This window comes from Aeribacillus sp. FSL K6-3256, assembly GCF_037965805.1.
GTDB classification, from domain to species: domain Bacteria; phylum Bacillota; class Bacilli; order Bacillales; family Aeribacillaceae; genus Aeribacillus; species Aeribacillus composti.
The window spans coordinates 1,082,056-1,139,726 of sequence record NZ_CP150188.1; the positions used below are offsets into that span (position 1 = coordinate 1,082,056).

Below are 57,671 nucleotides of genomic sequence, written 5' to 3' on the forward strand. Positions count from 1 at the left end.
GGAGCATCATATTTCTAAATCCGCTTTAACAGATATTAAATTTAACGGTGGAAAAATTGTCGTTAACGGGAACGAAAAAAATGTCCGATACGTCTTACAAGAAGGCGATCAAGTAACCGTCCATTTTCCGGAAGAAAAGAGAAGCCAGTCGCTCATTCCAGAGAACATACCATTGGACATTGTTTATGAAGACGATTATTGCCTTATTGTAAATAAACCGGCGTTTTTGTCCACCATTCCGTCTAGAGAGCATCCGTCAGGAAGTCTTGCGAACGGGCTTTTACACTATTATGATCAACAGCGGCAAAATCTTACGGTGCATATCGTCAATCGGCTTGACCGGGATACATCCGGGCTGCTTCTTGTAGCCAAACATCGCTACAGCCATTTTCTTTTTTCAAAGGAACAGCAAAAAGGAGCGGTAAAACGGACATACATCGCAATTGTCCATGGAAGGATCAGCGAAGACGAAGGCATCATCGATGCGCCAATTGCAAGAAAGGACGATAGCATCATCGAGAGAACTGTCAGGGAGGATGGAAAAAAAGCTATTACGCATTTTCGGGTCATAAGCCGCTTTTCTGACAAAACGGTTGTTGAGGTAAAGCCTGTAACTGGTAGAACTCATCAAATTCGTCTACATATGTCCTATATAGGTCATCCGCTTTTAGGAGATTCGCTTTATGGTGGACAAAAAGAAGAAATTGACCGCCATGCCCTCCACAGTCAGTCGCTGTCCTTCTATCATCCCGTTTTGCATAAAAATTTGACGTATACTTGCAAGCTTCCTTCTGATATGGAAAAAATAATTAAGCATGCGCGCCTGTAAGTGCATGCTTTTGTTATGAAAAAATGTACGACAAAATCAGATAGATTTGTTAATATAGTAAAACACAAAACTTTTCGATATTTTTCCGGAAAGGAGGAGATTTTATGCAGCCTAAAACAGATGCACCGGAATACAGACAGTTGATGATTGACAAGCTGAGAGAGAACAATGTAGAGGAATTCCGTTCGCTGTTTTTTGAGCTACATCCATATGATCAGGCAAAATTTTTTCTAAAACTTGACCAGCCGGATAGAATGCTTTTATATCAAATTCTATCTCCGGAAGAAATGGCGAATGTTTTTGAAAATATAAGGGATGATAAAAACCGCTACAAATCGCTGCTTGAGGAAATGCATCCGGCATTTGCCGCCAAAATGATGGAATACATGTACGCTGATGATGCGGCAGATGTATTAAGTGAGCTGACAAAAGAGAAAATTTCCAGCTATTTAACCATCATGGACGCTCAAGCTGCCAAAAGCATAAGCGAGCTTCTTGATTATGAACAATTTACCGCAGGAAGTATTATGACAACCGAGTTCGTTGCCATTAATGCCAATTATACGGTGCGGTCAACGATGGACTTGCTGCGGAAAGAAGCTCCTGATGCGGAAACAATATATTATTTATATGTGATTGACGAAGAGAAACATCTTGTTGGCGTCCTGTCGTTAAGAGATTTAATTGTTCATGAAGACGATACTTTGATTGCTGACATTATGAAAAAGAAAGTCTACTCGGTATCTGTGGCGGATGATCAGGAAGAAGTAGCAAGAAAGATGAAGGACTACAATTTTTTGGCTCTTCCGGTTGTTGATTTTCAACATCGTCTTGTTGGAATTATAACTGTTGATGATATTATTGATGTGCTGGACGAAGAGGCTTCTGACGATTACTCGAAACTGGCCGCTGTCTCGGATGTAGATTCATATGATCCGAATGCTGTTTCTGCTGCCAAAAAAAGATTGCCATGGCTTATTATTCTCCTATTTTTAGGAATGTTCACCGCCGGCCTAATCGGCCAGTTTGAAGAAACGTTGAACAAAGTGGCAACTTTAGCGCTCTTTATACCATTAATTGCAGGGATGGCTGGAAATACAGGAACACAAGCTCTCGCTGTTGCCGTAAGAAGAATTGCAACAGGCGAAGGCACTTCCGAACGCGTGTGGAAAATTATTCTCAAAGAAGCTGGAACCGGCTTGATTACCGGAACAGTATGCGGAATTGTTGTTGCACTGACAATTTTTATTTGGAAGCAGAAATTTTTCTTAGGACTGCTAGTGGGTCTTTCCATATTGTCAACGCTGACTGTTGCGACAATTGCCGGGGCGTTTGTTCCTCTTGTCATGCACAGGCTTCGCATTGACCCGGCTGTGGCCTCCGGTCCATTTATTACAACGATTAATGATATGATCAGCATTTTGATTTATTTTGGCATGGCGACACTATTTATGAACTATTTGCTCTAACAAAATTAGCTAAAGGAGGCGCAATATGGAATCACATGCAGTAACCTCTCTTGTCATCGTGCTGGTCGGCGCTTTTTTAACCCCGATTTTGCTGCATCGGTTCAAACTGACATTCATTCCTGTCGTCGTTGCGGAAATTATTGTCGGATTAATCATCGGGAAAACGGGATTTAATTTAGTGCAGGAAGATGTATGGCTGGCAACTCTCTCAACGCTGGGATTTATATTTCTCATGTTTTTAAGCGGGCTTGAGATTGATTTCACCATTTTCTCCAAAGAGAAGAAAAAAGAAGAAAAGCTGCCCAACGGAAAAAACGCTCCTCATACTTTTTTGGTTGCGTCAATTGTTTTTCTTGGCATTTTCGTTGTTTCATTACTTTTATCGTATTTGTTAATGTGGATGGGATTTATCCGCAATGCCTTTTTCATGACGTTAGTGATTTCAACGATTTCTTTAGGAGTAGTAGTGCCGACGCTGAAAGACGAGCAGATTATGAAAACAAACATCGGCCAAATTATTTTGCTGGTGGCTGTCATAGCCGACCTTGTCACCATGATTTTGCTGGCGGTTTTTGTCTCCTTAAACAGCGAAGGAGAAAGCAATACATGGCTTCTGCTTCTTTTGTTTGCAGCAGGCGTACTGCTTTACTTCATTGGCAAAAGGTTTAAAAGTCGATCCTTTATTAAAACGATGTCAAAAGGAACGGTTCAAATTGGAACAAGGGCGGTTTTTACGTTAATTCTCGCACTTGTAGGTTTATCGGAAACGCTTGGGGCAGAAAATATTTTAGGCGCCTTCCTTGCGGGAGTTTTAGTCTCGCTTTTATCGCCTAATTCAGACTTGGTGCAAAAGCTAGATTCGTTTGGTTACGGTTTTTTAATCCCGATCTTTTTTGTCATGGTAGGGGTGGAATTGGATTTATGGGAATTGATCAAAGATCCGAACCTTCTTTTGTTAATTCCTTTGTTATTTCTCGCCCTCTTGATCTCAAAGTTTATTCCCGTTTTTGTGCTGAGAAAATGGTATGATACGAATACAACGATTGCGGCGGCGTTCTTGTTGACTGCTACTTTATCATTAGTTATTGCGGCAGCTGAAATTGGACAGCGAATCGAACTGATTGATAAGCAAATGGCTGACGCATTAATAGTAGTTGCCGTGTTAACAAGCATTATCACGCCGATAGGATTTAAAAAATTATTCCCCAAAAAAATGGCGGTGCAGCCAAAAAAGAAAATTGCTTTTATTGGTGCAAATCAAATGACCCTTCCAGTCACAAGGGAATTGGACAAAAATTTGTATGAAGCAACCGTATATCATACACAGCAAGACAAAATTGAAAACGGGACTGCTCAATCGGTGTTTAAAATTGAAGAATTGAAAGACTATTCGATAGAATCATTGAATGAACACCACATAATGGAAGCTGATATAGTAATAGTGGCTACTGGGGATGAAGAAAGAAATGCGGAAATTGCGACATATGCAAAAGAATGCGGCGTAGAACAGGTCATCGCCTCTATTTCTTCCCCGGAGTTGGATCAAGCATTAAAAGAAAAGGGGATCAGCGTATTTTCCGTCATGCTGTCAACAAAAACGCTGCTCAGGGCTTTGATCGAATCGCCTGGCGTTATGCGGATCTTAACAAACCAAGACAACTCTCTTTATCAAATTAATATGAATAACCGAAAATATGATGGAATGAAGCTTCGATACTTTCCGTTTACAGGAGATTGTATCTTTGTCCGGATTTTTCGAGGTGAAGATTCCATTGTGCCTCACGGCGATACCGAATTGAAAAAAGGGGACCGCTTGATTGTAACGGGTTCCCGCAAATATGTAAATGAGTTAAAAGATGAGCTGGAATTTAGCAAATAATATTTGCAAACAAAACAAATTGTGATAGCATGAAATTAGTATGAAAATTTAATAAGCATCCACTAGGGGAGCCTTTGGAAAGGCTGAGATTAAAGTGTTGACTTTAAGACCCTTTGAACCTGATCTGGATGATGCCAGCGTAGGGAAGTGGGAATTTGAAACATATGTCTGATATTCCATTACCACTTTCCAGCAAGGAAGGTGGTTTTTTATTGTTTCCAGTCTCACCCTTGGACAGCTGCTTTCCAGTTTTGAACCTTGAAAGACGAGTGTGAGCGTCTTTCTCATGAAAGGAATGTACAATGTTGGAGCTTCATGCCGTAACAGACGGAACAAAACCAGTCAACGAGCTAATACGCATAATTTTGTCCATATCAGATCATGTTGATTACGTTCATATACGAGAAAAAAATAAAAGACCATGTGAGATCATTCATCTTGTAGAACAGCTTTTGGCAAACGGGATAAGGAGAGAACAGCTTGTTATCAACGATCGGCTCGATGTTGCGCTCCTAACAGGCGTTCAAAATGTTCATCTTCCGGGAACCGGCCTGCCGGTAAAAAAAGTGAAAAGCGCTTTTCCGCAAATAAAAGCCGGTGTCAGCGTCCATTCATTAGATGAAGCGGTAAAAGCAGAAAAAGACGGAGCAGACTATTGTTTTTTCGGAAACGTTTTTGAAACGAACAGTAAAAAAGGACTTCCGGCAAAGGGAACAGATTTGCTTGGGAAAATCGTTGGACACGTCAATATTCCTATTATCGCCATCGGTGGGATCACGCCTGATAATATGCAAAAGGTTTTAGAAAAAAAAGCAAGCGGTATTGCCGTTATGTCCTATATCTTTTCTTCGAAAGATCCAGAGAGCGCTGCCAAACTTTTCAGGAAAGGGGAAGCTTTTTAAAATGAACGTTTTTGATGTTGGAATCATCGGGGGAGGGGTCATCGGCCAAGGGATCGCCTATGAGCTATCAAAAGCAGGGCTGAAGACCGCCGTGTTTGAAAGCGGCGAAATCGGAGGTAAAGCGACATCCGCTGCAGCAGGAATGCTGGGTGCCCATTCTGAAAATGAAAAAAGAGACATATTTTTTGAGCTATGCTTAGAGAGCCGAAATTTATATCCGAGCCTTGCAAAAGAATTATTGGAGCAATCTGGTGTGGATATTGAGCTTGTGCAGGAAGGCATGTATCGGCTTGCATTTACTGAGGAAGAAGGCCGCTTTCTGCAATCGCTTGCAGATGAGAATGAACTAGAATGGCATTCAAGGGAAAACGTACTGGCAAATGAGCCACATGTTTCTGAAGACATTGCGGGAGCTCTTTGGCTTAAGCATGACGGCCAAGTGAAAGGTTCATCTGTTTGCCACGCATATGCGAAAGGCGCTAGAAAATATGGTGCATCTATTTTTGAACAATGTCCTGTTTTCGACGTGATTAAAGAGGGAAAAGCATACAAGCTTGTCACTTCCCAAGGAGTTTTTATATGTGGAAAAGTCGTCGTTTCAAGCGGAGTTTGGAGTGGCTTTTTCTTTGAAAAGCTGGGGCTGAGAAATCCAATGAAGCCCGTTAAAGGAGAATGCTTAGCCATAAAACCGAAAAAACTGGTGATCAACAAAACAGTGTTTTACGAGCACTGTTATATCGTACCGAAAAAAGACGGCACCGTTATTATTGGAGCAACTTCTTATGAAAACGACTGGGATACGCATCCGACAGTCAAAGGAGTATCCGAATTAATGATAAAGGTTCAGAAAATTATGCCAGAAATCGGGTCTGAACCGGTCGTTAGTGCTTGGTCGTCGCTCAGGCCGCAAACAGCTGACGGCTGGCCGTATTTTGCCGAGCACCCGGAGCATGAGGGAATCTTTTTTGCGACCGGCCATTATCGAAACGGCATTCTTCTAGCACCGATTACAAGCTTGATCGTAAAAGACATGATTTTGAAAACGAATCAATATGAGCGTTATGTGCATAGCTTTTCTTTAAACCGATTGCTTTCTGATGCGAAAGGGAGGTGATTAAACAGTGAAACTTCGCATCAACGGCCAGCAGATGGAAGTGGAGAATAGTGTTCGGAACATAGAAGATTTGCTGAACTTTTTTCAATTGCAGGAAAGAATTGTTGTCGTTGAACGAAATGGTGAAATTGTTTCAAAAGAACAATACAGTATCCAGACATTAAATGATGGTGATCAAATTGAAATTGTCCATTTTGTTGGAGGGGGATGATGATTCATGTTAAAAATAGGTGATAAAACATTTCAGTCGAGATTAATGTTAGGAACTGGAAAATATCCGTCTTTTGAGATACAAAAAGAAGCGGTGGAAGCCTCAGGTGCTGAAATTTTGACATTTGCCGTCAGAAGAATGAATATTTACGAGCCTTCACAGCCAAATTTTTTGGAGATGTTGGATTTATCGAAATATACTCTTCTGCCGAACACGGCCGGGGCAAAAACTGCGGAGGAAGCAGTCAGAATCGCCAAGCTTGCGAAGGCATCAGGATTATGTGATATGATTAAGGTGGAAGTAATTGGAGATGATAAAACGCTTCTCCCTGATCCGATTGAAACATTGAAGGCATCAGAGATGTTATTGGAAGAAGGGTTTATTGTTCTTCCATACACTTCAGACGATGTTGTTCTGGCGAAGAAGCTTGAAGAATTAGGGGTTCATGCCATCATGCCGGGAGCATCTCCGATCGGATCAGGCCAAGGAATTGTCAATCCTCTCAATTTATCATTTATTATTGAGCAAGCAAATATTCCAGTCATTGTTGATGCCGGAATCGGTTCGCCGGCAGATTGCGCACTCGCCATGGAGATGGGAGCAGATGGAATCTTATTAAATACAGCTGTTTCCGGTGCAAAAGATCCTGTGAAAATGGCGAAGGCAATGAAGCTGGCGATTGAAGCAGGCAGACTTGGATATGAAGCAGGACGCATTCCGAAAAAACGGTATGCACAAGCAAGCAGTCCAACGGAAGGAATGTTAACGACATAATGGAACGATATTCTCGCCAAATCTTGTTTTCTCCTATTGGAGAAGAGGGACAAAAAAAATTGCTGAAAAGCCATGTGCTCATTGTTGGAGCTGGAGCACTCGGCTGCGCAAGCGCTGAAATGTTAGCCCGTGCTGGAATCGGTAAAATAACCATCATTGACCGTGATTATGTCGATTGGAGCAATCTCGGGCGTCAACAGCTGTATACAGAAGAGGATGCGAAACAAAAGCTGCCAAAAGCGGTTGCTGCCAAAAAACATTTGCAGGAAATCAATTCGAACATTTCGATTGAAGCGATTGTGGGCGATTTCTCAATTGATTTTATTGAACATGTAAAGGATGTCGACCTTATCATCGATGGGACTGACAATTTTGAAACGAGATTTTTCATCAATGATTTAGCGATGAAGCACGAAATACCTTGGATCTATGGGGCAGTAGTGAGAAGTTATGGAATGACCGTTTCCATCGTTCCGAAACAAACACCATGCCTCCATTGTATGCTCCAAGCGATTCCGTCTGACGGAATGACGTGCGATACAGTTGGCGTGATCAGCCCGGCGGTGCAAATCGTCGCCTCTTATCAAACAGCAGAGGCACTGAAATATTTAGTCAGCGGAGAGGTGTCCAAGAAGTTAGTTTCATTTGATGTTTGGACAAGGGAGCATTCTGCAGTAGACATGACAAAATTAAAAAAGGCCGACTGCCCATCGTGCGGACATCACCCGACATATCCATATTTGTCGGTTGAAAATGGATTAAAAACAGCGGTTTTGTGTGGAAGGAATACCGTACAAATACGTCCGCAGCAAAAACAGAAGATTTCGCTATCAGAAATTACCAATCGTTTACGCCCGATCGTGAAAGACTTAAAAGGAAATGCTTATTTAATTTCCTTTCAGGCGGATGATTTCCGCGTTGTGCTTTTTCAAGACGGAAGAGCATTAATTCACGGCACTAAGGAAGAAGAGAAAGCAAAAGCTATTTATCAACGTTACTTCGGAGCTTAAATGGAGGTGTGTTTATGACCATCGGAAAAGCGTTGACGATTGCCGGGTCCGATTCAGGAGGAGGCGCGGGAATTCAGGCAGATTTGAAAACTTTTCAGGAGTTGGATGTATACGGAATGAGCGTGATCACGGCCGTTACGTCTCAAAACACATTAGGTGTTCATGGCGTCTACCCTGTTCCGATTGAAGGGGTGATCAGTCAGCTTGATGCAATTGCTGAAGATTTATCGCCAAATGCGGTCAAAACAGGAATGCTTTTTAATCAAGAAATCATCCAAATCGTCTCAAATAAAGTTCAAAAGCATGGATGGGAAAAAATTGTCGTTGATCCAGTAATGATTGCAAAAGGCGGACATCCATTACTTGAAGAGTCTGCCATCAACGCGCTCATCAACGACTTAATTCCGCTTTCGTTTATTGTGACGCCGAACATCCCGGAAGCGGAAGCGATTACGGGCATCGAGATAAAATCGTTTGATGATCGGAAAGAAGCTGCGAAAAAAATTTGCCAAATGGGAGCAAAGCATGTGATCATAAAGGGAGGACATCAGCCGTCGGGCAGCGAAATCATTGATTTGTTGTTTGACGGGCATGATTTTTATGAATTTAAAGGCAACTATGTAAACACAAAGCATACGCACGGAACAGGCTGCACTTTTTCTGCTGCGCTGACAGCTGAGCTCGCCAAAGGTAAAGACGTTATCGAAGCCGTAAAAACCGCAAAAGAGTTCATCCATCTTGCTGTAGAAAATGCGCTAGGCATTGGAGGCGGCCACGGTCCTACCAATCATTGGGCATATAAAAGAAATTTAGCTGCTTCGAAATAACATAAGCCGGACATATATGTTCTGGCTTTTTTCTCTTTTGTCCTTTATAATTATGATCAGGTATTAATAACTTGTAATAATGTTTAGGAGGATTTTCCATGAAATTGAATTTGGAAGGCCGAAACATTGTGGTCATGGGTGTTGCAAACAAGCGAAGCATTGCTTGGGGAATTGCCCGCTCTTTGCATGAAGCAGGAGCAAGATTGATCTTTACATATGTGGGCGAAAGAATGGAGAAATCGGTTCGAGAGCTTGTAGATTCGTTAGGACGGGAAGATTATCTCGTGCTGCCTTGTGATGTAACAAAGGATGAAGAAATCGAGCAGTGTTTTGAAAAAATTAAAAGCGAGGTTGGTGTGATTCACGGTATCGCTCATTGTATCGCCTTTGCGAATAAGGAAGAGCTGAGCGGTGAATATTTGAACACAACAAGAGACGGCTTCCTGTTGGCCCACAACATCAGTTCTTATTCTTTAACGGCGGTTGCGAAAACAGCCCGTCCTTTGATGACAGAAGGCGGAAGCATTGTTACATTAACTTACTTGGGCGGTGAGCGAGTCGTTCAAAACTACAACGTAATGGGAGTTGCGAAAGCGTCATTGGATGCTAGCGTGAAATATTTGGCGAACGATCTAGGTAAAGAAAATATTCGCGTCAATGCCATTTCCGCTGGTCCGATTCGTACGCTTTCGGCAAAAGGTATCAGTGATTTTAATTCAATTCTGAAGGAAATAGAAGAACGTGCTCCGCTGCGCCGAACCACAACACAAGAAGAAGTTGGAGACACGGCGTTGTTCCTGTTCAGCGATCTTTCCCGCGGCATTACAGGGGAAACGATTCATGTTGATTCAGGTTTTCATATTTTAGGTTATTAAGTTAGCTGAAAAAGATTAATCTGTGTGCGTTACTCGCACAAGATTAATCTTTTTTTATGGCAGGATAAAATGAAATTTTGCTGTCAGCTTCAAGGTGCCGCTATTTCAAGCCGTGAAGCTTGGATTTATTGTTGATGTTCTGTTACGACTTTTTGTCTCAATGTGCAGCGATTTTCAAATGCTCTTTTGTCATAAGAAAAAGTTAGATTTCCGTCATGATTTCATTCTATCGTGTCATAAAATAATGAGAGAAATCATATTTGAGGGTGGCGATCAAACTTGATTAAAAAAGAAAAATTAGAACCTTTGATGTATATTGTCCAGCCGAATATAAAAAAGCCTGAAGTGACCATGCAGTCGACGCTATTAAAAAAAATTGCAAATAATTCTAAGCAAGCGGTAAAGAGTACATGGACGAAAGAAGAGATTTATAAAAGAAGAAGAGAATTGGCAAATATGACGGTTCATGAAAAGATTGATTTCTTTTCAAGTCTTCCGGAGCATGTGTATAAAAACGTATGTGAAATTAAAACAGTAGAGAAAACATACAAAGGAATTATTTTGTCAAAGGAAAACGATGTCGTTCAAATCCGTACATTTGATCAAAATGAACCTTTGAAAATAAAATCGAAAAGTATTTTAGACATAAAAGTGTTAGGGAATTAAAATGGAGAACTCGGTTATGCCGGGTTTTTTATTTGAACGATACAAGTCTTCTCACTATGTTGGGGAACGAAAGGAGTATTGATTCCGATGGAATGGCATTGGTTTTCATTTGCTCTCATTGCATTGGCAACTTTTCGATTAACGAGAATTATAGTGTTTGATAAAATCGCTTCTTTTTTGCGCGCTCCATTTATAACAATTGTGGAGGAAAAAGCGGAGACAGGAGAAACCGTTTCTTTTTTCAGACCGAAAGGAAAAGGACTTCGATTGTGGATCGGTGAGCTTTTAAGCTGCTATTGGTGCACAGGAATATGGTGTGCCGCCATTTTATTTTTTGGAAATGAATATATAAACGTCATTTTCTATCCGATTACAGTTATTTTAGCGATCTCAGGCTTGGCAGGAATTATTGAACATTTACTTGATTGATTGTCGCCATTTACAATGTCCCTCAAGCACGAATTGAATAAACTAAGGGAATGGTTTGTTAAAGACATGAAAAGCGTTCATTTCGTCAGGAACGAATATTGAACCATGAATAATTTACAGCTTAAAATGCCCCTCAGGCGGAATCGCTCACTCTGGGAATTGGGTGTAAGGAAATAAAAGGGGTTCATTTTGGTCAGAAACGACAGGACGATATAGAACCTATGAACCTTTACAGCTTAAAATGCCCCTCAAGCGGAATCGGCTCACTCTCGGAATTGGGTGTAAGGAAATAAAAGGGGTTCATTTTGGTCAGAAACGACAGGACGATATAGAACCCATGAACCTTTACAGCTTAAAATGCCCCTCAAGCGGAATCGGCTCACTCTCGGAATTGGGTGTTAAGAAAGGGAAAGGGGATGAAAGTTGCCGTTTTGTCAGGAACGAAAAGGAGAAATTTGACCCCATTTATGAACGAAATGAATAAACATTTAAAGCCGGAAGCTTTAATAATTTCTTGCTGATTTCAAACATCACTGTGGAACATGTCCCTTAAGTCGAAGCTTTAGCAATAGACGATTCAAAAAAACGGAAAAAGTGTAAGAAAACCTGAATTTTTTACGAATTCGATCCGTTCATCTCAATTTCATTGATTTATGAGACTGACATGGCGGCTGCATTTCTTTACGAGAAGTTTCAGCGTCAAAAAGTTTTTCTGGCGGCAAAGTTCTTATTCTGACTAGCACCCTGTAATGAATTTTGCCGCCTATCGCTGAAAGGTAAGCAGCCAATTTCGAATGATTGTGTGGAAAGGACAGATTGTTAAAGTCGTGAAAAAAGAAACGGTCAAAAAATGAAAGTTCTTTTATAACCGGAAGGAATATAAAGAACTTTCATAAACTTGACCGTCTGTTAATTGATAATAATTTTGTTTTCAAACGGAATGCCTTCTTTCTTCTCCTGGCAATATACAAACCCTTCAATCACCAGCGCTTCATCGAAGACATCGAATGGGAAAGCAATGTGAAAGCCTTCAAAAGAGATTTTTTCATTTGGTTCGATCGATAATTTTTCACTAGGTTTCAGCCAGTATTCCCCTTTTTCTTGAATTTGCTTTCGCCATTCCGGGTGCAAATACTCCCATTCCAAGGAAGAATGAGTATTATAGTTGAAATCATTTTCGTTTTGATTTTTGGTTGTAATGATTTTTCCGCTGAATTGAACGTGCTGATGGGGATGAATGTGAATGCATAATACAGGATAATGCAAAGGTTGTTCTGTGATGTTTTCCATCAAGGCATTGCCAAGAATCGTTACCGGATCATCGCTTTCACGAGGAAGAACAATCGAATACGAAAATTGAGCGCGAATCGGATCGTTTATGGAGGCGTTTTTTTCATTTTGGACAGATTCATTCTCTTGTCGTTGGACATTTTTTTCGTAAAGTGATTGGAATAAAAATTGAGAGACATCTAAAAGTTCATTTCGTTCAGCAGTTAATAAATCGATCCGAAGCTGCTCTTTTTTCGATTCGGTGATCAATCGTTCTTTTTCCTTTATTTCAAACAAAAGGTCTTGAATCTTTTTGTCAGCGGCTTGCTTTTCCTTTAATAAACCAGTGACAGATGCTTTCAGCAGTTTTAATAGGTCGTTTCGCTCCTCTTCAACAATGGAAAGCTGATTGCTGATCTTTTCAACATGTTTCTCAGCTTCTTTTAATTGGGATTGAACGGAAAGGATTTCATGTTCAAATTGTTCTTTTGCGATGCAATATTGCTCGCTGGTTCGGATGACTGCTTTGTAATATTCCGTTTTTTCCTGTTCCTGCAGCAGCTTATTTTGCATGCTTGCCAATTCATTTTTGTATTTCGAAATTTCGGATTTATAGTGGATAAGCTGCTGCTGAAGCTGTAAATAATCCTGTTTGTTCCGTTTTATTTTGTTCATTGAATCTCCTCCTCGGACAAATAAAAAAATATAAGTGGAAAACAGTTTGTTGCCATTTCCTCCAAACAGAAGAATTTTTATTTAACGATTTAATAGGAAAATAGTATAAATGATAAAACCTCAGATCATTAATAAGCGTGACGTACGGAATTTGGCTGATAAGCGTTTCAAAACAGCCCAATTTGCTATAAAAGGATGGAAACTCACAAAGCGCCGCTACCGCCAGCTTTGAAAGAGCAGTTTTACTATACATATGTATGTTTCCTTCATTTAACACTTTCCCGGAAAAATGAGAGGAAAAATAAAAAGGGGAGAGTGTCCCCTTTTGCAATTAATTTATTCCTCCAAGGCGTAGTCGTCGTTTGGAAAAATTTCCGGACATTGCGGCGGAATTTGCGGGTTTGCGCATGTAAGAGATGAAGGAAGTTCCCGACGAGGTCTGCAAAATTTTCCTTCTACCTCAAGCTTCACTTGGGCTTCCATTTGCACATCTAGACAGATCGTGATAGAAATGTCTAATTGGCTGAATGATTTATTATCCCAAATCAAGTTAGCGTCAGTTTCAAAATAGGAAACGTGGCTGTTTAATGTTGTGCCGGGCGGCGCGCATAGGAAGAAAGTTTGAACCGTTGCAAATGGAATAGCATCTGACACACTAGTGACAGTACCTTGCAAATCGGAGATCGCAACGACAATATACCCTCTGATGAGAACTTTTACTTTTTGAAGGGTAATTTTTCCTCCTTTTGGTAAATGAACGACTACCGATTGACGACCTTGCGGCTGAACGATTTCTGTCACCGTTATAGAATTTGGTGAATTTGGATCAACAGGATTTCCCAAGCTGTCTGATAAGTAGCAATTGACATTTAAAAGCCCATCTTCAAACAGTGAAAACGGATCTTCCGATGTCCCTGCTATTCCATCGAAATTAAAACCGATGGATGATAATTTTCTAAAGCTTAACTGAGGAAGATCAATTTGACGGTTCACCCAGTCATAAACTTTCGGAACGCGAATACATAATCTCTCTGTATCATGTCCCAAATGGCTCATGCTGTTACCTCCTAATCATTCTGATTTCCAAAACCTTCTTAGGTGTCGGACTACTGTATATTATGAGCAAACTGGTTAAATGTGCAGTGACAGGAGCGGAAAATTTAATTTTTTAAAAAATTCTCTTTCCATTAAAAGAATGGTTTTGCCCCGTTTTAAAAATTCATTTAAAAAGCCATTTGTATCTTTTTAGTAGGCTTCTGTCAACATTTTTTATTTGAGCTCATACATTTACAGTGAGAGGTGAGATAGATGGCGCAAATCAATAAAGAATTTTTGCAACGGATGAGAGCGGAGCTTGCGTTTTATAAAGAAAAGGCAAAAGAATCGATAGAATTGGAAATATTATTGCAGGAAAAAGAGCGGGAGCTTGAAAAAGCAATCAAAGAAAACGAAAAGCTAAAAGAAACGATCGAAAAGCACCGCCAGAGCAATGATCGAAATTTAAAGTGGGAGGAACGAAAAAAGCTTTTAGAAAAAATCGAAGTGTTAAAAAGAAAATTAGCTGAAAAAAATCATCATCTGGATGAAAATGAAAAAAAGGAGGACGAACAAAAACAGGAAGATTGGTTTTTCCGAATTTTAAAGGAAACGCAAGCCATTCAAGGAACAGTTGAACCTCAGGAACGGAAGGAATATTTTGTGAAGGAAAAAAACGAACAGAACAACCAAAAGGAATTTCATTTTTGGATGATGGACGATGTGGTCAAAAACGATTAGAAAGAACACAGATCAACCTTATTCTTCATACGATGAATAAGGTTCTTATTTTGAGGGAAAGGGGAGAAACCTATTGAAAGAAAACATAAAAGTTTTTTCCAGTTCATCGACGAAAGAAAATGCGATCAAAAAGAAGATGATGAAAAAGAAAATACATCCATTCGGAATAAAAATTTACAATTCAACGACTTCCGGTGGCTGCGGCTGTGGGAAAAAAGGGTTTTAAAAAGGGAAATATGAACAAGCTCGAAAAGGAATTCGTCAAATGGATCGAAGGTATGTACAAAGAACATGACAAAGTGCAGCAAAAATGTTCAAGCTGGATGATGAAAAAAGACAGGGAGCTTTTAGACCTTGAAAAAACGGCGGCAAAATTTGAAAAAGAGATCGAAAAGATTGAAAAACAAATTTGATAGGAAAATGAAAAGGGAATCAAAACAGGTTGAAACCCCACCTAAAAAATCCGCACTTGCCCATCTTGTGTGTCCACTCCAAATGAGGAATTGCTTCATACAGTATAGTGATGAATAAAGGAGGAGGTGCAGAAAAATGAGCTTTGGTTGCGGATATGGTGGATACAGCTATCCTTATAGCGGCGGTTTTCATAATAACAGCTTTGTGCTAATCGTCGTTTTATTCATCTTGTTGATTATTGTTGGTTGTTCCTGTTTTAAATACTAATCTGTAAGTCTTTTACAATACTAATGGTGAGTGCTGGTCACGGATGGATGTCCGCCTTTTACAAGGCGGACTGTACTTTTTCTTCATCACGTTTTCATTTCATTTTCATAAAATATTAAGGCCTGTTATACAGGTCATTTCGACAACTTAGGAGGGGACGAATTTCAGAATGGATCATATTTTTAAAAATATTGAGAAAAAAACCGGCGTCAATATGAAAGATGTACTCGAACTGGCCAATTCTTTGCAAAATTCCAATTTTAATGATGAAGCAACTGTCAGAAAAGTGATCAAGCGGGTTGCGCAATTGGCGAATCGGCCGGTTCCAAGAGAATTAGAAAATAAAATTGTCAATGCGATTGTAAACGGAAAAGAAAATATGGATTTTAACACCATCGCCAATATGTTGGACAATAAGAAAAAATAGCGCGTCAGCGGGTGTGCTCCCGCTGATGTTTTTTTACATGATGTTTCAATTTTTAGAAAAACGGGTAAAAATGAATGACAGATCGATTTAGAAAATAATTTTTTGCAAATCAAGAAAGGAGAGAGAAACATGGGATATATTTTTTCCGTTCAGACTCCTGCCTTTTATGAATATGCCAACAGAGCTGTTCAGCCAAAGGAAGATTATGCGAAAGTCAAACAGCGAAACAATGTTATGATGAATGAAGAATATTGGCATTTCCAGCTAAAGCAAGATTTATTCGCAAATAAGCGCAAATATAGCAAAAAAAGATTTCATGAATATGTTTAGAAACAAGCTAATATTTTTGGACAAATAATCCGTTGTTTTGATCCCATTCCGCGTAAAAAACATCTTTCGCGTCTTCCACACTGTAAGCGAGAAGCTGCTGCTGAAGCCATTTTTCATCAAAACCTGCTTCTTTTAAATTTTCACTAACCACTTCTCCGTCAACAATAATCGTGTAGGGGATGGTAGCTGGCGAAGATAAAATATTTAAATCGTTTCGGGTCGGCTTATCAAATTCCGATTTTTTCAATACGCTGATCGTGCCGTCCGTTTCAAGAACTGCGTATTCCACTTCGCGGATCGAAAAAGCTCCTTTTGCTCTTAGTAAATGTTGAAGCTGGTTCATATCAAGCTTGTTTTTTTTCAGCTGATCACGAATAATTTTTCCTTTGTGGATGACCATTGACGGAGCTCCTTCCAGTATTCCGCGGGTTCTTCTCCATTTTTGTGTGATGAATTCCAATAAATAGATTAGCATTCCCCATATCACGACCGTAAATAATATTTTTTCAACGCCCATTTTTACATCATATACAGCATTGCCAACTAGCTCACCTAAAACGAGCGCAGAGATAAAATCGAACGTCGTGATTTGCGTAATTTGTGTTTTACCTAGTATTTTTGTCAATAGAAAAAGGGCAAAGAAACCGAAGACCAGTTCAGTGGCAATTGCTACAAATTCCATTTCCATCACCTTTGCTAAGATCGGTAATGGTTAGGTTGTCCCAACTGCCGAAATTCATGTACATTCTTTTAAAAAACTATGGGAAGTCGTGCGGTGGAGAAAATGGAGAAACATTCGAATTGATCTGAATGAAATACAGGGAGATTTTTAACCTCTTTAACACGCTTTCTGACCATTCCAAATGAAAGACCGCAATCCGCGGCCTCGTTTGGTTGTCTTTATTTATGAATGTGGATGTAACGTTTTTTCCATCGTGACATGGGGAATGCCCGCATCCATAAAAATATCGGAAACGGTTTGATATCCATGCTTTTTATAAAAATTTTCTACTTGTACTTGGGCGTTCAATTTTATTTTCTTTAATCCTTTTTCGGCCGCGAGTTTTTCAAGTGTTTCCAAAATGATATTTCCCGCTCCTTTTCCGCGGTATTGTGGCAGAACACAGATCCTCTCGAGCTTTCCGGTGTTGCCAATGACACGAAATCTGCCAGCTCCAATAGGCTGATGATCGTCATAAAGCACGACATGCTCGGCAAAGGCTTCATATTCGTCGGTCTCTATTTCTATCGGAACGTTCTGCTCTTCTACGAATACTTTTTTTCTTACATATAAAGCATCATTTCGTTGTTTTTCATTAATAGCTTTGACTGCCTTCATCAGTCTCGTCCTTCCCCAAGCAGGAATGTTTCATAAACAGTCCATGAGCCGTTTTCTAATTGATATAAAATGTGGAATCGGTCAATCGTTTCCACGTGTTGAATTTTTAACATTTTTAAGCGGCCGAGAACGTCAGAATGTTCATCATCCGATAAATTTTGTCCGATTGTAATGTGAGGGACGAAAGCGTACTCCGGCTCCTCTTTAAATTTTCCTTGATGGAGAAGCTCATGCAATTTTGTTAATTCTGGATTTGGTTCAACTTTTAAATAAATAACGTTATTGACAGGAGCAAATGAACTGAATTTGTAGACGGAGAGTTTAAAAGGCTTAACCTGTTTCGCAATTTTCCTAAGTTCTTTCACAGTGTCGCCAATTTCTTTTTCGTCAGCTTCAAACGGTGCCTTCAATGTTAAATGAGGAGGGACAAGCGCATAATTCGGATCGTAACGTTTCCTATATGAGTTGGCGATGTCTTGCAGCTTTTTTGAAGGAAATAACACAATTCCGTACTTCATTTTTTTTGCCTCCTTGATATTTACTCGTATTCTTTATTATAACAACTTAAAGAATCAATTTTCATGATATAGCAAACATTTTTTTTAATATGTCTTTTAGCAGCGGCTGCCAATATGTCCAGCGGTGATCGCCGTCAAATTCTTCATAAATGCATTCGAATCCTTTATGTACCATTTGTTCATGAAGTTTTTGATTGATTGTATAAAAATCTTTTATTTTCCCATCAGTCGTTTTTACAGCCGTTTCCTGTTTCCCGATTTGATGATAAATAGATAGTAAAGAGGGCTGTGAAAAAGCATCGATCGCTTCTAACACCTTTCCATCCACATATGGTGATTGCATGATCACTTTTCCAAATGTATGCGGATAATGAAGCGCTGCCATAAGCGAAACGGTTGCAGCCAGAGAATCGCCGATAAGCGCGCGGCCTCTTCCTATTGGCAAAAGCGGAAAACGTTCTTCTAAAAATGGAATTAATTCATGAGCTAAAAAACGGATATAACTGTTGAACTGGCTTCCATCGGGATGATATTTTCTTCTTCGATCTTGAATGTCTTTATAAGGAATGCCAACGACAATCAAATCTTCAATCGTTTGCTCCTCCGTTAACTCCTCAACAAAACGCGCGATCCTTCCCAGTTTAAAATAGTCTCCGCCATCTTGAGCAATGAGAAGATGATGATGAGATAATGGAGAAAAGGAAGTCGGCAAATACATGAGCAAAGAAACTTCTTCCCCTAGCTCTTCGCTAAAAAACGTTTCTTCTTTTATAGGTGCGACTTTTTGGGCCATACCAATTCCTCCAAAATTGACTAATTACCAGTTAGGCTGGACTTCTCATTATTTTATCACTCTTTTGAAAAGTCTCCAACAAATAAAAAGGTTGACAAAATAAAAAATGCTTATATAATGATAACGACTAATCCGATAAGATAGGTAAGAATGATCATATACTGGGGGAATTACTTTGTCTGTCCAAATTGCGCATATTTCAAAAACATTTCAACATCATGGCGTCTCCCAAACGGTTCTTGACCAAATTGATTTGACTGTGCAGAAAGGAGAATTTGTTTCCATTCTTGGCCCTTCCGGCTGTGGCAAGTCGACGTTATTATCGATTGTTGCCGGGTTAACAGCCCCCACATCGGGAAAAGTGCTGGTAAACGGGAAGGAAGTAAAGGGACCTGGAAGCGACCGGGGAGTAGTGTTCCAACAGGCAGCCCTTTTTCCATGGCTGACAGTTGAGGAAAATGTCATGTTTCCGCTGAAGAAAAAAATGCCGAAGGAAGAAGCGAAAAAAAAGGCGTACGAATATTTGGCCATGGTTCAATTAAGCCAATATGCCAAGCATTCTCCGCACGAGCTTTCCGGCGGCATGCAGCAGCGCGTATCGATCGCAAGAGCTTTGGCGATGGATCCTGAGGTGCTCTTAATGGATGAGCCGTTCGGAGCGTTGGATGAGCAGACGAGATCACGCCTGCACGAAGTGTTGGAAAAAATTTGGATCGATACGAAAAAAACAATTCTATTTGTTACGCACAGCATCCAAGAGTCGTTAAAATTATCGGACCGTATTATCGTCATGGGTACAAGGCCTGGGAGAATTATTGATGAAATAGAAGTGTCTTTTCCGAGACCACGTGATGAATTTATAAAGCAGCTTGCTGAATATGAAGAGCGCATTCAAAAGCTGTTGAAGTCAGAAATTGATAAAGTAGTGAAAGAGGAAGAAAGTTATGCAGCAGGTCGTTAAACGAATCATTTTTTATGCAGCCGCACTGGGTATATGGGAAGCAATCGTCAAGCTGTTAAATATTAAGGCTGTCGTCTTTCCGGCTCCGAGCGATATTTTTCAGGCATTGTGGAACGGTTTTGCTGATCTAACTCTTGTTTATGATTTGCTGGCAAGTTTTCAGCGGCTGGCAATCGGGCTTGTTGTTGCTCTTATTCTTGGAACAGTGTTAGGCGTCGTTTTTGCAAAATCGAAAGTAATTGATGATACCATTGGCTCTTTAATTTTGCCGTTGCAAAGCGTGCCGAGCATCGTTTGGCTGCCTCTAGCCATCATCTGGTTCGGTTTAAATGAAAAAGCGATCATTTTTATTGTCGTGCTCGGTGGAACGCTTGTGATGACATTGAATATGCGGACAGGGATTAAAAGCGTTCCTCCAATATATACAAATGCGGCAAGGACAATGGATTACAGCGGATTTTCTCTGTTTACACACGTGATTTTTCCAGCAGCCATCCCGCATGCAGTAACTGGTGCAAGGCTTGCTTGGGCGTTTGGGTGGAGAGGCCTGATGGGTAGCGAACTGTTAAGCACCGGCCCGGGTTTAGGCTATACGTTAAAATTCGCATCAGATTTTGGCGATATGGCGTTAGTGATGGGCATTATATTTATCATTGCCTTAATTGGAATTTTAGTAGATTTAGTTTTTTTCAGCAGAATTGAAAAGAAAGTGATGAAAAAATGGGGATTGCTTGAACAATAAAGGAGGAAGTTGAGATTATGAAGAGAAAAGGTTTGCTGCTATCATTTATCACCTTGTTGTTAATTGGGATTTTATCTGCCTGCGGAGCCGGCGGAGGGAATGAGGCATCAGGAAAAGAGAAAAGCGGAAAAAATAAAGTAGTCATCGGCTATTTCCCAAATATTGACCATGTTCCGGCGATGATTGCGAAGGAAAAGGGCTACTATGAAGAAGCGCTAGGGGATCAGGTAGAGATTGAATATAAAACTTTTCCGGATGGCGGTGCTTTTATGACAGCGTTGAAAACCGGCGAAATTGACGCCGGGCTTGTCGGTCCAGCTCCTGTCATGAATAACTATTCTAATGGTGCAGACGTGAAAATTATTGCCGGTGCGTCATCTGGGGGTACTGTCGTCGTAGCAAGCAAAAAAAGCGGAATCGAAAGCTTAGATGATATTCATAATAAAACATTCATTACTCCTGGTGTCGGCTGCACTCACGATGTCCAATTTGAAACGTACTTGCAAGATTACGACATTGCTTCATCAAGAATCGGCGGCACATTAAAGCATACAACTGGAAACCCGGCACAATATCAAGCTTTCTTTGAATCGGGAAAAGTGGATTTAGCCGCTGTGCCTGAGCCTTGGGCTTCATTATTAATAAAAGACGGGGCGAAAGTGATTGTCGATACGAAAGATATCGCCTATGGCACAACGCTTCCGAACACTGTTTTAGTGACGAGCAACAAATTTATTAAAGAAAATAAAGATTTAGTTCAAAATATTGTCAAAGCCCACAAAAAAGCAGTCGACTTCATCAATAAAAACAAAGAGGAAGCACGCGATATTGCCATTCAATCGATTAAAGAAATAACAAATCAAGAGCTTGACCCAGAAATTATCGACAGCGCTTGGGAACGTGTCCGCTATACAACCGAAGTGGATGAAAAAGTTCTTCAAGACTTTTCTAACTCTTCTTATGACTTGAAATTTTTAAAAGAAAAACCGGATCTTAAAGGTCTTGTAGATACAAGCTTTTTGAATTAAGCAATAAACCCCCTATACAGAAGCTTTTTGATATTATGCGGCTTCTGGATAGGGGGGGTTATTTTGTTGATGTAAATTCAAGATGGAGCAGTTGTTAAAACAGGGCTTATCCCAAAAGTTGTTTATGACTATGCCTGTATATTGGGATTCTGTTGTTGTGAGAGCTTTTTATTCAAATCGCTCGAATAAGCTCCCGTTTTTTCACATTGTTTGGAGCTGTCCAGAAAGTCAAAATCCATTGAAAACGAAAGATTATAAACATTGATATATCAACATTTCTAAAACATTAAAGGGGCGTCTATAAGCCGGAAAATCGACTTATTAGACAGCGCCTATATGAATTTCAATTTCTCCATTTGGGCCGTATTTTTCAAAATCATATGTGTAAGCACGCTCTACTTAAACCAGTTTCTTCTTGCTTCCAAATCTTACTCCAAGTTTTAAAAATGCCTTGTTCGTCCGTTGTATCTACTTGAAAAACTTTATTTTCATGTTCCTCGAGATTTCAATTAAAAGCTTCCCCATTATTTTCTTCAATTGCAATGCTTAATAAATAATCTCCTCTGTAGTCGCTTTCATAATCATAATAAATTCCGTACACATTGTTTAGATGATGTTCTAGTTTTTAGAAAGCGTTTTCTCACATAATTTTGATTTGCCCCATCATTTGCTCGTCATGAAAATTATTGGTTCGTATGCTGTCGATTATATACAGCATCATAAACAGTCTTTCCTTTCCATAATATTGATAAAAAAGAGAAGGCGCATCAGTAAAGAATGTTCAGCAAATTTTCCAACGGCACGTTTATGTTCATCTTTTTTGCTTCCCAGCTTCACCTGCAAAACAAATATCGCATCTTCGTTTTCTGTTCAGCTGCTTTATGGAGTACGGGTTCGTTTGACAGAAGTTGGCGAAAAATTTATCAAACGATTAGTTTGCCAATTCAATCGTTTCATTTACTGTTTATTAAATTCTCTTAAAATTTTCCAATTCCTCTAAAGAAGATCACCTCGTTCACAATTTTTCTCCAAATACGACAGCTTCCGAATTGGATATTTATATTTTAAAATCTATTAAAATTTGGGAAGCCTCAGGGGAAAATAAAACCACTTTCATTGAAATGATGGAGGATCAAAGGTGATCCATACAAAAAAATTTCCCTTTTGGCTTTCGCAAAAAAACATTTCAAGAATCGACGGATTATTTAAAGAATGTTCTTATTTTTCTTTAGTTTTACTGAAAATAAATCAAAGTTATCGGAATTGTTGGCAGGAAACGTCTTGAATTTTTTTTAAAACTGAGGTAAAGTTATACCTATCAAAAGTTCATATCGGAATTCTTATCGAGAGAGGCGGAGGGAACTGGCCCGAAGAAGTCTCAGCAACCGGTACAAGGACGGCGGCATGATAACCTTTGTACCAAGGTGCTAAATCCAGCAAGCATTTTGCCGTAAGATATGCTTGGAAGATAAGAAGGAGCCAAACAATAAACGCCTTCTTCTTATGAAGAGGGCGTTTTATTTTTAAAGCCTCCTCTACAGGCAATGAAAGCAGCACATTTTTACTAACTAAAAAAGGAGGAAAGTCAAAGATGAATATTGAAACAGTTTTGGCCCAATTAGGAAATCGAAGTGAAGCTCTTACAGGAACAGTAAGCGCCCCCATTTATTTGTCCACAGCCTACCGGCATAAAGGAATAGGTGAATCAACAGGCTATGATTACACTCGGACAAAAAATCCAACGAGAGAGCTTGTCGAGGACGCCATAGCCAAATTGGAGGGAGCCGATCAAGGATTTGCATTTTCTTCCGGAATGGCAGCGATTCAGACGATTATGGCTTTATTTAAAAGTGGAGATGAACTGATCGTTTCAAAAGATTTATATGGCGGGACATACCGCTTGTTTGAAGAAGAGTGGCGCAAATACGGTCTTTCCTTCCACTATGACGATTTTACGTCTCGCGAATATACGGAATCATTAATAAACGAAAATACTAAAGCGATTTTTCTAGAAACGCCCACTAATCCGCTTATGCAGGAAACATCGATTTCCTCGTTGGCGGAATTGGTCCGGAAGCACAATTTGCTGCTGATCGTTGACAATACGTTCTACACACCTGTTTTGCAGCGTCCGATTGAAGAAGGAGCGCATATCGTGATTCACAGCGCAACGAAATATTTAGGCGGTCACAACGATGTCCTTGCCGGCCTGGTCTGTGCAAAAGGGAAAGAAATTTGCGAAAAATTAGCCATGCATCAAAATGCAATTGGTGCGGTATTATCTCCTTTTGATTCGTGGCTGCTGCTTAGAGGAATGAAAACTTTATCATTGAGAATGGCCAAACATCAGGAAAATGCAAGGGAGCTGGCGGCATATTTAAAAGAGCTTCCTGAAATTGATGATGTATTATATCCTGGCAGAGGCGGAATGCTTTCCTTCCGTGTGAAAAAAGAAGAATGGGTCAACCCGTTTTTGCAGAATCTGAAATTAATCTGTTTTGCGGAAAGCCTTGGAGGGGTAGAAAGCTTTATAACGTATCCAGCTACCCAAACACATGCGGACATTCCGGAAGAAATCCGAATTCAAAACGGTGTATGTAACCGGCTTCTCCGTTTTTCTGTAGGGATTGAAAGTGTGGAGGATTTGAAGGAAGATCTCAAGCAGGCATTGCAAGCAGCTGCGAAAGGGGATTTACTAAATGCATGACCAATGGAGCTTTCAAACAAAATTGATTCATAATAAACATAAGGTTGACCCGACAACTGGTGCTGTCAGCGTGGCGATTCAGCAAGCGTCAACGTTTCATCAGCAAACATTGGATGAATCTCCTGAATTTGACTACAGCCGTTCAGGAAATCCAACACGAAAAGCGTTGGAAGAGGCGATTGCCGAACTGGAAGGCGGAGTGAGAGGCTTTGCGTTTGCTTCTGGGATGGCCGCTATATCAACAGCTTTTCTTTTACTTTCTTCCGGTGATCATGTTTTGGTCACAGAAGATGTGTACGGCGGAACATACCGGATCGTTGCAGATGTTTTATCGCGCTTTGGCATTGAATATACGTTTGTCGATATGACGGACCTTGATGCCGTAAAAGCAAATATACGTCCGAACACAAAAGTGATTTACATTGAAACGCCCTCGAATCCGCTGTTAAAAGTGACGGACATTCGAGCAATTGTGCAGCTTGCAAAAGAAAACGGCTGTTTAACATTTGTTGATAATACATTTATGACTCCGGCTTTGCAAAGGCCTCTCGATTTAGGGGCCGATATTGTTTTACATAGTGCAACAAAATTTTTGGCAGGTCATAGCGACTGTTTGGCAGGATTGGCAGTTGTGAAAGATGAAAAGCTTGGCGAAGAGCTTTACAAACTTCAAAATGCCTTCGGCGCTGTTCTCGGCCCGCATGATTGCTGGCTTGTATTAAGAGGGTTAAAAACACTTCATGTGCGGCTGGATCAATCCGTCAAAACAGCTTCTCAATTAGCAGAATTTTTGAAAAAGCACCCTGCCATTAAAAAAGTGTACTATCCAGGTCTTCACGATCACCCAGGGTCAGATATTCATTTGCGGCAAAGTGTCAACGGTGGAGCGGTTTTATCGTTTGAACTAGAAGATGAAAAAGCGGTCAAGATTCTTGCTGATCATGTTCAGCTGCCTGTTTTCGCAGTCAGCCTTGGTGCAGTTGAATCGATCTTGTCGTATCCAGCTAAAATGTCCCATGCCGCGATGCCGAAAGAAGAACGGATCAAAAGAGGGATAACCGATGGTCTTCTTCGATTAAGCGTAGGGCTAGAAAATTTTGAAGACTTAAAAAATGATTTGGAGTCTGGTCTTTCTACTGTTTTGGCCTATCAATAAATTTTTTCTTACCTTAATAGAAGACAGGGAGATGTCGAATACCGACAATTCCTGTCTTTTTTTTATGTTGATAATCTAGCTGACATATTATCCCACATTTTTTCATTTGTTCTTTAATATGATAGTAATGCACCCAAAGTCAAACGAATTTAAAAAGGGGGAGTATCAATGATCAAATGGCGAAGCGGACTTATATTCTTAACAGCTCTTCTTTTCATAATGATCATTTCTGCGTGTGGAAATAACAGCGAAGGAGGAAGCAGCAAAAGTGATGGCTCCAATCAAAGCGGGGAAAAGGCAGGAAGCAAGACGTTAAGCATTTTAACCGGAGGCACAGGAGGAACTTATTACCCGCTCGGCGGATCGATGGCGCAAATTATTTCGGAAGAAACGGACTTTAATGCAAATGCACAATCTTCAGGAGCATCAGCAGAAAATATGCAAGCGCTAAAAAATGGTGAAGCTGATATTGCGTTCTCGCAAACTGATATTGCTGCTTATGCATTAAACGGTGAATTGATGTTCAAAGACAATAAAGTCGACAATGTTAAAGCAATTGGGACTTTATATCCGGAGACGGTGCAAATTATTACAACAAAAGATAGCGGCATCCTTTCTGTTGAAGATTTGAAAGGCAAGTCGGTTTCCGTTGGTGCCCCTGGGTCTGGAGTGAATGCAAACGCACAGCAAATTTTAGAAATTCATGGATTAAGCTTTGATGATATTAAAGCGCAAAGCTTATCTTTTGACGAATCAACGGACGGCATTCAATCCGGAAGCATAGACGCTGCATTCATTACTGCGGGGACACCGACGGCTGCAGTTGAATCGCTCTCAGCACAAAAAGAAATTAGAGTAATTCCGATTGCGGATGACAAAATCAAACAATTGATCGAAAAATATCCTTACTATGCTGAAGATACAGTACCAAAGGGGACATATAAAATTCCTGAGGACGTAAAAACAGTCGCTGTAAAAGCGATGCTGGTCGTCCGCGGCGAATTGGATGAAGATGCCGTATACAATATTACAAAAGCGATTTTTGAAAATACAAATAAAATTACTCACGCAAAAGGCAAATTAATCAAAGCGGAGGCAGCCCTTGATGGAATAGGCAATTTGCCGCTTCATCCAGGGGCTGAAACGTATTTTTCAGAAAAAGGAATCCAGCCATAACGTATCAAAGATAGGCCGTTTTAAACGGTCTATCGATTTCATTTATGTAACTCCATTTTAGGCGGGGATTTTCATGAGAGCTAGGATGAAAGCTTTGTTCATCTGTCTTCCCCTTTTTATGACAATCAACGTTTTTTTATTTTTCCTTCCTATTGTAAATGCCATCGCTTTTTATCATGAAGATCAGAATGACTTATTAGGTTATCTGCCTGTCCGTGATGATGACTTGTTTCAAATTCAGTACACTCATTCCATCCATCTTACGGATGTGAAGGAGACATATACATTACGCAATAACAAAATCATTCAGACAGAACTTGAGTATGAAAATTTTGCTGTTGGAATGCCTTCTAATGTGGAAGGGGAGGGGAAATTTTTAGAAAAGGATGGAAAATTTTTTATAAAAAACATGGAGCGAGAATTTTCCTATATTGATTTGAGAATTGGACAAGTACAGGCCGATCACCGAATCGTTTATCAAGGTAACAGCTACAAATTGGCGGATTTTTTTGGACCCGGCTCATGGGTAAGAATAAAACCGGCAAAAATCAGTATTTGGCAGCAGGTGAAAGGAGTGAATATTCGTGAGTAAAGAGAAATTTGACGTACTGTCAGAAGAAGAGCAGCAAATGCTGCTTGAAAAATATGATCCTGAAGCAGGAACGAGGAAGCTAAAAGGCGTGTTGGGAGGCATCGCATTTGCCGGATTATTGGCATTTTCGCTGTTTCAGTTGTATACATCGATTTTCGGTGTTTTTACAGCGCAAATCCAGCGCTCTGTCCATCTCGGTTTTGCGCTTGCTTTGATTTTTCTTTTGTTTCCGGCTAATCGAAAAAAGAGGAAAGAATATAAATTTCAAGTGGCTTGGTATGATATCATCCTTGCGCTTTTAAGTATTGGCGTTGGAGCATATTGGCCGCTGTTCATTGATGACATTGTAATGCGCGTCGGAATATTGACAGAAACGGATTTTTATATCGGAATTTTAGCTATTTTACTAGTTTTAGAGGCAACAAGGAGGGCGGTTGGGCTGCCGATTACGATCATCGCGCTGCTTTTCTTGGCGTATGCCTATTTTGGTCCTAGCATGCCTAACTTTCTCCAGCATAGCGGTCTTAGTTCTGAACGAATTGTTCAAACTATGTTCTTTACAACCGAAGGGATTTTAGGAACTCCGCTAGGCGTGTCATCAACCTTTATCTTTTTGTTTCTCCTTTTCGGCTCCTTTTTAATTAGAACTGGGATTGGTCAATATTTTAATGATTTGGCCGTTGCCGTTGCAGGGCGCAGAATTGGCGGTCCTGCAAAAGTAGCTATTTTTTCCAGTGCCCTTCAAGGAACGATCAGCGGAAGCTCAGTTGCCAATGTCGTCACATCCGGCGCGTTTACCATCCCGATGATGAAAAAGCTTGGTTATAACAAAGATTTTGCAGGAGCGGTGGAGGCTTCTTCATCTACAGGCGGTCAGTTAATGCCGCCGGTTATGGGAGCAGCTGCGTTTTTAATGGTTGAATTTATCGGGAACGGCATTACGTATTGGGACATTGCCAAAGCGGCAGCTATTCCGGCTATTCTATATTTTGCAGGGATTTGGATCATGACTCATTTTGAAGCAAAGCGAATCGGTTTAAGAGGCTTGTCAAAAGAAGAAATGCCGAATCGGAAAGAAATTTTGAAAAAACTGCATTTGTTAGCCCCGATCGTTGTTATTATTATTTTGCTAATGTCAGGAGTGACCGTTACACATGCTGCCATTTATTCGATATGTATTTCGATTGTCGCTGGATTTTTAAATCGTGAGAATCGGATGACATTTAAGGATATTGTATTAGCGCTCGTCGACGGCGCCCGTACAGCGTTAGGGGTTGCGGCAGCAACAGCCGCTGCTGGAATTATTGTCGGCGTTGTGACGAAAACCGGGCTTGGTTTGAAGCTTGCCAACGGGCTGCTTGATATCGCCGGGGGCAATCTCATTCCGACATTAATGCTGACGATGATAGCTTCGTTGATTCTTGGAATGGGTTCGCCGACTACAGCGAACTATGTTATTACCTCAACGATTGCTGCACCAGCGATTATTTTGTTGGGGGTACCTGATTTGTCTGCACATTTATTCGTGTTTTACTTCGGGATTATTGCCGACATTACACCGCCAGTTGCCCTCGCAGCCTTTGCCGCAGCCGGTGTATCAGGAGGAGAACCGATCCGAACGGGAATTCACTCTTCAAAATTGGCAATCGCCGCCTTTATCATTCCGTATATTTTCGTTTTGTCTCCGCAAATGTTAATGATTGATACGACATGGCTTGGAATTTTATGGGTAGTCTTTACGGCGTTTTGCGGAATGATCGCAATTGGAGCCGGGATGATCGGATATTGGATGAGAAAAATGCATTTGATTGAACGAATTGCCGCAGTCGTGGCCGGGCTGTTGCTGATTTATCCAGAACGTTTTTCAGACATTTCAGGTCTCATCATTTTCATCGCATTATATGCGTTTCAATATATATGGAAATACAAAGCTGATCAAAAAGTGAAGGGTGAGAGCATTTAAAGAAGACAGGTTGTCATGGAAGAATCGATCCATTGATTAGAACATGATTACAGGCGGAATCATTGAGACGCAGAATAAACGCGGAGAGCAATTCACATTGGAACGAACAAAATCAGGATAAAATGTCGGAGAGACAGAAAGGATGTGTTGGAATCAATCCATTAATTTGCAGAAGGCCGATTTATTTTTATGCTGCAAAATTCAAAATGTTGTTTAAGAAAAACCGCTTTATGTCACGAATAGGTGGGAAATGGAGCGGCATTTCAACCTAGACGGCAAAATGAAATCCGATAGAAAACGAAAATTTAAATCTATAAAAACCAAGCATAGAGGAAAAAATGAATGATCAGCTCTATAGGCGCGATTCTAAAACGGCAAAAAATAATGAAGTGGAAGCATCTTTGACACTTCCACTTCAATCATATTTGCTTGGAATCTTAATTGAAAAAACGATTAATCTTCAAACAATTCGTCCATTAACTCTTCAATTTCTTGTCTTCGTTTGCTTGTTTCTTGTTTATCGACATAATAACGGTTATTTTTCTGAATAATTACATCTCCCGTTTCTGCATTTTTAGGCAACTGGCTTTTTAAAATTTCGATTATTTTGCCGTTTTCATCTTCGCAGACTGCGATGTCATTTTCAAATCGATCAATAATAAATTTCATAATGTCCCCCCTTATCTAGGAGTGAAAGATGTTTGTGCTTTATAAGTTTTGTTTTTATAAGTGGCTGATACATCGATTTTAATAGTATAACCTTTTGCAGCACGGCCGATTTTTACCGACAATGGCTTGCCAATAGTACCGGTATAAGTGGTGTTTTTGCTTTTATATTTAAAAACAGCTTTATATTTTGTTCCGTTTGGCAGCCCTTTTACATTCAGTATTATTGTAGAGTTTTGCTTTGGAGTTTTGTTATCGACACTTGCTGTTAATTTGTAGCTAGTTGGTTTGCTTGCTGCACCGGACGATGCCGCTTTTACATTAAAGGAAAGATTGGAGCCGTTCGTTGTTGCCACAATATGGCCTTGTTTATCCGTTCTAAAAGTGTTTATTTTGTATGCTTTCAGCCGATTGATCACATCTTGAGTAGGATGGCCGTATGAGTTCTTGCCGACGGAAATGACGGCATATGTCGGTTTTACTGAGTTTAACAGCGCTGTGCTTGTAGATGTTTTGGCACCATGGTGTCCTACTTTTAGGACGTCAGCTCGCAAATTTTGTTTAGCTTTAATCATATCCGATTCTGCTTTAAGTTCCGCATCGCCAGTGAAAAGAAATGATTTTTTACCGTAAGTAAGCTTTAAAACAGCACTCCAGTTGTTTAAGTCGCTTTTTGGATATGCTTTGACAGGCCCAACGAATTTTGCGGTAACTCCTTTGATCGGCAAAGCAACATTTGCTTGAGCGGTCTTTATTTTTTTGCCTTCACGCTTAACAGCATTTAAAAAATCTTTGTAGCTTTCCGTCGTATGGCTGACTTTTGGCGCATACACCTGCTCTACTCGAAAAGCAGATAGCACAGTGTCCAGACCGCCAATATGATCTGCGTCCGGATGAGTTGCAATCATTATTTCGATATCATCCACTTTTTGCTTTTTCAAATAATTAACAACGTCATCTCCATAACTGTTATTTCCGCCATCAATGAGAATATCTTCTCCATTCGGAGCTTTTATGTAAATTGCGTCTCCTTGTCCGACATTAATAAAATGAACATACATATTTTTTGCCTGAGCGCTTGTTGTTTCGTGAAACGGCATCAGCAAAAAAGAAAATGCAAACACTATCGAAAACAATAGCTTACGTAATTTCATCAAAATCCCTCCGAGTACTGAATAGATCAAATTGATTATACAGCGTGGTAGGAAAAATTTACAAGATTTAATTTGGAAAATTTTATTTTTTTTACAGAAAATTAAATTTTCTAGTCTAATTGAACTAAAGTCTCATCCGATTTTTTCATGCCTAAAAAAGAAGCCGACCCAAAAGGCTTGGATCGGCCTAAACAGACAAAGGTCTGTACATTTTTAATTTTGTTGAAATCTGGTCATCCCAAAATTTAATTTTTCAAACGTAATTGTTGGTGAAAGGAGGAATCAAAAAGTTTAAGTAAAAAAACTAGTTTGCATATTTTAAAACAAGGAGAAACGTAATTTGTTAAAAACAATTGATAAGAAGATTAAATAAAACATTGTGTTGCTAATTATTGTGGTCGCCAAATTCGTCGCCAATTAGCTCGCTGTACCTAACTTTATTTAAAGTTAAAACATATTACACAGTCAAAAAAGGTGAATATAACTAAAATTGTTAAAAAATACAATATAGCCGCAAGAAAACGGAAAATTTGAACGATATAAATGACGTAAACAAAATTTACATTTAAAAAAAATTACAAGTTAAATAGTCTGTTGAATAAACCTGATATTTTAATGTTTCGCCGTTAAAAAGTCAGTAAAAAAGAAGAGAAAAAGAAAACGCGATTCTTGTATTTCACAAGAACCACGTCTACTAAGGTTTTTAATGATGATTCCGACTGGGCTCGAACCAGCGACCTCCACCCTGTCAAGGTGGCGCTCTCCCTGCTGAGCTACGGAATCATATTAACAAAACAGATGAATTTCTAATGCGTTTTTTTGACAATACCTATTGTAATGTTGTTATAAAAATATGTCAAGCCTCAATATGCAAGTTTTTTTACTTGCTGTAGTTTTTAATCATTGATAAGCTCTTTCTGGTCTTAGAATCTAAATTGATAAAAGGAAGTGCTTTTAATAGAAGCACAAATGTTGAGAATTATAAATTATGCGAAACGACCAACCGAATTACCGGGCGGTTTTTGTTTCTGATTGACGACAAAGTGTAACAGTAGTTATTTTTTCGTTTTATCTAAATAATCTGTAAGGAGTCCTCTTTGTTATACAAAATGATAGGAAAGAAAAACGAAAAACAGGAGTGTCCTTTTGCCATTTATGCAATATTTTTGAAATCGTTTTAATAATTTGATAGGATAACATTTATAATATCGATCATTTTTGAAAATCCTTATAAAGGAATGTGATAAAAAATGAAAAAAGACCAAGTCTTGGATCAGAGGCATCGCCCTTTGCGCGATTTGCGTATTTCTGTAACCGACCGATGCAATTTCCGGTGCACGTATTGTATGCCGAAAGAGATATTCGGAGACGATTATCAATTCCTTCCGAAGGATCACTTGTTGACGTTTGAAGAAATTGTCGAGCTCACGAAAATTTTTGTTGAGCTTGGCGTGAAGAAAATTAAGCTGACGGGAGGCGAACCGCTTCTTCGAAAGGATGTATATAAACTAATTGCCATGCTTTCAAAAATTGAAGGAATTCATGATATTGGTTTGACAACAAACGGCGTGTATTTAAAAAAGTATGGCTCAAAATTGTATGAAGCAGGTCTTCGCCGATTGAACATCAGCCTTGATGCGATTGATGACGATACGTTTCGCCGTTTAAATGGCCGAGATGTATCAGCAAAGACGGTCTTGGCAAATATTGATTATGCTGTATCAGTCGGATTTTCGGTTAAAGTAAATATGGTTGTACAAAAAGGAGTAAATGATCACCAAATTTTGCCGATGACGGAATATTTTAAAAACAAGGGGATTCCATTAAGATTTATTGAATTTATGGATGTAGGCAATACAAACGGCTGGAATATGAAAGATGTCTTGATAAAAAAAGATATTGTAAAGATGATTAGTTCTGTTTATTCCATTGAACCAATTGATGAAAACTACTTTGGAGAGGTAGCCAAGAGATATCGTCATCAAGACACAGGTTCAGAAATCGGATTTATTACATCAGTATCAGAACCATTTTGTTCAAGCTGTACGAGGGCGCGTATTTCATCAGACGGAAAGCTGTACACTTGTTTATATGCCCACGAAGGATTTGATTTACGGGATTTCATTCGTTCAGGAAAAAGTCCAGAAGAAATCAAAATGGCTATTGAACGTGTTTGGCAAAATCGTAAAGATCAATATTCTGTTGAACGTACAGAAAACAAAGGTATGTTGAACAAAAATAAAATTGAGATGTCATATATAGGAGGATAAACAATCGGCGTTTGGTGAAGAAATGCTGATTGTTTTTTTATTTTTTTAGAAAATTCGAAAGAGAAAAAATTAAAATTGAAATCGCAAAATTTTTAAACCATTAAAATACATTTTTATCTAATATATAGAAACAAGGAGGGGAGCAATTGGCTGATGTATTAATTGTTGATAATGATAAATCTGCTCGGAAGGATTTAAAGTCAATTATTGAAAATAGTAAATTCAGCTTTCTTTCCATTTATGAAGCAAGTACATCTCAACGAGGTATGATCCTTTTAAAGCAAAATCGACCGACTATACTCATTGTGGATATCTCCTTGCCAGATATAGACGGTATCAAATTAGGGAGATCAGCGTTGCAACTGTATCCAGATTTGCCCGTGATTGTTGTGACTCAGTTAAAAATGTTCGAGTTTGTTCAGGAAGCGATCAACTCAGGTTTTTCAGCTTATTTGTTGAAACCGCTTTCCAAAAATGAACTGCTTGATACATTTGAGCGGATTTTGCCCCAAGGATTAAATAAAGAAATTAATCAAACCATCAATGGTAAAAGTCATTTTTCCTCTGACTTAAAAAATCCGATCGAAAGTGCCATTCAGTTTATTCAAATGAATTATGGCTATGCTCTTACTCTAAAAGAAGTGGCAAATCAAGTATATTTAAGTCCATCTTATTTCAGCCGATTGTTTAAAGAAGAAGTTGGTATGACATTTGTGGAATATTTATCGTTTGTTAGAGTTCAAAAAGCTAAAACGCTGCTTAGAGTTTCGAGTCTTCCGATTGAAATTATCGCTAACAATACCGGTTTTTCAAATGCAAGCTATTTTGCAACCGCTTTTAAAAAATTGGTTGGGAAGACGCCAAGAGAGTATCGGGAGCAGTTTCATTTTAAAGAATAGGAGGTGAAGTCGTGATTACGATTAAAAAGGAATTGGAACGCTGCAAAAAGGAAGGGTTATCAGGTGTTATTGGAACCATTATTTCTACAAAAGGATCTACCTACCAAAAGACAGGGGCAAAATGCTTCGTATCAGAAGATCGAAAGCTAACAGGTCTTTTAAGCGGAGGCTGCGTCGAAGCAGATATTGTAGAACATGCTGTAAAAGTGCTCGAAACGGGTAAGCCGGCAGTTCTCCACTATGATTTTTACGGAGAAGAGGATATTGTTTGGGGACTTGGTGTCGGCTGTAATGGGAAAATGAACATATTTTTACAACCATATCTGCCAAAAAAGCAGCCTGAAAGGACAGAAGTGATTGATCAATATTTTTCTCAATCCCTCCAAAAACAATTACACGCTGTCACGATCGTGAATGCGAAAGATGAAAATCTTCAAGGAAAAATGTGGATCCTAGACCCTTTGCAAAGTAATGACGACTCACTTATTACCGTTTCTGAAATTGCTCATGATTATCAAGATCGGAAAAACAATTTAAAAAATGAAATGGTTTATTTAGGTGGTGAAAAAGAATTGTACGTATATTATGAATCATTAAGTCCACCACCACACTTAAAGATTTTTGGCGCAGGTCCTGATGCCATTCCGCTTGTCAAAATGGCGAAAAGCTTGAAATGGATTGTGACTGTTCTTGACCATCGTCCTACTCATTGCAATGAAAATAATTTTCCTGATGCTGATTTTATCCAAGTTTATCCTAAAGGGTCTGTTCCTGACGTTTCGTTTAATGAAAACACATATGTCATTATAATGACACACAATTTTTTACACGATCAAGAAATATTAGAATCCATCATTCATTCAAATGCGGCTTACATTGGTCTATTAGGTCCGAAAAAAAGAACTGCCCAATTAATTGAAAGCAGCCAAACTCTGAAGGCTCATCCTTCTATTCAGCAAATTCATAGTCCTATCGGTCTTGATATTGGAGCGAAAACACCGGAAGAAATTGCCTTTAGTACTTTGGCTGAAATTATGACGGTGTACAGAGGCGGAACAGGAAAGAAATTATCAGAGCTGGCGGCAATGGCTTATTCCTAAAAAAAGATACATCAGTCATAAAGGTGAAAAAACATATTTTGTTGAGTGATATCAGCTGCAGGTTTTTCAAAGCGGATGGTCAAACACAATCTATTAATACCATCTATTGGAAAGGTATTAACCAAAATACCGTGGATGAAAGTAAAAAAACTCAGTTAAGCGGTATTGCTGCTGACTTAACTCTGAACGGAAGTTTCTATGAAATAAGTAAACCGATTGGTTTTAGGAGATATTACCAATCAAGGCTGATTACATTGCTAAAAATAAGATTAAAAAATGCATCTGACAAGACTGACACCGTTGTTGCGTTATTGTGCCGTGATTCAATGCTATGAAAGAAATGGGAACCTGTTTATTGTTCAAGCAAAATATCGAATTAAAAAGGTCATCCAGTTCTTTAAAGGGATGAGCCAAAAGGGCAAAAATTCGTAATGATATTTGTTTTGCTGCGATCGCAATATCCTCAAGTTATTGAGTCACCACAAAATTATGAGAGATTTCTTCGGAAGGAGGTAAGTTAAATGAGTAAAGTGATTGGGAAAAGAGTGACGCGTGTTGAAGATGCTAGATTATTGACTGGTCAGGGAAAATATATTGATGACATCGGTACCCCGCCGAATACTGGTCATGTGGCCATTTTAAGGAGCCCTTATCCGCATGCCAAAATTGTGTCTATCGATTATTCGGAAGCCTTAGAAATTCCTGGAGTAAAGGGTGTTGTAACAGGTAAGGATGTACATCCTCTATTAAATCCTTTTAGTGTTGGCGTCAGTGCTCCAGTACACTATTATCCAATTGCTATTGATAAAGTTCGTTTTGTAGGTGAGCCAGTAGCAGTTGTCGTGGCAAAAAACCGATATATTGCGGAGGATGCGTTAGAAAAAATTAAGGTGAAATATGAAAATCTTGAACCAATTGTAGATATTGAACGTGCGCTCGAAAAAGGAGCACCTATTTTACATGAAAATGTTGGTTCAAATATCGCTAATCATCGAACTTTTCATTATGGAGATGTAGAGAAGGCTTTTGAGCAGGCTGACAAAATCATCAAGCATCGTTTTCATTTTCCGAAATATTCTGCAACACCAGTTGAAACATATGGTATTGTCGCCCAATACGATCATAGCTCTGATAGTTATACAGTTCACGCGAACTTTCATGGACCGTTTGTACTTCATTCGATTATGGCAGGTGCATTAAAAATTCCAAGCAATCGGTTGCGGATTATTATACCAAAAGATATTGGCGGCAGCTATGGAATTAAGGCAGGAATATTCCCGTATATCGTTCTTTGTTCCGTTGTAAGCCGTCTCGTAGGCTGTCCAGTGAAATGGATCGAGGACAGGCAGGAGCATTTAGCAGCTAGTTCAAGCTGTACGGATCGAGTCACATATATTGAAGCAGCAGTAAAAAATGACGGAAAAATACTCGGATTAAAAATGAAAATGATTGACAATGTTGGTGCATATATCCGGGCACCAGAGCCGGCATGTCTGTACCGGAATCATGCTAACACAACCGGTGCCTATGATATTCCCAACTTAATGATTGATGCGTATGCCGTCATGACGAATAAATTGCCAACAGGGCTTATACGCGGATATGGGGGACAAGAAACGTATTTCCCTCTTGAACGGATCATGCAAATCATTTCAGATGAATTAAAATTAGAGCCAGCTGAAGTGATCAGACGGAATTTAATTAAAAAAGAACAATTTCCATACAGAACGGCATCTGGTGGAGTGTATGACAGCGGCGACTATGAAAAAGCATTTGACCTGTTATTAAAAATCGGTAAATATGATGAATTCAGAAAAAAACAAGCTGAAGCACGCAAGAGGGGAAAGCTTCTTGGTGTTGGCCTCGCTGTTATCGTTGAACCATCCGGTTCGAATATGGGGTACATTACGATCGCCTTAACTTCAGAGGAAAGAAAAGCAGGATTGCCGAAATCTGGTTGTTCAGAAGCGGCGACGATTTCGATGGATCCTATGGGAAATGTGAATGTGCGCATTAGTACAACACCGTCCGGACAAGGGCATGAAACGGTCGCTAGCCAAATCGTATCGGAAATTCTCGGAATTCCGCATGAAAAAATTAATGTTGTAGCTGAACTTGATACAGCAACAAGTGCATGGTCCATTGCTTCTGGAAGCTATTCCAGCCGGTTTGCGTCACTCGGATCAAGTGCAGTGTACTACGCAGCACATAAGGTAAAAAATAAGCTTATCAAAATTGCTGCACATTTTTTAAAAGCTAAGGAAGAAGATTTAACAATTGAAAAAGGCAACATTGTTTCCAAAACCGATCCATCTAAATCTATTTCTATAAAAAGGGTTGTTGGATCAGCCCATTGGAATCCGCTTTCTTTACCAGAAGGGATGGAGCCTGGAATTTATGAAACAGCCTATTATACAGCCCAGGCTGAACCGCCGGATGACCAGGATTTAATTAATTCATCGGTTACGTATGGATTTGTTGCTGATTTAGTGACAGTTGAAATTGATCCAGAGACGGGTGACATTCACATTCTTGATTATTTCACGGTTCACGATGCAGGAAAACTATTAAATCCGCTTATTGTCGATGGACAAATATTGGGAGGCCTAGTCCATGGGCTTGGCGGCGCCATGTATGAAGAACTCGTCTACGATGAAAAAGGTCAGTTTTTAACTGGATCGTTTATGGATTATTTATGTCCAACAGCGCCTGAAGTACCAAATGTAACGATCAAACATATCGAGACGCCGTCACCACTTACACCATTAGGCGCTAAAGGTCTTGGAGAAGGAAATACAATGAGTGCACCTGTTGTCATTGCAAATGCAGTAAATGATGCGTTGAAGCCATATGGTGTGACGATTGATTCATTACCAGTAACACCAAATAAAGTATGGAACATTTTGAATCAGTCTAAAAAACAGGAGGTTTCATCATGAATGGAAAAGGAAGCGTAACATTAAATGCAGGAATTGAAAAAGCATGGGAAGTGCTGCTGGACCCAGAGGCATTAAAAAATTGCATTATGGGCTGTAAAAAATTAGAGCCTGTCAATGAAAACAAATATGAAGCGGAAGTATCTATTGGAATTGCTGCTGTGAAAGGAAAATATGAATCAACCATTGAAATTGCTGATGTTCAAAAACCGAACCATTATAAGCTCGTTGTAAAAGGGGAAGGCGGACCAGGAAGTGTTGAAGCAGCAGGAGTTGTTGATCTTGTTCCAATTGACGATAACAAGACGGAATTGAACTATACGTATGAAGCGGAAGTTGGCGGAAAAGTGGCAATGGTTGGGCAAAGAATGCTAAATGGTGTAGCTAAATTAATCATTCAGGACTTCTTTAAAAAGTTTAATAAAGAACTAGCGAAAAGCGAACAATCTATTTAAATAGAGAAAATACTAGTCAAGCACAAAAATCAAAGGAATTGGAAATTCCAAATCCTTTGAACTGCTAGATCATACTGTGAGTGGACGCAATGAAAAGGTCGATTGAGTCTTCTGCACCGATAAGAAAATCTGGCTGCCTTTTGAATGGAGTTTGCTACATTTAGCATCTTTAAAGCGATTTTTGCCCTTTTCCTGAAAATAACCCCTTTCATGTAAGGATCTGTGGAAAGGACTATTCGGGATGTCCCCAGTCCACTTGTTGATCAATCACGAGAACTTGCTCTAATCCATGCTGTCTGGAAGCTGTCACATTCAGCATTGGTGGCCAGAGGGAACAAGATTGCGGGTTAGAACCTCGAACAAGAGCTGGAGAAACAGACTTTATAAGTAGTCATAGCTGATGGATTTCTCCCAATGATCCTTAATACCACTATCTAGGGGCATCACGAAAAGTCTACCCCTAAAATGGAACTTTTTCAGATAGTGCCAGTTAGCAACACTATCTGAAAAAGTTATCAAAGAGTCTAACTGGAAAATGCCTCTCTCTAAAGAGGATTCTAAAAATACTAAACGAGGAGGGGAGTATATGAAACCCGTAAAATTTGATTATTATTCCCCGAAAACAGTTGATGAAGCTTTAACACTTTTAGAAGAAGCAGGATTTGACGGGAAAATCATTGCCGGTGGTCAAAGTCTTGTACCAATAATGAACATGAGACTATCATCGCCAGAATGTTTAATTGACATTAATCAGCTTCATGATTTGCAATTTATTGAGTTTGATAGTGACAAAGTTAAAATTGGTGCGTTAACGAGGCAGGCGGAAGTTGAAAGATCAGATATAGTTCAGAAGCATTTAGGGCTTCTAAGTGAAGCGGTTCCCTTTATTGGGCACGTTCAAACGAGAAATCGGGGAACATTTGGAGGAAGTCTTGTTCATGCTGACCCAACAGCTGAAATTCCTCTTTCATTGATGGCGCTCGGAGGGACCCTTCATATTGCTTCTAAAGAAGAGGTGCGAGAAGTAAACGTCGAGGATTTCTTTATTACTTATTTAACAACTGACATAATGCCAAATGAGATGCTGACGGAAATTCACATTCCTATAGAACAAGAAAGAAATGGATATTCATTTTATGAAATTTCTCGTCGTCACGGTGATTTTGCACTCGTTGCCTCTGCTTGTCAATTAACGATTGATCATTTAGATCGCATTACAAATGTAAGACTTGTATTAGGCGGTGTTGAAGCAACGCCATTGTTAATAGAAGGGGCAAACGAATGGATGAAAGGAGAGGTTTTATCTGACTCCCTTCTCCAAAAAGTCGAGGATATAGTGGATGAAATGGTAGATCCAGAGTCAGATATACACGCAACTGCTGAATATAGAAGACATCTTTCGAAAAAATTGGCAGTGCGTACGGTGAAATCAGCCTACGAACGAGCGAGGGGTGAAGCTAATGAGCGTTCATGAAATTGAAGTGACGATCAACGGGAAAAAGTATAAAGAACAAGTTGAGTCAAGATTGCTGTTAAGTGATTTTTTACGAGAAACGTGCGGTCTCACTGGCACGCATGTCGGCTGTGAACATGGTGTGTGCGGCGCTTGCACGATCCATTTAAATGGTTCAGCTGTTCGAAGCTGCCTCATATTTGCGGTTCAAGTGGATGGGCAGGAGATCACAACAGTAGAAGGTTTGGGAGAAGACGGTCAATTAACTCCATTACAAAAAAATTTCATTGAATGCCACGGTCTTCAGTGCGGGTTCTGTACACCTGGAATTTTAATGTCAGCAACTGACTATTTACAAAAAAATCCGAATCCTTCCGTTCAAGAAATAAAAGAAATGCTATCAGGACATTTATGCCGATGCACGGGTTATGTTGGAATTATAGAAGCAATTCAAAAAACAGTTGAAGAAAATAGTAATCATGCTCGGGTGGAAAGGTGATGATGATATGAACCTTTTAACTCTTTTTGAATTTGCTGTTGAGCGTCATCCAAATCGACTTGCTGTTGTAGAAGGAGACAGAAGGTATACGTACAGGCAATATCATAACGAAGTGGAAAAAGTCGCTGCTTCACTTCAAAAAATCGGCATTAAACAGCATGACCGCGTTATGATCCTTTTAAAAAATCGTCTTGAAAATACGGTGATTTATTGGGCGCTGCAAAAAATTGGAGCCATTTACACTCCAATTAATTTTCGGCTTTCGGTGAAAGAAGTTGAGTATTGTGTAAATGATGCTGAGGCTGCTGCTGTCGTATACGAGAGCGTAAGCCAAGAATCCGTGCTGAAAGCAAATCTGCACCAAAAACCGATACTTATTGGGTTCGGCGAAGTAGAAGGAGCTGATATCTACTATGATGAGCTTGTTGAAAGAAGTCCTGGCAGCTTGGAAAAGCCAACGATAGATGATAACGATATCGTTCTAATGCTTTATACGTCCGGAACAACAGGAAAACCGAAAGGAGTTCCTCGAACGCACAAAAATGAATATAGTGCAGCGCTAGCCCATATTATTCAAAACCAATATCAAGATGGGGAAAGTACATTAGGGACAATGCCGCTTTATCACACAATGGGAATGCGCTCCCTTCTATCTATTATGTTTTTAAATGGAAAATATGTTATTCTGCCTGATTTTGATGCTAAGGAAGCGTTGGAATTAATAGAACGTGAAGAAATTACATGCCTTTACTTAGTACCTACGTTATATCACGATATGTTAAATCACGCTGAATTTCATAATTTCGATTTGTCTAAGTTGAAAAAAATTGGTTATGCAGGCGCTTCTATGACAACAGCTTTAACAGAAAAATGTATTGAGATGTTAAAGCCTGAAGTGTTTGTGAACCATTTTGGCAGCACTGAAATTTACACATTTACAATAAACCATAATGTGAAGGAAAAACCAGGATGTGCCGGTAAGCCAGGCTTTCATCAGAGTATCCGCATTGTTAAGGCAGATCCTGATGGCAATGCAACTCCAGAGGATGTAGTGGAAAAAGGAGAACTGGGAGAAATCATTGTCAATATTGAATCACCAGAAAGCTTTAAAGGCTACTGGAATAGACCAGATGCTACAAAAAAAGCCATTCGGGATGGATGGTATTTTACTGGAGACCTTGGCAAATTAGATGAGGATGGAGATTTATATGTCGTCGGACGTGTCGATGATATGATTATTTCCGGCGGAGAAAATATACATCCTCTTGAAGTAGAAGATGTTTTAGCCAAGCATCCGAAAGTGCATGAAGTTGCTGTAATTGGTGAAGAAGATGAGCGCTGGGGCCAAGTTGTTTCTGCCTATGTCGTACCAAAAGATCCGTCACTTACCATACAGGAACTTGACGATTATTGTAAAAATAATACAAAACTTTCAAACTTTAAACGTCCAAGAAAATATGTATTTATTCAAGAAGTACCGAAAAGCCCTGTTGGGAAAATTCTCCGTCGTAAACTCAAAACGGGAGAATTTGAACTATATATAAATGAAAGTGAAAAAATCGTTTAATTTTTTCAAAAAAGAAAGGGGAACCAAAACATGGAAGCAGTAAAACAATATGATCACATTCGAGTTGAAAAAAATCCGGAAAAAAAGACGGCAACAATTGTTTTCGACCGTCCAGAAAAAATGAATTATATTAGCATGCTAGCTCGCTCACAATTTCCAGAAATTTTTGATGAGTTAAATAAAGACGATGATGTTCGCGTCATCATTATTAAAGGTGAAGGAGATAAGGCATTTAGTGCAGGAGGGAATATCCCTGAATTTTTGGAAGTGCATCAAGAAGAATTATCACATCTTGCTGTAAACGTTGCAGCACCAGAACGTTCTCCAAAGCCTGTTATTGCTCAGCTTCAAGGCTATACGTTTGGAGTCGGTTTTGAAATTGCTATGGCATGTGATTTTCGAATTGCAGCAGACGACACATTATTAGCACTGCCTGAGATGAATCTTGGTATGATTCCAGGAAGCGGCGGAACACAAAGGGTGGCCAAAGCAGTAGGATTAACTCGCGCAAAAGACATGATTATGCGTGCACGAAGAATTCCTGCTGAGGAAGCGTATCAATGGGGCCTTATTACAAAGGTTGTTCCAAAGGAAGAACTAGAAAGCGCTGTCGATTCACTCGTTGAAGAGCTTGTAAACTTCTCTCCGCTTGCATTAAAAGTATGTAAACAAGTGCTCAATGCAGCCGATGAAACACCGCTTAGTGCAGGAATTGAAATAGAAGGAAAAGCCTATGGATTGCTTCGCACTACAGAAGATTTCAAAGAAGGCGTCGAAGCATTCGTCGAAAAAAGAAAGCCGAATTTTAAAGGCAAATAAGACGGAAACTTCGGGAAACGGCGAGCTAGCCGTTTCCTAAAGTTAAAATTTACTGAAAATTAAAAATTTTTCAAAAGAAAGGTGGAGTAGTATGAATGGTAATATGGAGACAACCGTTCAGCAAACTTCAGCATTGGAAGCATCGACTAGTAGAAAGCAAATGATAATAGCCGTTATGGCGTCTCTGTTGGGTTGGTCGTTGGATTTGTATGATCTCTTTATTCTTCTCTATGTTGCACCTGAGTTAGGAAAGTTGTTTTTCCCGACAGATAAACCGACACTTTCATTGGCCGCTGTGTATGCTTCTTTTGCAGTTACACTATTTTTGCGTCCTCTCGGCTCAGCGCTTTTTGGTGCCTATGCTGATCGCCATGGGAGGAAGCGAGCAATGGTTGTGGCCGTGTCTGGTGTAGGGATTTCTACCGCCCTGTTTGGAGCGCTGCCAACAGTGCTTCAAATCGGTGCCGCTGCATCAATCATCTTTATTATTCTTCGTTTAATCCAAGGTGTATTTGTCGGAGGAGTTGTTGCCTCCACTCATACAATTGGGACGGAATCCGTACCGGAGAAATGGCGCGGCTTGATGTCCGGCCTTGTCGGCGGGGGCGGTGCTGCTCTTGGTGCATTGCTGGCCTCCATTGTATATTTTGTTTTGTCAAATATTTTTTCTGGGCCGGAATTCAGCGAATGGGGCTGGCGCTTTATGTTCTTTACCGGCATATTGAGCTCTGTTCTCGGACTGTTCGTATTCAAGAAGCTTGAGGAGTCACCGTTATGGGTGCAGCATAAGAAGGAGCAAGAAACGAAACCGGAACATCAGCAGTCTCCGGTGAAAACGGTGTTCACTAAATATTTGTCAGTTTTATTAATTAATTTAATGATTGTAATCGGCGGCGGCTCAGCCTATTATCTAACTTGCGGGTATTTGCCTACCTTTTTAAAAGTAATTAATGATATCCCGCAGACCGAATCCTCAATTATTCTTATGGTAAGCAGTATTTCTGCACTGGTTGCTGCTGTTGTTCTCGGTCATTTGAGCACTATTATAGGTAGAAAGAAAACATTCATTTTACTAGGCATCGTAAATCTGTTTGCTCTTCCGTATTTGTATACAGAATTGGCACACGCTCAAAATCTGACAATGATTACGCTCTTTGCAATGGGGTTGTCGTTTTTAGGGAATGGCTCATATGCTCCCGTGCTGATCTTTTTAAATGAACGTTTTCCTACATCTATTCGTTCGACGGGTACTGGACTGTCCTGGAATATGGGATTTGCTGTAGGCGGAATGATGCCGACTTTGGTAACAGTGGTCAGCGGTCAAACGTCGAATATTCCATCGTCCTTGGGGTATTTCTTTATTGCTCTCTTCATTTTGTATCTGTTGGGCAGCTTCATCATACCAGAAACAAAAGGGAATTTTAAATAAAGCTTACGAAAACAGCCTTTAAAAACAACATACAGGATAGGAAAAAGATCTGTTTTGAACAAGCCTATCGTACGATTGCTTTGAGACCTCCTTCTTAAAAATGTTCAAAAAGAAGGAGGTTAATTGATTTTATCCATAAATATTTACTCTACTTTATCATATTTTTCATGTTCTGAACTTATTCATTGCAACGCGAAACATATCGATCCCATTATTTTTAAATTCAGCTTAACAGTAAAGTCCGCGTTTGATCCTAATTATTTTGTTCGAACTTTCGATAATATTTGCTTAACCCTTCTTTTTAACAAATCCTTTTGACTCATAAAAAATATCTTTTTCATGCTATTATTACTCTTTTCACCTAAAGATCGGCATTGATCATTCTTGATTATTTGCAATATTCCTCTTTTTCATCTTAATACATACACTTATTATTTATTATATGCCGATAATAAGTGTAATTTCTGCCTTTATTTTCATACATAATATCCAAACATTTCACTCATGAAAACATGATACACCCCATGGATTTGTAATAGGTTACAACAGTGTAAAATAAAAGCTATTCTCTAAAAGATTGTTGTTATCAATCATAGAAAATATATATCATATGGTAAAATAAAGTAAAAAGGGGTAGTTTCAATGGGATTGCCAAAATGTTGTAAATGTAACCATCCATTTAGTTGGAGAAACATATTTCGTGCTTCGTTCAAATTTAGTCAAGAAATAAAGTGCCCTAAGTGTGGAACAAAAATGTATCCAACAATGAAATCAAGACAAAAAATGGGTATAGCAACTTTTGTACCATTGGTCATATCTTTTGCATTACAGGTATTTGGGCTTCCATTCAAGTTTACTATGTTGATATTTTTGTTGTTGTCAGTTTTGGGTATGATATTGCTGCCATTTTTATATTCGTTTGTCGATCATGAGGAGCCCCTTTGGTGAAAAAGGACGTATTGTTAAAGCTGATGATAAAAGGGTTTTTGCGTAATCTTGATGATAGGGAGGAGTTTTATGGAGAATATTTGTGTGTAAAGTTTTTAGCTTCTCATCTTAATTCAATAATCCCGATTTTTCATCAAAAGGACGTCAGAACCGGTACCCCCGTATCGCCTGAAAAAAATCCCCGCATATAACTATAGTGTCAATGAGAGAAGCTGTCGTTTACGATTACGAGAAGAGAGATATATGAAAGAGGAATGAATATTTTCTAATAATATAAGGAAATTGAGGATCGAAAACAGTTCAGAAATCTATTCAATCTCTCAATTGCTCCTTCGAAATTAATGAGAAAGTAGGTTGGATCTATTTAAGCGATACCTTTCAAAAACGAAAGAGGGTTTTTCCAAAATTTCTATTTTTATTGAGGAAGACGAAAAGACATTCGGACTGTTATCGAGGACATCGTTTGATCTCTACCGATTAGTAAGAGCAAAAAAGGGATAGAAACACAAAGTACGTTATGAAAAAATCTCTACTCAACATCTTCTGAACTTGCGCAAAAAGAAGTATGGTTAAAGATTACAAATAATCATTTGATCGTATTAAATGATCAATAAGCGAAACATCGTTGTTAAATTATGAAACGCAACTAAAGACAATCATTCGAAAAACCGAAAATGGAAAAATCAGCGAAAATTATTCTGAAATAATGTGATAGATTCTTAATAGATCAACAAAAAGTATCTATAACCGCTCTTGCGAATGTAGAGAGTGTCGAACTTTCTCCATTTGAGCGAAACATTGCTTAAAGTGTTTTTAAACATCATACTCCAATTACCATGTGAATACATGAAAGTTGATGCGAATTATATCGAAATGACCGCAATATGGTATAATAATAGTTATATTTATAATGAAGAAAGGAGCATACCGATGGCTGAAATTACAAATGAAATGATTTTGCAAGCGATTAAAGAACTGGCTGAGCAGCTAAAAAACCATTCAGAAGAAACGAATAACCGGTTTGAACAAATTAACCAACGGTTTGCACAAATTGACCAACGGTTTGAGCAAATTGATCGGCGGTTTGAACAAATTGACCAACGATTTGAACAAACCGATCAGCAGTTTGAACAAACGAAGCAGCAATTGGTCGAAATCAATGAGCGGCTCGACCAAGTTGAACAAAAGATCGAGGAGATGGACAAACAGCTCACTGATGTAGCAAACGGTCAAAAAATTCTTGTGGAAGAGTTGTTTGAAAATAAGAAAGAAATCAAGCGAGTCAAAAATATTTTAAACATATATTAACCGCACTGATCTATTAAGTGTTTTTTTTTGGACAAAACCGTTAGATAAAAACAAAATGATGTCTGAAATTAGCTTTTCGCCTCCCTGTTTTCTTCAAAATAATGTCCAAACTTCTTCGCCGTTTTCTATTTAGCTTTATTCATTCCTATTATTATCCAATTAATACTATCCCCGTTTTTAACACATAATCCCCGGAATAGGATCTGGCTTGTGCTGTCTACAGTGTGAGAAAAAAGGCGCAAGAAAGGATAAGTCCCCATTCAAAAAACAGCGGCTGTCTCATCGGTTTAACGGCCATTGCGGCAGCCTCGTTATGCTTTCACCTTATTGATTAATTTTTATTATAAATGCAATAATTTTTTCTATCAGCGAAAGCAAAGACTGACATTAGTTTTAAGCGCCTCAGGCTTTTTACTTTCGGTACTTTCCATTCTTCACTGTTCGAAAACCTATTTACAACAAAGCAAATTTTTCCTATAATTATAACTAACTAATTAGTTAGTTATAAAAAAGGGGGTTCTTGTTGGCTGTAAAAAAAGGCGAGGCGAGTAAGAGAAAGTTATTTCTATGCCAGAAGAGCTTTTTACGAAAAAAGGGTTTTCAAAGTACCAAAAGAAGTGAATTTGTTGCAAACGAAAGCTTAACACAAGCTGCGTTTCAAAAGTAAGGAAGATATCTTTCAACAAATATTTCAAAATTTTGATCACAGTTAATAAAACTAAGGGATGTTGGAAAAATCTGTTGAACTATCGCTATCGGATGTCAAAACTTTTGTAACCAACATGTTTATCAAATTATTTACTTTTTTAGGAAAAAACAAATCAGACAAGGAGACAGTGATCAGATTCGAAAAAGATTGATATGTTCAATAACAAGCGATTCGGAATTGTAAAAGAAAAAATTGACATATGGGTGGCAGCAGAGTCCATCGCTGCTATTATAGAACGATTGGTACATCGATATTTATTAACAGGAGAAAAAGTAAAGTAGGACAGATGTTTTTGGGCAGAATTTCAAATCGTTCGAAAAGCGGTGATTGAAATGGTATTAGATTGGTTGGATTCTCAACTTCATTTGGTTAGCGTGCTTTGGTTATTTCCCATTTTGTTTATGTTTCATGATTTCGAAGAGATTCTTACGGTAGAGAAGTGGACCAAACAGAACAAAGAACAAGTTCTTGCGGTTTTACCTAAATCAATACGAAAATATTTTTATAGCAGCTTTCAGATGACAACTGTTCAATTTGCGAACGATGTATTTTGGATTTTCCTTACCATTACAACAGCAACATGTTTAGCCGTCATTTTCTCTTTTTACTATATTTTTTTAATGTTACTGTTTATCTTTTTTGCCCATGTGTTCACACATTTAGGGCAAGCATTCTATCTAAGGAAATACACTCCTGGTGTAATCACTTCCATCATTCTAGTGTTGCCCTATTCTTCATATACCTACTATCGATTGCTGAAAGAACAAGTCATAAGCGGAACAGATATATTGTGGAGTACTATTGGAGCTTTCATCATCGTGCCAATATTATTTCTGTTTCTGGTGTATGAAAGAAATAAAGCTACAAAAAAAGTTGAGGAAGATGGTGCCGACAAGAATTTTTTGTAATGTAAGATAGATTTGAAGTTACACGATTAACTGTAGGCGGGTAACTTTCATATAAATATAACCCAAAATGTGCAGAGCATTCTATCGAAAAACTTCAGAAAGATCAAATTAATACAATTGTTGTACATGATATTGAAATATTTAATAGAGATATCATTTCGATGTGGGTACCGTCAAGAATTTTGTGTTATGTAAGATAGATAGGGCATCTCTGAAATGGATTACCTTAAACAATTTAAGAAAGACCAAATTTGATACAATTGTTATACATGATATCAAAATATTTAACAGAAATATCATTAATTGGTTTATACAAAATGGATTTCATTTCAGTTTGTACTTTAAAAAATTAATAGGTTGTGTAAAGAATTATTGAACGAATGGAGAGATCACTTATTAACTAACGGATTCCCTTTTAAAGTGCAAAATTAAATAACTTTTGAAAGTACATTAAAAAGCAGGGTAATTGTCATATCAAATTACCCTGCTTTTTTCTCCTCTTTGGCAAATCAAAAATATAAATAATGTAAAATTTTTTATCCAAAATGTAATATATATATTGAATTATGTAATATATATTGTATAAAATGTAATATATAAATTACATTCAGAGAGGGTTTTGAAATTGTGAAAAACAATCTTAAAGTTGCTCGTATCCAAGTAAATCTGACCCAACAACAACTGGCAAAAAAGGTTGGTGTAACTCGCCAAACTATCAGTTTAATCGAAAAAGGAAAATACAATCCTACTTTAAAATTGTGCCTCGAAATTTGTTATGCGGTTAATAAAACGTTAGATGAAATTTTTTGGGTAGACAAGGGAGAGTGATTAAATTGCAAAAAATAAAAGACGAACGATTATTATTGAAAAATCTGCAAAATTTACGAATTGCCTACATTTTACAGACACTTGGAATCATCGGAATATTAGGCTATGACCTAATAACAAAAGGAATAGATGGAATGAGAGAAAATCCATTATGGTTTGTGTTTATCCTTACAACGGTCGTATCAGCTTTCTTATCAATGAACATTAGTGTGGAATATGAAAGTCAAAAAAGGTCACCCAAAAAAGGATTCCTAATATCACTTGTTGTATTAACACTTATTTCAACTATAATAGGAATCCTCACATCATTAAGTGAAGGATTTACTGCAATTAATGGTGTTTTAATTGCAGGAATAATTTTTATATGTGGAATCGTTCCGATTTCTTATCTATATTATTTGAGAAAGAAAAGCATAGATGATCATACAGATTGAAGGAATAAACAATTGGAAAAACTTTTTTAAAAAATATTTAAAATTAAATAAACGAATAGCAGGCGAATATTCCGTGGCTGTTGTCCCACCAAAAAGAATGGCCTAAATTCCAGTGAACGATTTAAACGTTGAGGAAGATTTTATATATTTTTGCTTTTCAAAGTTTACAAAATCAATGATAGCAGCCTTTGTTTTTTTGTCATGTAGACACCTCATTTTTTAGTCTATTATTACTATGAGCATTTTGTAAAATTAGATTTTTATTAAAAAGAGTTTTAAAAGAAACCCAAATAAATTGGGGTATTTTGTATCTTTGGTTTACAAATATTCTGTTTGTCCTTTTTTGGGCGTACTTGCAGAATTTTTCGCTTTAAAAATTTTTTGTCTCATCACCATATTCTGTGATGTTCACACAATTCCGGAAATAAGTTAGCGAGATTGATACTCAATCTAGAGTAGCTCCTTCGTCAGCTTGCAGACCACTAAGTTGGTAGATGAAGGCGGTCAAGTGCTTTCCTTGACGGATTCCATTCTACCAACTACAATGCGGAAAGCTGATGAAGGGCATGGTTAAGCAACCTGATTTTTATAAGTTTTACCTGTACATTCCAAAAATACACGTAGCCGAAATCTTTCAAGGTTTCTGAAGCCAAAAGCACGTCTTTTGATGTTCTTACTCTTATGGTTTGTACCTTCAATCCGGCCATTCGTAAAAGGGATAAGAAAATATTGTAAAATTTGTGCCTTCCAATTTTCTATCGTCTTGGCTACTTGATGAAATGAAGGAAATGGGCTGCTCCATGCGAGTTGAATCTATTCTTCTAAGAGTGAATCAGCTGTATCATAGTCATTCACTTGGTATATTTTTCTAAATAGTTCTTTTAGAAAATAGGCATATGACAATTCTGAATGCTCTTTGAGCATCTCGTCTAATTGTTGTTTTTCATTAGCCGTTAACTTTTCAGAACCTTTCAAGAGTTTAAACCGTCCCTTTTTTAGTCCAGGAGTTTTCTTTCTAACTTGGTCAAGTGCATGTGTCACCTTTTGCACCACATGATATTTATCAATGACGATACAGGCCTCTGGGAATATAGATTTAACAGCTTTATGGAAGGGATCCCACATATCCATAACAACGGTATGAACCCATTTATTAGACAGAATCTTCTTGGCAAGTAAGATCTGAGTTGAATGATAACTCCGTTGATGTTCCATACCAAGCACACTCCCGGATTGGGTATCCATAAGAACTGTTTCATATCGGTGACCCTTTCGGACAGCGATCTCATCAAGGTTAAGGATTAATTCATTGTTTTCTAAAACACTTTCAAGAATTTCTAAATGCTCCTTCTCTTTTTCTTTAGCAACGGAATAAAATATTCTCTCAACGGTTGTATAAGGTATTTTTTCCTTTCGACTCACTTCTTGGATAGTAGAGCCAATGCACATTTCGTACAGATATTCTCTGTACCGATTGGTCTGATGCTTATTAGGACGGATACATTCAAATGTTTGTGAAAATCCCTCATTACAGTTGTGACAACGGTATCTATACACTCTGACAAATAAGAAAAGGGGCTTACCTAATACGGACAAGTCACGCACCTTTCTTGTCCGCCAGTCATGGACATGACTAGAAAAAAACCGAAATAAGAACAGCGTTCTTCTGTAGTATTTTTCTCAACATGTAACAAATTGCAATCTTCAAGAAACACTTGTTTAACAACTTCAAATTCTGGCAAATCTAGTGATACGGAAAACACTTTAGAACCTCCTGTCATGTTAAGTGACACTAACTTTATTGCTAGGAATTCGTGAGTGTTTTCCTTATTTTTTGGGTTAAATCACAAAATGTGGTGAAGAATCTATTTTTTTATCCATTCGGTTGCATCTCCACATGCAATTAGTACATCATGATGGTTAAAACATAATAAATATTCATTGTTCTTATTAGTAACATAGAACTCAACATTAAACATTTCTGACAGTAGTTTTACTAGATTTTCTCCCCCCTCTACTTCATAAGACGATTTTTCATCGGATGGGTTAAACATCAAAATAGCTTGAGAATTTCCAATATATTCAGCAATCCATTTCCAAGCTTCTGGATGTTGTACAGCTATATCGTTATCTAGATGCTCCCACAACGGAAATAATTTAGTACCGTTAGCGTATTTTCTGGAAAGTTGTTGAAATCTTAATTCTGTATCATGTTCTGATATTTTGGTTACATTGATGTTCATAGAAGCAGCAGCAGACATAATCTGTTCCTCAATATTCCACAACATATACATTCCTCCATTTATCTATTTACAGTTACATCGTCTACCAGTATATGCCCACGTATGGCTCCTCCTCCACCTCTTTTCCCCAGTTTGATAACCAATGTGCGGAACATCTGGACCATTTTTTGTATGTCCAATATCAATATTGATTTCTGCACCATTTTTAGCTCTCCACTCTACTGGGAATGATTTACCATTAGCATATCTTCCCCGCTTAGTCACAGTAAATTCTGTTCTCGGTACACCTGTCCTAATAAAAGCTTCATTTAATGAGTCCCTATATGTCTTTCCTGTTCCCCTAAAATCTAAATCAACATCTTCTTTAAATTTATATCCTGTTATTTTACCTAACTCAGTGTTACCTGTACCCTTAGGAAATTATAAAAATGTACTTTATAAATGGGTGGCAGTTTCACTAACCATCACCCATTATATCAACTGACTTTCCGTTCAGGCATGATATAAGCGGTCTTGTGTTTCTCATATCATAGATAATATTGACAAGTCTTCTCATAATGCAAATAAGCGCTTGTTGTTTGGTTTTACCTTCTGCTAGCTTTTTCTGATAATACTCATAAAACACAGGATTTCGAGGAGTTTTACTGCCTTTACAAATATGTATTTTGTTGAACAGCCAAGTTATAAAAGATAGTGTATAATTTCCTGTTTCCTTGTTTGCTTTTCTGAATAGTTTCCTTGCCGCCCGAACTTATTCTGACAGGGGCTATACCTGCATACCTTGCGAGTTTGTCGGAGTTAGTGAAACGATGAATATCCCCGATTTCTGCAATGAAAGCCGATGCAGTCACCGTATTAATGCCTGGCATCGTTTCAAGCTGTATCCCTAAAGGCTTGGTAAGTGCTTTTAACTCTTTATCTACTTTTTTGATTTTTTGCTTCTTAAAGGCTGCGCCCGAACACCATCAGCCATCTTTGTTCAGACAACGTGGGCAGAGTTTATCTCTCAACATTAGAAAAAGTGTGCAAAGTGCTGGACATCGACATCCAGGAGTTAATCGAGGTGGAGTAATCCTCTCGCTATAGTAATCGGTGGTAGCGAAGAAAAAGTTGCGAAAAAATTTTTATAAAAAAGTTGCGAAAAAATTTTTATAAAATGGTGGGAAAACAAGGGTAAGGTTTTTGGCGAAAAAAACGGTAGTAACTGATAATTTTTCAGTGGGTGTAATGTATTTTAAATATAATAGAGGGGATGTTTTCTACACACAAGAAACTGAATATTTAGTCTACTGTGTGGAAAGGAAGAATACCTTTTATATTGTAAATTGTAACGTTTTTCAACAGTAGAGCATGATAATATGAAACATGTAAATTCTTACTTTTAACTAATAGGAAATGGAGTTTATTAGTAAAAAAGAAATAGAAGAAATAATTGATGAGTTAACAGGTGCATTTTGATATTAGGTCAATAAAGTAGACACAAAAATTTATAGATTTTTTTTCGCAGCTACCGCGCTATCGCTTGGTGGCCTTTTAAAAATAATTACGACGTTGTCCTAATTATTTTTAAAAGGTAAATTTTCGGGTCTAACTATTCTATTAATATGTTCATTAAGCTCCCTTTTTATAGTACATACGTTCGTATTCAGATGGCGAAAAATACTCTGTTGCGGAGTGAATACGTTTATTATTGTAAAATATTTCTATATACTCAAATATGCTCTTTTTTGCTTCCTCCCTTGTTTTATAACGAGTCTGATAGATTAGTTCTTTTTTTATAACCCCATGAAATGATTCAATACAAGCGTTGTCATAACAATTTCCTTTGCGGCTCATGCTACATTTCATTCCGTATTCCATTAGCTTAGCTTGATAGTCATTTGAAGCATATTGACTCCCTCGATCAGAATGATGGAGGATAGAACCCTGTGGTTGTTGACGCTGATAGGCTTGCTTTAAAGCACTTAACACTAGCTCCTTTTTCATGGAACAGTCTATATGCCAGCCGACTATTTTCCTTGAATACAAATCCATCATACTAGCTAGATAAAGCCAACCTTCATCCGTTGGAATGTAGGTGATATCAGCTACCCATACTTCATTTGGTTTCGTAACAGTAAAATGTTGGTTTAAGATGTTTTTTGCAAGCAAAAAGTGCAGAGTATTGCAGCGAAAAATACATAGGCTTGCAGCTTTATTTTTTTACATTAATTACCATTCAATTTCACAGAAGAAAGAGCATTTTTCAGCCGGTAACTTTCACCTGTGAATGCGATGATATGGGCATGGTGTACCAAGCGATCCACTAAAGCGGAAGTTAAGCGGTTATCTCCAAACACTCGATTCCATTGGCCAAACTCTAAATTCGATGTGACAATCACACTTTTATGTTCATAACAGTCGGCTATGATATGAAACAATAATTCCGATCCTTGTTTTTGGAAAGGAACATATCCCAGTTCGTCTAGTATAAGTAAATCGCACTTATCGATTTGACGTTTTACTCGTTGTAAAGTACCTTCTTTTAACGCCTCCTCTAATTGTCCTACCAAATCTGCGACACGAAAGAAACGAACCTCAAACCCTTTTTCGCAGGCTTTTAATCCAAGAGCTGTCGCTAAATGGGTTTTGCCTGTTCCTGGTGAGCCAAGAAGCAATAAATTTTGTTTCCCATGTAAGAAACGAAGGTCACAAATCTCTTCTTTTGTCGTGGTAGCTGGCAGATGCAACTGGTCGTTCCATTCATAATCTTTCAACCATTTCAGTTCTCTAAATTTGGCTTTTTTTATTAGTCTCGATACCTTGGCAGCTTGTCTTGATGAGACTTCGGCCAGTAATACATCACATAAAAACTGTTCTTTATTCTCAAAGACAATGTCTTCATACTGATCAGCTATATAAGCAAGGTGCAGGGTTTTACAGACTTCTTTCAGATCACGAGCGATCATCAGTTATCCCTCCCTTCTAAGGTCGGACATAGCCTCTGATCATACATGCTTAAATCCGTTTCATAATCTAGTAATACAGAAGGGGTATGGGGTTCTGACAATTTTTCCGGATAAGTTGCTTTCTGAGCTTCCAATAAGGAACCCAATTCGTGCGGCTCTTTTTCAATACGTTGCTCCATTTCCAAACATTTATGGATGTCTTGTAAGGCATGAACCTCCAGCAGTTTTTTTAAGCCTGCCACCCGTTTCTTAATCTCATCAGGTTTTATCGTAAGATAAGTTTGTACTCTTTCGGGCAGGTATTTAAAGAAACGAGAATACTTAACAGCACGTGGCTTTTTCTCCCAGTCGGCCAAGATGTTGTCCCATGGTATAGGCCTTGTGGTCATCATATAGGGACGTGAGTCTTGATAGATCATTTCACCGTCATTCGAAAAGCAAGTGAATTTGTCCCATTCCTTTTTAATAACTAGTGTCTGTTTGATCCTCGCTTTATGAATAAGGAATTTTTCTCTATCGACTAGAATCTCGCCATATTTATTTACAGTAGCCGAGTCGATTGAAAAGATTGGAAGATCACTGATTGGCAAAGCTTTTAATTGCTTCTGATCCTCAGCCCACAATTCTTCTATCGGAACTCCTTTTTCGTAGTGAGGGCGTTTTCGATCGGTTACCATTTTCTCTTCTAGCCAGTGGGCCAGTTGTGAAAAATCCTCCATTACTGGGGCTGTTACAAAAAAGTTATTTCTTGTATAGCCTACCTTTTTCTCTACATTCCCTTTTTCATGTCCACTACCGGGATTGCATGGTTGTACTTCAAATCCATAATAGGACTGGAAGCGTAAGAAAGAGTCCGTATAGCTTCTCTTGTCTCCCTTGCCTACCGTTACAACCGCTGCCGACAGGTTATCAATTCGTAAATATGTCGGGACACCCCCAGCCTGGTGAAATAACTGTTTCAAGCCCTCTAGAAAACACTCCGAGTTTTCTGCCGGCAGGGGATAAGAAAAGGCGGCATTACTATATGGAAAACTGAGAATAAGAGTTTTGATGTCTTTATATGCGCCGTCTTTTACAGCCGTCATATTTCCAAAATCCACTTGGGCTTCGCCCGGAGGGTGCTCCAGACGTTCGTATCTTGTGGTTTTTTCTTCTTTTATTTGTGGTCTGCGATGCTGAATGTACTCACAAACGGTTCGATAAGAACCTTTAAACCCGTGCTCTTCTTTAAGTTGTTCAAACATCTTCTTGTTTGTTCGTCTTTCTTTTTTCTTAAGCTTCATGTCCTCCTCAAGCCAACAATCTACGATTTCTCCGTACTCTTCCTCGTACATCATTCCCCTTCGACGGAAGGGAAGAGATTCTACTGGTACTTCACCGTCAGCGTATTTTTTTGCTGTTCTCCAATTTTTACCTGTCTTTTTAGCGATCTCAGAGATTGACATATCTTCGACTTCTCTTAAATGTTTGATATAATTAACTTCAGGCATTGCTAGCATCCTTTCTTATCCTCCTACTGTTAAGTTCTGCTCAATCTCAACAGTAGAGGTTATTGGGTGAGCTGGCAAGCCTTTTTTTATGCAGCTATTCTGCACAAATTTCTTGCAAAACTATGTACTTTTATTTTGCAATAAACAGGTTTAAGACATTTTCGTGGACCGGATGGTTATGTTTTGAGTTAGTGGTAGCCTTATGCTTTTTCACGGTACGAGACTTCATTCCCTCTTTGTTCATTATGCGGGAAACCGTCTTCTGTGAAACCTTAATGCCTTCATGATTAAGCTTTTTGGCAACCTTTGGACTCCCATACAGTTGGCGAGATTCGATATACACACGACGCACTTCCTGCGTCAATTCTTCTCGACGCTCTTGTCTAGCACTTTTGGGACGATCACGCCATTTATAATAACCGCTTCGAGAAACTTTCAATACTTCGCACATCTTCTCCAATCGGTAATCGAAGCGATGCTCATGGATAAATGAATATTTTACCGTTGGTCTTTCGCGAAGAAGTGCATCGCCTTTTTTAAGATGGAGTTTTCCTCCTCCAGATCCCGAATACGTTTCTTCAGTTCACGAACTTCGTGGTCTTCGGATCGAAACGTTTGGGTTTCTGTTATTTCAGGTTCTTGCTTATATTTTTTCATCCAGCCGTGAAGAGTATTTTCGTTAATTTTGAGCTCACGAGCCACTTGTGCAACGGATTTCGCTTCCTCCAAAATATAACGAACAGTTTGACGCTTAAAGTCTTCCTCGTACCGCCTTTGTTTTTTTGTCATGTAGACACCTCATTTTTCAGTCTATTATTACTATAATAATCTGTGTCTACTTTTTAGTCTAACATCATTTCATTCTTCCATCAAAAAAGAGTTAGATGATATTGAGGATATAGAATATAAAATTACTACGGATTCTATTAGAATTAAACAAGAAGTTCCAGATCATTCAATTCTAGCAAGTACAGTGCCAAGCGAAGATAAGTCCCAAGTTGAAAAAGTGGTATTTTTTACCGAGAGTATTTGTAAAGGCGTCAAGGATATTTTTCAAAAATTCACGTTTTGAGTGTGTTTAAAGAAGCGATAAGAATTTTTATAAAGTTTATCTTCATTCATGAATTGGTTCATGTAAAACAATTTAAAAATGGTATGACAATGGAAGAATATCGCAGAACTAAATACAAAGAGAGTGAATTCGAAAAAGAAGCTAATGAGAAAGCAGCAGAAATTTTAAGTAGGGATGGAGAGTTCCAAAGAGAAATAGTCAGTATTATAAACAACAATAAACCCACAGATATTTATGTTGTTGAAGAGCTTTCAAAGCTTTATGAAGATTCCTTAGCTCAGCAATGAGAGCATCACTTTGACAGGGTGGAGGTCGCTAGTTCGAGCCCAGTCGGAATAATCATTAAAAACCTTGGTATGACGCGGTTTTTGTGAAATACAAGAATCGCATTTTTCTTGTGCGTCCGGCATGGATCCAT

The 57,671-nt window shown here is 38.7% G+C and carries 58 protein-coding genes, 1 tRNA gene, 4 pseudogenes and 2 riboswitches (1 of these 65 running past the window's edge); of the genes and pseudogenes, 44 read left to right on the plus strand and 19 right to left on the minus strand.

The features are described from left to right. The 12 genes from NSQ84_RS05280 to NSQ84_RS05335 form a co-directional block, all read left to right on the plus strand. Positions 1-829, plus strand: partial view of an RluA family pseudouridine synthase gene (locus tag NSQ84_RS05280; RefSeq protein ID WP_130157353.1) — the 3' portion only. Its footprint begins 71 nt before the window's first position; only the last 829 of its 900 coding nucleotides appear in the window; its start codon lies off the left edge, out of view; its stop codon occupies positions 827-829. Between the two features lie 104 nt (positions 830-933). Beyond that, positions 934-2,298: a magnesium transporter gene (gene mgtE / locus NSQ84_RS05285; protein WP_063387499.1), complete on the plus strand. Its 1,365-nt coding sequence runs from the start codon at positions 934-936 to the stop codon at positions 2,296-2,298. Positions 2,299-2,323: 25 nt separating this feature from the next. Further along, positions 2,324-4,177: a monovalent cation:proton antiporter family protein gene (locus tag NSQ84_RS05290; protein ID WP_339212312.1), complete on the plus strand. Its 1,854-nt coding sequence runs from the start codon at positions 2,324-2,326 to the stop codon at positions 4,175-4,177. 54 nt (positions 4,178-4,231) lie between these two features. Beyond that, a riboswitch (TPP riboswitch) is annotated at positions 4,232-4,340 on the plus strand. A 139-nt stretch (positions 4,341-4,479) separates the two neighbouring features. Beyond that, positions 4,480-5,079, plus strand: a complete 600-nt coding sequence (gene tenI, locus NSQ84_RS05295; RefSeq protein ID WP_232515498.1) for a thiazole tautomerase TenI — start codon at positions 4,480-4,482, stop codon at positions 5,077-5,079. A gap of 1 nt (position 5,080) precedes the next feature. Continuing rightward, positions 5,081-6,193: a glycine oxidase ThiO gene (gene thiO, locus NSQ84_RS05300; protein WP_327856669.1), complete on the plus strand. Its 1,113-nt coding sequence runs from the start codon at positions 5,081-5,083 to the stop codon at positions 6,191-6,193. 7 nt (positions 6,194-6,200) lie between these two features. Continuing rightward, entirely contained in the window at positions 6,201-6,404 is a 204-nt protein-coding gene (gene thiS, locus NSQ84_RS05305; protein WP_063387503.1) for a sulfur carrier protein ThiS, read from the plus strand. A gap of 6 nt (positions 6,405-6,410) precedes the next feature. Then, on the plus strand, positions 6,411-7,178 hold the full coding sequence (locus NSQ84_RS05310) for a thiazole synthase (RefSeq protein WP_063387504.1): 768 nt from the start codon (positions 6,411-6,413) through the stop codon (positions 7,176-7,178). Then, entirely contained in the window at positions 7,175-8,188 is a 1,014-nt protein-coding gene (locus NSQ84_RS05315) for a thiazole biosynthesis adenylyltransferase ThiF (RefSeq protein ID WP_063387505.1), read from the plus strand. Before NSQ84_RS05310 ends, NSQ84_RS05315 begins: the two co-directional genes overlap by 4 nt. 14 nt (positions 8,189-8,202) lie before the next feature. Further along, positions 8,203-9,015, plus strand: a complete 813-nt coding sequence (gene thiD, locus NSQ84_RS05320; RefSeq protein WP_117017057.1) for a bifunctional hydroxymethylpyrimidine kinase/phosphomethylpyrimidine kinase — start codon at positions 8,203-8,205, stop codon at positions 9,013-9,015. Positions 9,016-9,113: 98 nt separating this feature from the next. Next, a complete protein-coding gene (gene fabI, locus NSQ84_RS05325) occupies positions 9,114-9,890 on the plus strand; it encodes an enoyl-ACP reductase FabI (protein WP_063387507.1) in 777 nt (258 codons plus the stop codon). A 279-nt stretch (positions 9,891-10,169) separates the two neighbouring features. Next, complete coding sequence (locus NSQ84_RS05330) at positions 10,170-10,556, plus strand: CotO family spore coat protein (RefSeq protein ID WP_063387508.1); 387 nt, start codon at positions 10,170-10,172, stop codon at positions 10,554-10,556. An 87-nt stretch (positions 10,557-10,643) separates the two neighbouring features. Beyond that, a complete protein-coding gene (locus tag NSQ84_RS05335; RefSeq protein WP_063387509.1) occupies positions 10,644-10,985 on the plus strand; it encodes a DUF1360 domain-containing protein in 342 nt (113 codons plus the stop codon). Between the two features lie 909 nt (positions 10,986-11,894). Here the strand turns inward: NSQ84_RS05335 and NSQ84_RS05340 are convergent. Both NSQ84_RS05340 and NSQ84_RS05345 read right to left on the minus strand, forming a co-directional pair. Next, positions 11,895-12,929, minus strand: a complete 1,035-nt coding sequence (locus NSQ84_RS05340; protein WP_339212315.1) for a hypothetical protein — start codon at positions 12,927-12,929, stop codon at positions 11,895-11,897. Between the two features lie 336 nt (positions 12,930-13,265). Then, a complete protein-coding gene (locus NSQ84_RS05345; RefSeq protein WP_063387513.1) occupies positions 13,266-13,985 on the minus strand; it encodes a hypothetical protein in 720 nt (239 codons plus the stop codon). A 252-nt stretch (positions 13,986-14,237) separates the two neighbouring features. Between NSQ84_RS05345 and NSQ84_RS05350 the strand changes: the two genes are divergently transcribed. From NSQ84_RS05350 to NSQ84_RS05375, 6 genes are all read left to right on the plus strand, one after another. Continuing rightward, complete coding sequence (locus tag NSQ84_RS05350) at positions 14,238-14,705, plus strand: hypothetical protein (protein ID WP_063387514.1); 468 nt, start codon at positions 14,238-14,240, stop codon at positions 14,703-14,705. 73 nt (positions 14,706-14,778) lie between these two features. Then, a complete protein-coding gene (locus NSQ84_RS05355) occupies positions 14,779-14,931 on the plus strand; it encodes a hypothetical protein (protein ID WP_161939805.1) in 153 nt (50 codons plus the stop codon). After that, positions 14,912-15,118: a hypothetical protein gene (locus NSQ84_RS05360; RefSeq protein WP_063387515.1), complete on the plus strand. Its 207-nt coding sequence runs from the start codon at positions 14,912-14,914 to the stop codon at positions 15,116-15,118. Before NSQ84_RS05355 ends, NSQ84_RS05360 begins: the two co-directional genes overlap by 20 nt. Before the next feature lie 136 nt (positions 15,119-15,254). After that, a complete protein-coding gene (locus tag NSQ84_RS05365) occupies positions 15,255-15,386 on the plus strand; it encodes a YjcZ family sporulation protein (RefSeq protein WP_063387516.1) in 132 nt (43 codons plus the stop codon). A gap of 169 nt (positions 15,387-15,555) precedes the next feature. Next, positions 15,556-15,813, plus strand: coding sequence for a stage VI sporulation protein F (locus NSQ84_RS05370; protein ID WP_063387517.1), 258 nt, complete (start codon positions 15,556-15,558; stop codon positions 15,811-15,813). Positions 15,814-15,942: 129 nt separating this feature from the next. Beyond that, the gene (locus NSQ84_RS05375; RefSeq protein WP_063387518.1) at positions 15,943-16,143 is read left to right on the plus strand and encodes a hypothetical protein; all 201 of its coding nucleotides are present in this window, start codon (positions 15,943-15,945) and stop codon (positions 16,141-16,143) included. A gap of 7 nt (positions 16,144-16,150) precedes the next feature. Here the strand turns inward: NSQ84_RS05375 and NSQ84_RS05380 are convergent, their stop codons facing one another. From NSQ84_RS05380 to NSQ84_RS05395, 4 genes are all read right to left on the minus strand, one after another. Next, positions 16,151-16,825 (minus strand): DUF421 domain-containing protein, encoded by a 675-nt coding sequence (locus NSQ84_RS05380; RefSeq protein WP_063387519.1) that lies wholly within the window; start codon positions 16,823-16,825, stop codon positions 16,151-16,153. Positions 16,826-17,047: 222 nt separating this feature from the next. Further along, the gene (locus NSQ84_RS05385) at positions 17,048-17,482 is read right to left on the minus strand and encodes a GNAT family N-acetyltransferase (protein ID WP_339212319.1); all 435 of its coding nucleotides are present in this window, start codon (positions 17,480-17,482) and stop codon (positions 17,048-17,050) included. Next, a complete protein-coding gene (locus NSQ84_RS05390; RefSeq protein WP_063387521.1) occupies positions 17,482-18,000 on the minus strand; it encodes a YjcG family protein in 519 nt (172 codons plus the stop codon). Before NSQ84_RS05390 ends, NSQ84_RS05385 begins: the two co-directional genes overlap by 1 nt. Before the next feature lie 61 nt (positions 18,001-18,061). Continuing rightward, positions 18,062-18,793 (minus strand): esterase family protein, encoded by a 732-nt coding sequence (locus NSQ84_RS05395; protein ID WP_063387522.1) that lies wholly within the window; start codon positions 18,791-18,793, stop codon positions 18,062-18,064. A gap of 175 nt (positions 18,794-18,968) precedes the next feature. Here NSQ84_RS05395 and NSQ84_RS05400 point away from each other — a divergent pair, with 175 nt between their 5' ends. The 8 genes from NSQ84_RS05400 to NSQ84_RS05435 all read left to right on the plus strand — a co-directional run bounded on the left by NSQ84_RS05400 (position 18,969) and on the right by NSQ84_RS05435 (position 29,118). Then, complete coding sequence (locus NSQ84_RS05400; RefSeq protein ID WP_339212322.1) at positions 18,969-19,754, plus strand: ABC transporter ATP-binding protein; 786 nt, start codon at positions 18,969-18,971, stop codon at positions 19,752-19,754. Then, the gene (locus NSQ84_RS05405) at positions 19,738-20,496 is read left to right on the plus strand and encodes an ABC transporter permease (RefSeq protein WP_339212324.1); all 759 of its coding nucleotides are present in this window, start codon (positions 19,738-19,740) and stop codon (positions 20,494-20,496) included. Before NSQ84_RS05400 ends, NSQ84_RS05405 begins: the two co-directional genes overlap by 17 nt. Positions 20,497-20,513: 17 nt before the next feature. Further along, positions 20,514-21,524, plus strand: a complete 1,011-nt coding sequence (locus NSQ84_RS05410; RefSeq protein ID WP_063387525.1) for an aliphatic sulfonate ABC transporter substrate-binding protein — start codon at positions 20,514-20,516, stop codon at positions 21,522-21,524. A 1,337-nt stretch (positions 21,525-22,861) separates the two neighbouring features. Beyond that, a riboswitch (SAM riboswitch) is annotated at positions 22,862-22,999 on the plus strand. 116 nt (positions 23,000-23,115) lie between these two features. Then, positions 23,116-24,231: a methionine biosynthesis PLP-dependent protein gene (locus NSQ84_RS05415; RefSeq protein ID WP_063387527.1), complete on the plus strand. Its 1,116-nt coding sequence runs from the start codon at positions 23,116-23,118 to the stop codon at positions 24,229-24,231. Further along, positions 24,224-25,387, plus strand: a complete 1,164-nt coding sequence (gene metC / locus NSQ84_RS05420) for a cystathionine beta-lyase (protein WP_063387528.1) — start codon at positions 24,224-24,226, stop codon at positions 25,385-25,387. Before NSQ84_RS05415 ends, metC begins: the two co-directional genes overlap by 8 nt. 168 nt (positions 25,388-25,555) lie before the next feature. Further along, positions 25,556-26,563 (plus strand): TAXI family TRAP transporter solute-binding subunit, encoded by a 1,008-nt coding sequence (locus tag NSQ84_RS05425; RefSeq protein ID WP_144596586.1) that lies wholly within the window; start codon positions 25,556-25,558, stop codon positions 26,561-26,563. A gap of 73 nt (positions 26,564-26,636) precedes the next feature. Next, positions 26,637-27,155: a DUF1850 domain-containing protein gene (locus NSQ84_RS05430; RefSeq protein ID WP_311067053.1), complete on the plus strand. Its 519-nt coding sequence runs from the start codon at positions 26,637-26,639 to the stop codon at positions 27,153-27,155. A 37-nt stretch (positions 27,156-27,192) separates the two neighbouring features. Beyond that, complete coding sequence (locus tag NSQ84_RS05435; protein WP_066248422.1) at positions 27,193-29,118, plus strand: TRAP transporter permease; 1,926 nt, start codon at positions 27,193-27,195, stop codon at positions 29,116-29,118. Between the two features lie 453 nt (positions 29,119-29,571). Here NSQ84_RS05435 and NSQ84_RS05440 read toward each other — a convergent pair whose 3' ends face one another. The 3 genes and pseudogenes from NSQ84_RS05440 to NSQ84_RS05450 form a co-directional block, all read right to left on the minus strand. After that, the gene (locus NSQ84_RS05440) at positions 29,572-29,787 is read right to left on the minus strand and encodes a DUF3006 domain-containing protein (RefSeq protein WP_094245372.1); all 216 of its coding nucleotides are present in this window, start codon (positions 29,785-29,787) and stop codon (positions 29,572-29,574) included. A gap of 323 nt (positions 29,788-30,110) precedes the next feature. Further along, positions 30,111-30,884, minus strand: a pseudogene (locus NSQ84_RS05445) (ComEC/Rec2 family competence protein); the annotation flags it as partial. Positions 30,885-31,648: 764 nt separating this feature from the next. Next, a tRNA-Val gene (locus tag NSQ84_RS05450) sits at positions 31,649-31,721 on the minus strand. A gap of 467 nt (positions 31,722-32,188) precedes the next feature. Here NSQ84_RS05450 and moaA point away from each other — a divergent pair. The 16 genes from moaA (at position 32,189) to NSQ84_RS05530 (ending at position 49,500) form a co-directional block, all read left to right on the plus strand. After that, positions 32,189-33,208, plus strand: a complete 1,020-nt coding sequence (gene moaA, locus NSQ84_RS05455) for a GTP 3',8-cyclase MoaA (RefSeq protein WP_063387532.1) — start codon at positions 32,189-32,191, stop codon at positions 33,206-33,208. Positions 33,209-33,354: 146 nt separating this feature from the next. Further along, complete coding sequence (locus tag NSQ84_RS05460) at positions 33,355-34,107, plus strand: helix-turn-helix domain-containing protein (RefSeq protein WP_066248268.1); 753 nt, start codon at positions 33,355-33,357, stop codon at positions 34,105-34,107. Between the two features lie 11 nt (positions 34,108-34,118). After that, positions 34,119-35,207 (plus strand): XdhC/CoxI family protein, encoded by a 1,089-nt coding sequence (locus NSQ84_RS05465; RefSeq protein ID WP_339212327.1) that lies wholly within the window; start codon positions 34,119-34,121, stop codon positions 35,205-35,207. Between the two features lie 41 nt (positions 35,208-35,248). Next, positions 35,249-35,542, plus strand: coding sequence for a hypothetical protein (locus NSQ84_RS05470; RefSeq protein WP_133309124.1), 294 nt, complete (start codon positions 35,249-35,251; stop codon positions 35,540-35,542). Positions 35,543-35,728: 186 nt separating this feature from the next. Beyond that, a complete protein-coding gene (locus tag NSQ84_RS05475; RefSeq protein WP_339212331.1) occupies positions 35,729-38,146 on the plus strand; it encodes a xanthine dehydrogenase family protein molybdopterin-binding subunit in 2,418 nt (805 codons plus the stop codon). Continuing rightward, a complete protein-coding gene (locus NSQ84_RS05480) occupies positions 38,143-38,598 on the plus strand; it encodes a carbon monoxide dehydrogenase subunit G (RefSeq protein ID WP_063387537.1) in 456 nt (151 codons plus the stop codon). The genes NSQ84_RS05475 and NSQ84_RS05480 overlap by 4 nt, the downstream gene beginning before the upstream one ends. A gap of 586 nt (positions 38,599-39,184) precedes the next feature. Continuing rightward, positions 39,185-40,072: a xanthine dehydrogenase family protein subunit M gene (locus NSQ84_RS05485; protein WP_327847676.1), complete on the plus strand. Its 888-nt coding sequence runs from the start codon at positions 39,185-39,187 to the stop codon at positions 40,070-40,072. Further along, positions 40,059-40,550, plus strand: a complete 492-nt coding sequence (locus NSQ84_RS05490; RefSeq protein ID WP_063387539.1) for a (2Fe-2S)-binding protein — start codon at positions 40,059-40,061, stop codon at positions 40,548-40,550. The genes NSQ84_RS05485 and NSQ84_RS05490 overlap by 14 nt, the downstream gene beginning before the upstream one ends. A gap of 7 nt (positions 40,551-40,557) precedes the next feature. Next, positions 40,558-42,117, plus strand: a complete 1,560-nt coding sequence (locus NSQ84_RS05495; RefSeq protein ID WP_339212334.1) for an AMP-binding protein — start codon at positions 40,558-40,560, stop codon at positions 42,115-42,117. Positions 42,118-42,147: 30 nt separating this feature from the next. Beyond that, positions 42,148-42,936 (plus strand): enoyl-CoA hydratase-related protein, encoded by a 789-nt coding sequence (locus tag NSQ84_RS05500; RefSeq protein ID WP_063387541.1) that lies wholly within the window; start codon positions 42,148-42,150, stop codon positions 42,934-42,936. Positions 42,937-43,027: 91 nt separating this feature from the next. After that, the gene (locus NSQ84_RS05505; protein ID WP_311067059.1) at positions 43,028-44,365 is read left to right on the plus strand and encodes an MFS transporter; all 1,338 of its coding nucleotides are present in this window, start codon (positions 43,028-43,030) and stop codon (positions 44,363-44,365) included. 1,878 nt (positions 44,366-46,243) lie between these two features. Next, the gene (locus NSQ84_RS05510) at positions 46,244-46,621 is read left to right on the plus strand and encodes a hypothetical protein (RefSeq protein ID WP_063387544.1); all 378 of its coding nucleotides are present in this window, start codon (positions 46,244-46,246) and stop codon (positions 46,619-46,621) included. An 861-nt stretch (positions 46,622-47,482) separates the two neighbouring features. Beyond that, positions 47,483-47,611: a hypothetical protein gene (locus NSQ84_RS05515; RefSeq protein WP_327873856.1), complete on the plus strand. Its 129-nt coding sequence runs from the start codon at positions 47,483-47,485 to the stop codon at positions 47,609-47,611. Between the two features lie 51 nt (positions 47,612-47,662). Further along, positions 47,663-48,238, plus strand: a complete 576-nt coding sequence (locus NSQ84_RS05520; RefSeq protein ID WP_201108590.1) for an HXXEE domain-containing protein — start codon at positions 47,663-47,665, stop codon at positions 48,236-48,238. Positions 48,239-48,865: 627 nt separating this feature from the next. Continuing rightward, positions 48,866-49,066 (plus strand): helix-turn-helix transcriptional regulator, encoded by a 201-nt coding sequence (locus NSQ84_RS05525; RefSeq protein WP_066248232.1) that lies wholly within the window; start codon positions 48,866-48,868, stop codon positions 49,064-49,066. Between the two features lie 5 nt (positions 49,067-49,071). Then, positions 49,072-49,500: a hypothetical protein gene (locus NSQ84_RS05530; protein ID WP_066248228.1), complete on the plus strand. Its 429-nt coding sequence runs from the start codon at positions 49,072-49,074 to the stop codon at positions 49,498-49,500. A 570-nt stretch (positions 49,501-50,070) separates the two neighbouring features. Here NSQ84_RS05530 and NSQ84_RS05535 read toward each other — a convergent pair. The 5 genes and pseudogenes from NSQ84_RS05535 to NSQ84_RS05555 all read right to left on the minus strand — a co-directional run. Next, positions 50,071-51,105: pseudogene (locus NSQ84_RS05535) on the minus strand (ISL3 family transposase). Next, positions 51,084-51,263, minus strand: coding sequence for a hypothetical protein (locus NSQ84_RS05540; protein ID WP_242513875.1), 180 nt, complete (start codon positions 51,261-51,263; stop codon positions 51,084-51,086). Before NSQ84_RS05540 ends, NSQ84_RS05535 begins: the two are co-directional and overlap by 22 nt. 102 nt (positions 51,264-51,365) lie before the next feature. After that, positions 51,366-51,788: a DUF6756 family protein gene (locus NSQ84_RS05545; RefSeq protein ID WP_242009372.1), complete on the minus strand. Its 423-nt coding sequence runs from the start codon at positions 51,786-51,788 to the stop codon at positions 51,366-51,368. Positions 51,789-51,806: 18 nt separating this feature from the next. After that, the gene (locus tag NSQ84_RS05550; protein WP_339212732.1) at positions 51,807-52,127 is read right to left on the minus strand and encodes a polymorphic toxin type 47 domain-containing protein; all 321 of its coding nucleotides are present in this window, start codon (positions 52,125-52,127) and stop codon (positions 51,807-51,809) included. 92 nt (positions 52,128-52,219) lie between these two features. Then, positions 52,220-52,690, minus strand: a pseudogene (locus tag NSQ84_RS05555) (transposase); the annotation flags it as partial. Between the two features lie 17 nt (positions 52,691-52,707). On the opposite strand from NSQ84_RS05555, the gene NSQ84_RS05560 reads away from it, so the two are divergent. Continuing rightward, the gene (locus NSQ84_RS05560) at positions 52,708-52,815 is read left to right on the plus strand and encodes a helix-turn-helix transcriptional regulator (protein ID WP_277986857.1); all 108 of its coding nucleotides are present in this window, start codon (positions 52,708-52,710) and stop codon (positions 52,813-52,815) included. Positions 52,816-53,354: 539 nt separating this feature from the next. On the opposite strand, the pseudogene NSQ84_RS05565 reads toward NSQ84_RS05560, so the two are convergent. From NSQ84_RS05565 to NSQ84_RS05585, 5 genes and pseudogenes are all read right to left on the minus strand, one after another. After that, positions 53,355-53,900, minus strand: a pseudogene (locus NSQ84_RS05565) (IS3 family transposase); the annotation flags it as partial. A gap of 50 nt (positions 53,901-53,950) precedes the next feature. Then, on the minus strand, positions 53,951-54,688 hold the full coding sequence (istB, locus tag NSQ84_RS05570; RefSeq protein ID WP_327848832.1) for an IS21-like element helper ATPase IstB: 738 nt from the start codon (positions 54,686-54,688) through the stop codon (positions 53,951-53,953). Between the two features lie 2 nt (positions 54,689-54,690). Continuing rightward, positions 54,691-56,190 carry an IS21 family transposase gene (gene istA, locus NSQ84_RS05575; protein ID WP_327848831.1) on the minus strand — a complete coding sequence of 500 codons (1,500 nt, stop codon included), beginning with the start codon at positions 56,188-56,190 and terminating at the stop codon, positions 54,691-54,693. 121 nt (positions 56,191-56,311) lie between these two features. Beyond that, positions 56,312-56,620, minus strand: coding sequence for an IS3 family transposase (locus tag NSQ84_RS05580; protein WP_339212341.1), 309 nt, complete (start codon positions 56,618-56,620; stop codon positions 56,312-56,314). 59 nt (positions 56,621-56,679) lie between these two features. Then, positions 56,680-56,970, minus strand: a complete 291-nt coding sequence (locus tag NSQ84_RS05585; RefSeq protein WP_339212343.1) for a transposase — start codon at positions 56,968-56,970, stop codon at positions 56,680-56,682. Between the two features lie 372 nt (positions 56,971-57,342). Here NSQ84_RS05585 and NSQ84_RS05590 point away from each other — a divergent pair, with 372 nt between their 5' ends. Next, positions 57,343-57,540 carry a hypothetical protein gene (locus NSQ84_RS05590; protein ID WP_130158591.1) on the plus strand — a complete coding sequence of 66 codons (198 nt, stop codon included), beginning with the start codon at positions 57,343-57,345 and terminating at the stop codon, positions 57,538-57,540. The last annotated feature ends 131 nt before the right edge of the window (positions 57,541-57,671 follow it).

Bases quoted from the DNA above. Each gene is read 5' to 3' on its own strand.
- NSQ84_RS05545 (WP_242009372.1), bottom strand. From the start codon at position 51,788: ATGTTGTGGAATATTGAGGAACAGATTATGTCTGCTGCTGCTTCTATG.
- NSQ84_RS05510 (WP_063387544.1), top strand. From the start codon at position 46,244: ATGGCTGAAATTACAAATGAAATGATTTTGCAAGCGATTAAAGAACTG.
- NSQ84_RS05480 (WP_063387537.1), top strand. From the start codon at position 38,143: ATGAATGGAAAAGGAAGCGTAACATTAAATGCAGGAATTGAAAAAGCA.
- NSQ84_RS05425 (WP_144596586.1), top strand. From the start codon at position 25,556: ATGATCAAATGGCGAAGCGGACTTATATTCTTAACAGCTCTTCTTTTC.
- NSQ84_RS05385 (WP_339212319.1), bottom strand. From the start codon at position 17,482: ATGAAGGCAGTCAAAGCTATTAATGAAAAACAACGAAATGATGCTTTA.
- NSQ84_RS05390 (WP_063387521.1), bottom strand. From the start codon at position 18,000: ATGAAGTACGGAATTGTGTTATTTCCTTCAAAAAAGCTGCAAGACATC.
- istA (WP_327848831.1), bottom strand. From the start codon at position 56,190: ATGCTAGCAATGCCTGAAGTTAATTATATCAAACATTTAAGAGAAGTC.
- thiO (WP_327856669.1), top strand. From the start codon at position 5,081: ATGAACGTTTTTGATGTTGGAATCATCGGGGGAGGGGTCATCGGCCAA.
- NSQ84_RS05490 (WP_063387539.1), top strand. From the start codon at position 40,059: ATGAGCGTTCATGAAATTGAAGTGACGATCAACGGGAAAAAGTATAAA.
- tenI (WP_232515498.1), top strand. From the start codon at position 4,480: ATGTTGGAGCTTCATGCCGTAACAGACGGAACAAAACCAGTCAACGAG.
- NSQ84_RS05430 (WP_311067053.1), top strand. From the start codon at position 26,637: ATGAGAGCTAGGATGAAAGCTTTGTTCATCTGTCTTCCCCTTTTTATG.
- NSQ84_RS05365 (WP_063387516.1), top strand. From the start codon at position 15,255: ATGAGCTTTGGTTGCGGATATGGTGGATACAGCTATCCTTATAGCGGC.
- NSQ84_RS05495 (WP_339212334.1), top strand. From the start codon at position 40,558: ATGAACCTTTTAACTCTTTTTGAATTTGCTGTTGAGCGTCATCCAAAT.
- NSQ84_RS05435 (WP_066248422.1), top strand. From the start codon at position 27,193: ATGCTGCTTGAAAAATATGATCCTGAAGCAGGAACGAGGAAGCTAAAA.
- NSQ84_RS05410 (WP_063387525.1), top strand. From the start codon at position 20,514: ATGAAGAGAAAAGGTTTGCTGCTATCATTTATCACCTTGTTGTTAATT.
- moaA (WP_063387532.1), top strand. From the start codon at position 32,189: ATGAAAAAAGACCAAGTCTTGGATCAGAGGCATCGCCCTTTGCGCGAT.
- NSQ84_RS05440 (WP_094245372.1), bottom strand. From the start codon at position 29,787: ATGAAATTTATTATTGATCGATTTGAAAATGACATCGCAGTCTGCGAA.
- NSQ84_RS05405 (WP_339212324.1), top strand. From the start codon at position 19,738: ATGCAGCAGGTCGTTAAACGAATCATTTTTTATGCAGCCGCACTGGGT.
- NSQ84_RS05375 (WP_063387518.1), top strand. From the start codon at position 15,943: ATGGGATATATTTTTTCCGTTCAGACTCCTGCCTTTTATGAATATGCC.
- NSQ84_RS05485 (WP_327847676.1), top strand. From the start codon at position 39,185: ATGAAACCCGTAAAATTTGATTATTATTCCCCGAAAACAGTTGATGAA.
- NSQ84_RS05475 (WP_339212331.1), top strand. From the start codon at position 35,729: ATGAGTAAAGTGATTGGGAAAAGAGTGACGCGTGTTGAAGATGCTAGA.
- NSQ84_RS05350 (WP_063387514.1), top strand. From the start codon at position 14,238: ATGGCGCAAATCAATAAAGAATTTTTGCAACGGATGAGAGCGGAGCTT.
- NSQ84_RS05395 (WP_063387522.1), bottom strand. From the start codon at position 18,793: ATGGCCCAAAAAGTCGCACCTATAAAAGAAGAAACGTTTTTTAGCGAA.
- NSQ84_RS05520 (WP_201108590.1), top strand. From the start codon at position 47,663: ATGGTATTAGATTGGTTGGATTCTCAACTTCATTTGGTTAGCGTGCTT.
- metC (WP_063387528.1), top strand. From the start codon at position 24,224: ATGCATGACCAATGGAGCTTTCAAACAAAATTGATTCATAATAAACAT.
- mgtE (WP_063387499.1), top strand. From the start codon at position 934: ATGCAGCCTAAAACAGATGCACCGGAATACAGACAGTTGATGATTGAC.
- NSQ84_RS05585 (WP_339212343.1), bottom strand. From the start codon at position 56,970: ATGACAAAAAAACAAAGGCGGTACGAGGAAGACTTTAAGCGTCAAACT.
- NSQ84_RS05310 (WP_063387504.1), top strand. From the start codon at position 6,411: ATGTTAAAAATAGGTGATAAAACATTTCAGTCGAGATTAATGTTAGGA.
- NSQ84_RS05370 (WP_063387517.1), top strand. From the start codon at position 15,556: ATGGATCATATTTTTAAAAATATTGAGAAAAAAACCGGCGTCAATATG.
- NSQ84_RS05380 (WP_063387519.1), bottom strand. From the start codon at position 16,825: ATGGAATTTGTAGCAATTGCCACTGAACTGGTCTTCGGTTTCTTTGCC.
- NSQ84_RS05590 (WP_130158591.1), top strand. From the start codon at position 57,343: ATGGAAGAATATCGCAGAACTAAATACAAAGAGAGTGAATTCGAAAAA.
- NSQ84_RS05500 (WP_063387541.1), top strand. From the start codon at position 42,148: ATGGAAGCAGTAAAACAATATGATCACATTCGAGTTGAAAAAAATCCG.
- NSQ84_RS05505 (WP_311067059.1), top strand. From the start codon at position 43,028: ATGAATGGTAATATGGAGACAACCGTTCAGCAAACTTCAGCATTGGAA.
- NSQ84_RS05340 (WP_339212315.1), bottom strand. From the start codon at position 12,929: ATGAACAAAATAAAACGGAACAAACAGGATTATTTACAGCTTCAGCAG.
- NSQ84_RS05415 (WP_063387527.1), top strand. From the start codon at position 23,116: ATGAATATTGAAACAGTTTTGGCCCAATTAGGAAATCGAAGTGAAGCT.
- thiD (WP_117017057.1), top strand. From the start codon at position 8,203: ATGACCATCGGAAAAGCGTTGACGATTGCCGGGTCCGATTCAGGAGGA.
- NSQ84_RS05335 (WP_063387509.1), top strand. From the start codon at position 10,644: ATGGAATGGCATTGGTTTTCATTTGCTCTCATTGCATTGGCAACTTTT.
- fabI (WP_063387507.1), top strand. From the start codon at position 9,114: ATGAAATTGAATTTGGAAGGCCGAAACATTGTGGTCATGGGTGTTGCA.
- NSQ84_RS05515 (WP_327873856.1), top strand. From the start codon at position 47,483: ATGTTCAATAACAAGCGATTCGGAATTGTAAAAGAAAAAATTGACATA.
- NSQ84_RS05345 (WP_063387513.1), bottom strand. From the start codon at position 13,985: ATGAGCCATTTGGGACATGATACAGAGAGATTATGTATTCGCGTTCCG.
- NSQ84_RS05290 (WP_339212312.1), top strand. From the start codon at position 2,324: ATGGAATCACATGCAGTAACCTCTCTTGTCATCGTGCTGGTCGGCGCT.